Origin of the sequence: Corynebacterium sp. HMSC14H10 (genome assembly GCF_001807105.1) — a bacterium.
Taxonomy (GTDB): Bacteria; Actinomycetota; Actinomycetes; order Mycobacteriales; family Mycobacteriaceae; genus Corynebacterium; species Corynebacterium jeikeium_D.
Window position 1 is genome coordinate 1 of sequence record NZ_KV787425.1, and the last position, 44064, is coordinate 44064.

A 44064-nucleotide genomic window follows, 5' to 3' on the forward strand; every position below is an offset into this window, starting at 1 on the left:
ATCAGACACACTTTTTGTCACTTAACCCGATCTTGTGGAGACGATTCACGTCTAGAAAAACAAAAAAGTGAGGGCAAGCCATCGCTGGCTTGCCCTCACTTGTTAATTCTTGAGGCTTATCCCCTAACGCCCCTCGAAGCGGCCACGGAAACGCGATTCCAACGTGGAATCACCAGAGGAGCCACGGCTACCCGAGGTCCCTCGACGACTCTTTGCCGCCCCGGACTTAGACTTTCCAAAGCTCAGCCCCGAAGCAGAACTAGCCTTCTCCTGCTTACCGGCGCCGGTCAGAGCCCAAACGCCGGAACCGAACATAAGGCCAAAGCCGGCAACCGATAACACAACGAACCAATTGCTCACAGAGAAAAGAGCGACGCCGCCAATCAACATCAGCAGACCGAGGAGCATGAGCGCAAAAACCTGGATGGAAAACCCACGAGGTGCGCTGTTTTCCTCCGGAAAGCTGAACGCATTTCCGGCCATCGTCGAACTAAATTTAGGATCCTCAGCGTAGAGTGCAGACTCGATTTCGTCGAGCATCCGCTGTTCGTGCTCAGATAGTCCCACAATTCCTCCATCGCCTACTTGAGCATTGCCCACCGCGATACTGGCGAGCCTTGACCCTCAACCAACAATGCCGATACAGCAAAGTTAATCACAGGCCACCTGCTGCTAACGCGGCGTCCGTTAGCTTCATTCTTACCCCTTCAACGGGCGACTCACCTCTATTGTTCCATGAATCCGAACAATCCCCCATTTATTTAGGAAAGCAACGCTTTAGCACGCCCCCCACCGGCTTATGCAGCCGCGGGCAGAATACCCAGCTCAGTCCGAACAGCCCCCAAGAATGCACAACTTAAATCCCACAGCTCCTGCGCCCGCTGCGAGTCAATGCGACGCGAAATACCCAACCGGACTTCCTCACGCAGCGCGGTGAACTGCTCAAACTTGGTGACCCAGCTATCAAATTCGGGCTGCTCTTTCTTTAAACGCAACCAGGCACTCTGTGTTGCCGAACGACGACGCTTAACTACCGAGCCCGAACGAGCGCCCGAGCCAGAACCCCCAGCCACCGACACATCGTCGCGATTCAACAGCGCGCCTGCGCAACGCAGCGCCGCACAGTAGGAAAGCTCCAACATCTCATCAGAGCTGGCATTCCGAGCATTCGCTAGCAGAGCCTCTGCCCGCCCCAGCAGCTCCAGCGATTGCCTTGAGACACCGACCGGGGCGACCGAACCCGACTGCGAAATCGCCCTAAACTCCACCACGTTCGACCTTGCCACCACCCTGCTTCTCCTTTCACACAGCATTCACATGAGCACGGATTTTCCGCTTCTCCTTAGCGGGATTGACTGCAATCTATCCCCAAGCCCGGACTACGCCATGCACACTTTCGCACACCTGTTCGACTCGATGTTATTGCAGTAATCTCACAACTAAGTTCGTCCAAGTCGCTAATCTGGTCACTGTGAAATACAGCGTGGTTCCGATGACAGCAGGAGACTTCAATCTCCGCCTGCAAGAAGCAGTGGCTCTCTACATCACCGCGATGCAGTACAACCCCGCAATCTTGCCCGGTCGTCTCCACGAATGGCAGAAGCAAACCACTCAACCCGGCTTCATGGCTGCTGCAGCCATAGCTCACCCCAAAGAGCTCTCCCCTGCCCAGGCTCTCCGCGACCCGCGCTGCAGGTTGGTTGGCATCGGCTACTGCCGTACAGGATTGGACACGCACTGGTGGTATCGCCAGGTAAGAGATGGACTGCTCATGGACGGGCGCTCTCTACCGGACGTCGTCAAGCTCTTGGGCAACTACGCCGAACTGTCTGAGATTCACATACACCCCAGCTTTCAGGGGCGGGGACTCGGTAAACGACTGCTCCGCGAGTTGGTCGATTCCCGCCCAGAGACGCGAGTTCTGTTGTCAACCCCGGAATACCCGAATGAGGCCAATAGGGCATGGCAGCTCTACCGCCAATTTGGTTTCAAGGATGTTTTAAGGAACTTTTATTTCACAGGGGACTCCCGTCCCTTCGCAGTTCTAGGAGTAGATCTTTCCCGTGACATCATCACCGAGTGAACCTTCCACACCACGTCGACGGCTTTCGCCTCTGCGCATTGCCACAGCAATGGCCGGAATTGCCGCCATCTTGCCGCTCAGCGGCTGCTTTGACGCACAGGCTGGCATTACCATTTCCGGCGACGACAGGGTCTCGGGCACAATTCACGTAACACCCACGGAGGAAGTCCGTTCCCAATTTGAGCAGTGGCAAGTACCGGAAGATCTCTCCGACCGCGTCTCGCAGGGAGTAATCGACTCCTCCACAGGAAAGATGGAAGTCTCGTTCAACGAGCTGCACTTCATTGAACTCACCGATACGCTCCGACAGCTTTCCGACGATCGCGTAGACATCGACCTAGACCGTACCGGTGGCGGCAAGATTTCGATGAACGGCCACATGGATTTGACTCACCTGCCCGGCGCGAAGGTTGATTTCGTCGTCGCGTTCCCGGAGCAGGTTACTGACTCCAATGGCCGCCAGACCGAACCGAACAAGGTGGAATGGCAGCTCGCCAGTGGCGAGAACCATAATGTATGGGCTTCGTCGCCGGCTGGATCCACCAAGCGGAATCAATTCCTATTATTTGCCGGTGTGACCACAGCCGCCGGTGTCCTAGCCTCAGTGCTAGGTGTCCTGTGGGCGCGAAGAGTTCGCGACATGCAGGACTTTTAGCAATTAAAAACCGCCGCGCAGCATATCCTGGCCGGTGCCCCATTCGGGCGCCATGCCGAGGTTGTGCAAAACTTCCTGGGAGGCGCGAGCGAAGTTCATAGTCATAAAGTGCAGCCCCGGCACGCCTTCGGCGATGAGCCGCTCTGCCATGTTGGTCGAAAACTCGATACCAATCTTGCGAATCTCATCTTTATTGGCCTGCTCGTCACCATCTGCTGCCTTAATCAGGCGTTCCTCCAAATCGGATGGCAACTGTGCCCCGGAGAGCTCAACCTGCCTGCGCACTGAGCGCAGCGATGTAATCGGCATCAGCCCCGGAATGATGGGCTTGGCACCGTGCACTGGGTCGGCTTCCACCAGGCGGTCTCGAAGGCGCAAGTAGTGCTCAATATCGAAGAACATCTGCGTAATCGAGTATTCGGCTCCCGCGCGCAGCTTGGCCAGCGTGTACTGCGTGTCATGGTCCAAATCCGGCGAGCGGTAATGTCCCTCCGGGAACGACGCAATGCCGATTTCAAATTTCTCGAACTCCGGCTCGGCCTTAATTAGCTCAATCAGTTCGCTGGCGTAGTGCAGACCGCCCTCGGTCTCCACCCAAGGGCCAAGCGGGTCTCCCGGTGGGTCACCACGCAGAACGAGCAGATTCGTCAGCCCCGCGCTGAGATAAGAGCGCAGGATTTCCCGCAGCTCGTCGACAGTGTGCTCTACCAATGTCAGGTGCACAAGCGTTGTAAGCGGCTGCCTCGAAACGCGCTGGGCGATTCGCAGGGTGCGGTCGCGGCTAGAACCACCGGCGCCGTAGGTCACGGATGCAAAGGAGGCACCAAGATCATGGAAAGCCTCAGCTGCTCGGAGAAGACGTTCCTCGGCCGCGTCGTCACGCGGGGGCATGAACTCGACCGAGAAGGGAATACTGCCCGCGCTCGGCATTGAAAGCGCCTGGCGGATTGTCACTTGGCGGCCTGGCGACAGTGGCATTGTTGAGGACATAGTCACTCATACTAAGCGGTGTCCTATTCTTGAGTCAGCATTACCCGTCATCGACGAGAGGCTCACATGAGCGAAGAACTGGATTTGGCCGCGCTACAGCCCCGCGAAGTACCAGCTACTGTTACCAAAACGCTGGAGAATTACCTCAAAAGCCGTGGCGACGATGTCGCGTCGGTCGATGCGGTGTACACCGAGGCCATAGATTCGCTCCACTCCTTCGTCCTCAATGGGGGCAAGCGCGTGCGTCCAGCCTTCGCCTGGCAGGGGTGGTTGGGGGCAGGCGGCCTCGAAGGCCGTTTCTCCCCAGCCGAGGATTCCCTGGCTGTGATGAACGCGGTGAGTGCCTTGGAACTCATTCAAGCCTGCGCACTCATTCATGACGACATCATCGATGACGCTGATACGCGCCGTGGCGCACCGACTATCCACAAGGTATTCGAGGCCAAGCACGAGGCCAATAGCTGGAATGGAGCCGCCGACCGCTTCGGTATTTCCGCCGCGATTCTCATTGGCGATGTCGCCCTGACCTGGGCTGATGACATGATGCACTCTTCAGGCCTCAGCTCGGAGGCGCTAACCCGCGCACTTGTCCCCTGGCGGGCGATGCGCACTGAAGTACTTGGCGGCCAACTGCTCGATATCACGGCCGAAGCCAGCCGGGACAGTCGCGTCGAGACCGCTGAGAAAATCAATCTGTTCAAGACCGCCGCCTACACCATCGAGCGGCCGCTCCACATTGGTGCTGCGATTGCCGGCGCCCCAGCGGAATTGGTTGAGGCCTACCGCAGCTTCGGCCGCGATATCGGTGTGGCATTCCAGCTCCGCGACGATCAGCTGGGTGTTTTCGGCGATCCCGAAGTCACGGGCAAGCCTGCCGGCGATGACCTCCGCGAGGGCAAGCGAACCGTACTGGTCGGCCAGGCTTTAAGCCTCTACCTCGATTCCGCACCTGAAAAGGCCCGCTTTATCGATGAACGCCTGGGAGCGGTCTCGTCTGCTGCAGATATTGATGAGCTACGAAATCTCATCGCTGATTCCGGCGCTGCCGATGCCATCGAACGTGAAATTGACCGCCTGACCAGCCGCGCTTTCTCCACTATCGAGAATGCCGACCTGCCTGCAACGTCGCGCGAGAACCTCATTGCTATGGGCGTTCGCGCCACCGCTCGTCAGCATTAGACCAGGTGTTGCGTAGTCATGCCCGCTGCTTCCCCCACTCGTGCCCCCATTAATTCCCCGCGTCTGCGACGTGCGGTCACTCGTCCTCATAAGGGCTCCAAACCACGACTGACCATCATCGGCGCAGGCCTGTCCGGACTTACCGCCGCGCTCTACGCCATCGCCGATGGCTACGATGTCACCGTTGTCGAGCGGGGAAGTTTCGTCGGCGGACGCTGCGCCAGTGAACCCATCACAGTCGATATCGACGAGCAATCGCTCACCGCAGTCTTCGACACTGGCGCAACTGTATGGACCATGCCCTCGCTTGTCGACGATGCCCTCGCCGCCGTCGGCCTCTACGCGCGCGATATCGACCCGGGTTTTTCGGCCTCCCCAATCACGCCCACCTACCGTGCGGAATTTGCCACCCGCGGCGGACTCGACGTGTTTTCCAACGAAGACATGATGGCCGATGAACTCGCGCGCTTCGGTGCCTCTGACTCCACCGTCGCCGGTTACCGCAAACTTCGCACGTGGCTGCAAACTCTCTTCAATGCCTGCTTCGACAACTTCATGTCCCGCAGCTTTGACCGCGTTACGGACCTATTCACCGGGCCCGGCGCGCTTCGCGACCTCACTACGCTCCTCCGACTCGGTGCCTTCGGCGCCCTCGAACCTAAGATTCGTGCCTTCCTCGGAGATAATGATCTCGCTCGCGTTTTCAGCTTCCAGGCGCTTTACGCAGGTGTGCCTCCCGCTAAGGCCCGTGCGGTCTACGGCTGCATTTCCCACATGGATACCTCGATGGGGGTTTACTATCCGCACTCCCCCGCATTTGGTTCGGGTATAGGCGCCGTCAGCGAGTTGCTCGCCGAGGCCGTCCGTCGAGCTGGCGGAACCATCGACTTCGGCGTTGATGTCACTGGGCTGAAAGTTGACGAAGCAGGCTTTGTCTCCGCCATCACCACGGCAACTGGCGAGCGTCCCACCGATGCCGTCATCGCTACGACCGATTTACCTGTGGTGCAGAGCTGGCTTCACGACGCGGCTACCTCTGCCGCCGGTAGCTCATCGAAGCGGCGAGGCCTTCGGAGCGTCGTAAAGCGGACGGGAGCGCGACGGTTGTTCCCAGTTCGATTGTCCCCATCGGCGGTGGTGGCGCACGGACTGATTCCGGTTTTGGAGACTGCGACCTGGCCGAAGCGGCATCACCTGATTTCGTTTGGCGAAAAGTGGAGCGAAACCTTTGAAGAGATCTCGTCACCGCGCCATGGAAAGCTAATGTCGGACCCATCATTGCTGGTCACCCGGCCTGCGGTGAGCGCGCCGGAGCGTATTGTCACAGATGCGAACGGCGTGCAGTGGGAGCCCGTCAGTGTGCTCGCGCCGTGCCCCAACTTGCAGTCGGCCAATCTGATCTGGTCACGAATCAGTGGGGACTACGTTGCGAAAATAACCGCTGAGCTGGAGCGGCGCGGACTGACCGGGATTTCTACGAAGTGGCGAGTCGGTCGGATCGATACCCCTCAGCAGTGGCAAGAACGCGACATGGGCGTTGGCTCGCCGTTTGGGCTGGCGCATCTGTTCCGGCAGACGGGGCCGTTCCGTCCCCGCAACTTCTCTCCGAAGATGCCAAAGAATCTGACGCTGGCGGGATCGACGACGGTGCCGGGGGTTGGCGTGCCGACGGTCATGATTTCGGGACGACTTGCGGCACAGCGGTTTGAAACGCCTTAGCTCATGAATGTCTCCCGGATGTCTGCCGGTGGTCACTGACCAACTAGGATTAATGCATCAGCAATGTATCGATTGTTTAGGTTGACATGAATTTATCGCGGAGTGCTCAGCTGGGTGTCTACGGTGGCATCCTCATTGCTCTGGGCTCCTACGGTTCCGGTGCGAATCGCTACCGTGGCGGCCTTGTCCACGCTCTGGGACTCGACTGGATCACCTACGGTCACGGTCAGATTTTCTGTGAGATTGTGATTTGGGTAGGTATCGCCCTGCTGCTTATCTCGTGGCTGCGCATCGGGCGGGAACTGCTGTTCTCGAAGGGGACCATCCGGGACATTGTGGCCGGTTCTGCCCATGATGGCGACGCAGCAGACGCTGCGGTTCCAGCGAACGCTGGCGGCGATGAGTCCACGTTGCGTCGGTTCAATTCAATCCTGATGGCCTGGGCAATTCCCCTCGCGCTGGCCGCACCGCTGTTCTCTCGCGATGTCTATTCGTATCTCATGCAGGGCGCGATGGTCCGCGATGGGTTTGATCCCTACACTGAGGGAGCTGCAGCCAATCCAGGGCCGATGCTGCTGGAGGTATCCGCAGATTGGCGGAATACCACCACCCCGTATGGCCCGCTGCATCTGGGAATTGGCGAGGTCATCACGCGGATTGTCGGCGACAACATCACCGTCGGCGTGATTCTCTACCGCATTGTGTGTCTGCTGGGCTTCGCCGCCATTGTCTGGTCGATCCCGCGAATCGCCCGGGAGCTTGGAGCAAATCCGGCTTTCGCACAGTGGCTCGGTGTGCTCAATCCACTGGTGCTACTGCATCTGATTGCGGGTATGCACAACGAGGCACTGATGGTCGGATTGGTCAGCCTGGCACTAGTCGCCGCACTGCACATGGAGCGCATGCGGGGTGGCCTGGTCGCTGCTGTCCTCATCGGAATTGGCGTCGCGCTGAAAGCCACCGCTGTCCTGGCGCTGCCCTTCGTCGTGTGGATTGTGTTGACCAGGCGCGAGCCCATCGCCACGGTTCAAGAGATGCTGCGCAAGATTCCGGCGATTGCCGGTGTGGGCATCGTGTTGGTCGCAGTTTGCGTCGGCACGCTTGCAGTGGTGACGTGGCTGACCGGCTCGAGCTGGGGCTGGATTTCCGAGATCAGTGGCAATACCAAGGTGATTAACCCCCTGGCAGCACCGTCAGCGGTCGCTGGTGTGATCTCGGGCGTCACGGCGTGGTTCAACGACGACATCGGTTTCAATGTCATCGTCAGCCACACACGCGTGGTCTCCTCCATCATCATGCTGGTGGGACTCGTGATCTCCTGGTTCTACTTCCGAGCCACCCCTCGTAACAATGTCGCTGGCATGATTGCCGCCTACGTGGTGGCCTGCGTATTTAATGCCGTGGCACTTCCCTGGTACTACGCCAGCTTATTGACTCCCATGGGAACGATTCGCCCGCCACGATGGGTGGTTCAAGGCACCGTGTTGTTCACATTCATCCTGTCGCTGTCCTTCGCCGGCGGCGGCAATCACCGCTTCTACGACGTGCCCTGGATGGTTATCATTACCGTTCTCGGCTGGCTGGCCGTCGGCTGGCTGACCACTGGAAAATTCAGCTGGAAGTACCCGTGGCGTGACGATAAAACCGCCGCAGACACGGATTCCACGGTGGCGCCCCTGTCGCGGTCGACCGAGGTCGCATAGTTGTCCATGCCCACCCCACAGCCTCTCTCGACCATCGCGCTGCCACAGTCCTACGAGCTCTGCCGCGATATTATGGCCTCCCACGGTCGCACGTATTCCCTGGCCACGCGACTATTGGCACCCCGCCAACAGCGTGCGGTGTGGTCTCTCTACGCCTGGGCACGCATCGTCGATGACTACGTCGACTGCCCCGCCGACGCCGACCGCTCCCCCACGCACATCGAAGCCACGGTCACACGTTTAAGCGAGCTTTTCCACTCAGCTGTCGTCATCGGTTCGCTTGACGACGTCCACCGCGACCGCGACCGTGCCGTCATCTCGGCGGCCGCACAGACTTTTCGCGACTACGACATCGATCCACAGCTCTCTGCGGACTTTGTTCACTCCATGTTGATGGACGTGCCCGACACATCGTGCCACATTGCGCATTTTGAAACATGGGAGCAACTCGACTCGTATATGTGGGGCTCCGCAGCAGTCATCGGCCTTGAGATGATGCCCATCCTAGGCACCCGCGCAGGGGTCTCCCGCGAGGAAGCCACTCCCTACGCAGAGCTCCTGGGAAAAGCCTTTCAGGTGACGAATTTCCTCCGCGACATCGCCGAGGATTTTCGCCGTGGCCGTATTTACCTACCACTGAATGAGTGGGAGGCCTTCGGAGTGGGTACCGAGGAGATCGGCTACTGTGCCGCCACGGGACAGACGACCCCGGCGGTACGTCAGGCATTGGCCTTCTTCATCGCTCGCAACCGCGCACTCTATGCCGAAGCCAGCAGCGGCGTGGACATGTTAGAGGTGCCAGGGCGTCAGGCTATCCGTGCCGCGGAGATTCTCTACTCAGACATTCTCGGCGAAATTGAGCGCATGAACTACAACGTCTTTGCGCAACGCGCTCAAGTGGGACGCGCTCGAAAAGCAAAAATCGCCCTCCCGCTGCTTTTCACAGCAGTGGCCGGGCGATTACGACAGGAGCTATCGCGGGCGTAGGACGGCGGGCGTAGGACGCCGTCCGGGTCTTTACAACGCCATAGCCTGTGCGCGGCGCATTACTTCGCGTGCAAGGTGACCGTGCAGGGCGTCCACCGGACGTCCAGGCAGAGATTCATCTTCGGTGAATAGCCACTCCAGCGTTTCTTCTCGCGTGTAGCCGCCGTCGGCAAGCAATGCGAGTGCGCCAGGTACAAAACGCGCGACCTCATCATCTTCAAAGAAGCGGGCGGGAATTTGTGCAATGCCGTCGCGGTGGACTGCAATAAGGCGACCCTCCTGCAGCAACGCGTGAATTCGGGTGACGGTGACGCCAATGAGGTCAGCGGCATCGGGCAGCGCAAGAGTGGGTTCGTCGGCGCTCAGGACATCGTGGCAAGTTGGAATCTTTCTCACACTGGTCACTTTAGCGCGTTGGCCTTGCAGTAGGTACGTCCCCATATACTTATTAGAAGCAACTGATTGGAACAGGGAAGGCTGGTTTATGTCGCAGCTTGTCGAGGGGCAGATTCTCGATGGTCGCTACCGCATCGGAGCCACCATCGCACACGGTGGCATGAGCACCGTGTACTGCGCCACCGATTTGCGGCTCGATCGCAGGGTGGCCGCAAAGGTCATGGATCCGCGTTTTGTCGACGACGAGTCTTTCCGCATCCGCTTCGAACGTGAGGCCCGCGCGGTCGCGCACCTCAATGACGAGTCGCTTGTCAACGTCTACGACCAGGGCACGGACCCGGCGGGGCATGTTTTCCTCATTATGGAATTCGTCGACGGTGGGACCCTCCGCGAACTGCTCCGTCAGCGCGGTCCGATGCCTCCGCATGCAGCTGCCGTCGTGATGCGCTCAGTTCTGCGCGCCCTATCGGTGGCGCATTCCCGCGGCATGGTGCACCGAGATATCAAGCCGGAAAATGTGCTGATTGCCTCGGACGGGCGAGTGAAGCTGGCGGACTTCGGTCTAGTGCGCGCGGCCGCTGATGCCAAGGTGACCTCTAACTCGGTCATCGTCGGCACCGTCGCTTATCTGGCTCCGGAGCAGGTCACGGGTGAATCCATCTCCCCTGCATCCGATGTGTATGCGGCGGGTATTTTGCTCTTTGAGCTGCTTACCGGCACCACGCCATTCATCGCCGATTCTTCGCTCGGCGTTGCCATGAAGCGATTGAACGAAGATGTCCCGCCACCCTCGGAGTTCATCGACGGCGTTCCCGAGGAGTTCGACGAGTTGGTCGCCCGCGCTTGTTCCCGCAGGCCGGAGGATCGGTTTGAGACGGCCGAGGAATTCGGTGACGCACTCGAAGACATTGCGGACAAACTCGCGCTGCCACCATTCCGCGTGCCGTCGCCCGTCAATTCAGCAGCCGCCAACGCTGCCGCCATGGAGGGGCTCACAGAGGACTTCCACCGACCGGGCAACGACCATTTCGATGACAGACACGGCACCGCAGAGACGGCACCCGAGCGCTTCGGTCACGACGGCTATGGCTTCTCGACGGACGCACCCGGTAGCCCCGTTTCTTCCCGACCACCGGGACCACCAAACGTTTTCGATGATTTCGACGACCCGGATGCGGGGCGGACACGCACTTTCGATCGCTATGACGAGTACAACCCCCCTGGCTGGGAATCCCCGGAGCCGTCTGGTGGAGCTCTCGTACCAGCCGACATTCCAGGCGCTCCGGAATATCCGCTGCCGCCGGACACTCAGGGCCCACAGCACCCACAGCATCCGCAGCCGCGATCTGCTCAGACTCAGACGCCTAAGAGCCGTCGAGCTACCCGACAGCGGACGCGCCGTGGATGTGCATTGTGGCTGATTATCGCCCTGGTTGCCACGTTGGGCATGGGGCTTGGCGCGTGGTGGCTGGGCTCTGGCCGTTACGGCGAAGTGCCCTCTATCACTGGGCTGTCGCAACCACAGGCGATGACCGCAATCAGTGAGGCGGGCTTTGAACCGGTGGTTGATGAGCGCTACGACAACGATGTCGCAGTGTCCCAGATTATTGGCTCGGACCCCCTGGCTGGAGCGCGGGTTGTCCGCGGTGATGATGTTCGCGTGCTGGTCAGCCTCGGCCGCCCGACTGTGCCCGCATATCCCGCGAACCACTCAAAGGAAGTGTTCAGTGCTGCCCTAGCTAAGCGGACGTTGAAAGAAGAGGTCGGAGACCCCGTCTTTTCCGATGATGTCTCCACCGGCGGCTTGGTATATGCGGTTCCTGCTCCAGGACAGACCGTCGAAGTTGGCTCAGTTGTGACTGTGCATTACTCCAAGGGGCCAGCACCGGTGAAGGTGCCAAAAATCGTGGGGCTTCAAGAGGATGAAGCTCGTGAGCTGTTGAGCAAGGCCGGGCTGGAAGTCCGGGAGGTATCGGCGGAGTTCTCCTCCTCTGCTGAGCCGGAAGAGGTTCTTTCCGTGTCTCCTGAGGAAGGCACTGGCCTCGAACGCGGTAGTTCTGTGACGTTGACCATTAACAACGGCATCGAAGTGCCCAATGTCGTGGGCAAGTCGGAGGATACTGCTCGCCAAATTCTGCAGCGCGAGGGCATTGAGGTAAGCGAAGTAAAGGACGCGTCCTCCTCCTCGCGCGACTACGGCCGTGTCGACGCAGTCTCACCGAGTGCAGGTCGTTTGGTTAACCCCAATGATGCGACTGTCACGCTGACGGTGTCCAGAGCAGTGAAGGTTCCGCAGCTGCTGGGTAAAACTGTTGCGCAGGCACGTCGTGAAGCGGAGAAACAGCATCTTCAGCTCGACATCGACGTCTCTGCGAACGAGGAGGATCGCATCGTATTGCAGTCACCCCGACCGGGCGCCAAGGCCACGGCGGGCGACCGCATTTCGGTCAGCACTCTGTAAAAAGTGCAGCGCTCCACTGAACGCGGCGCTGCACCAGCTGGGCTAGTTGTACCTAGCTGAGCTGGTTGCAACTAGTTGCGCAGCATCTCGGCAACCAGGAAGGCCAGCTCCAGCGACTGCTGAGTGTTCAAACGCGGGTCACAGGCGGATGCGTAACGGCCTGGCAGGTCGACATCGGAAATGTCCTGCGCGCCACCGAGGCACTCAGTGACATCTTCGCCGGTCAGCTCCACGTGGATACCGCCCGGGTGTGAACCGATCGAGCGGTGCACCTCGAAGAAGCCCTGAACCTCGTCGACGATGCGGTCGAAGTGGCGGGTCTTGTACCCATTGGAGGCCGAGTAAGTGTTGCCATGCATCGGGTCGCACTGCCAAATGACCTTGTGACCAGAAGCTTCCACAGCCTCAACGATGGGAGGCAGCACGGAGCGAACCTTGTCATTGCCCAGACGCGAAGTCAGGGTCAGGCGACCAGGCTGGAAGAACGGGTCGAGCTTGTCGGCGTAAGTGACAGCCTCCTCCGGCGTGGTGGTCGGGCCAATCTTCACACCGACGGGGTTGCCAATCATGGCAGCCAGGTTGATGTGGAAATCCTCAATGCCACGGGTGCGCTCACCAATCCACAGCTGATGCGCGGAGAGGTTGAACAGCTCCTGGCTGCCATCGTTTTCAGAAAGGCGCAGCATAGCGCGCTCGTAGTCAACAACCAGCGCCTCATGCGAGCAGTAAATCTGCGCGGTCTGCAGGTTCGAGTCCGCAACACCACAGGCAGCCATGAACTGCAGTGCGTGATCAATCTCGCGTGCCAGGTCCTCGTAGCGGGCGCCAGCCGGCGAGTTGCTGACGAACTCACGGTTCCACTCGTGCAGACGGTGCAGGTCAGCGGTGCCCGAACCTGTCAGTGCACGTACCAGGTTCATCGCCGCGGAGGCATTGGCGTAGGCACGCACCATTCGAGCTGGGTCGTGAACTCGAGCTTCTTCGGTCGGCTCAACACCGTTGACCATGTCACCGCGGTAGCTGAGCAAACCGTCGCCGTCGATGTCCTTCGAGCGCGGCTTGGCGTACTGACCAGCGATACGAGCCATCTTCACGACCGGAGTGGATGCGCCGTAGGTCAGCACAACGGCCATCTGCAGCAAGGTCTTCACATTGGCGCGGATGTGCGGCTCAGTATTGGACTCAAAGGTCTCCGCACAATCACCGCCCTGCAACAGGAAGGCCTTACCATTAGCGACGTCGGCAAGCTCCTGACGAAGCTTGCGAACCTCAGGCGCGACCACAATTGGCGGCACCGATTCGAGAATGCGACGCACGTTTGCAGCGGCGCGGGCATCCCAGCTTGGCTGCTGTAGGGCTTGGCGGGATACGACATCAGCAAAGCGCTCAGCCATGTCTCCGGGAAGCGGTGGCAGATCGGGCAGGTCATCTACAGGGAGATCAATAGTCCAACTCACAGAAGTTCATTGTAGTGCCCCTGCCAGAAGGGTGTTAGTCAGGTCACCAAATATTCGAATTCCGTTGCTTAATCAAGCGGCAACTTCTGTGCAATCTTTTGAAACTTCAGCAGATTGTGCTGGGCATCTGCCAGCGCGTCGTGCTTACCTGCAGTCTGTTTCGGCAACCGTGGCTTGCCCGCCATCTCCCAGTACTGCTTGAGTTCACGGGTATAACGTGGCATGAACTGCGGCAGCTTGGTCATATCACCCCAAAGCTGCACCAACGCAATGTGATCGTAGGCGCCTACCCAAGCCCACAGCTCTGGGCTGCCCGTACCGGGTTCGGTGAAAAATGCCAGCAGTTCCTCGCGGATCGTGTCCCGGTTCTTCCACAGCGGAGATGAGGGGTTGGGCAGCTGATTGAGCACGTTGGCCCGCACCCACGGGCCGGCCTTGCTCTCATTGAACTCGGTAGACACCGCGTAGTATTCGCGGCCGTCCTCAGCTACGACACCGATGGAGACAAGATCAATAGTCTTGCCGTCTTCAATAAACTCGGTGTCATAAAAATAACGCACGGTGTGGAATCCTCTCCAGCCTCGGCCTCGCGTCGGCTACCTCGCGACCAAAAGACCGTGGAGCCCTACCGAGCAAATCTTACCCATGCACCGAATCGCCATAGGAAGTGTGCAGCCCCACTGTCGCGAAAACTATCTGCGCCTAATTATTCTAGCGAGCGCGTCGGAACCAGCGACGAGGGGTCGGCTTCGGCCCCGGAGCCGGAGTAGTGAGCTCTCCACCCGGTTCGGTTCCCGCTGGATAGCCGGTGCCGGCCTCCAAGGACTTCTTCACATCAGTCGCGTAAGCATCGACATATTCCTGACCAGAAAGCTTCTGAATTTCCTTAATCAGGTCATCCGTCAGTGCCCTGGCCGCTTCATACTCATCGCTGTACTTGGCTTTGTACTCCGACGGATCAATCGGATCGCCGATAATCGTGCCGACCTTCACCGGACGAGGAATCCACGAACCAATCGGGTTGGCTTTCTCCGTATCAATCATCGCCATTGGGAACACCGGCACACCGGCCTCCAGCGCGACACGTGCCGCACCGGTTTTACCGCGGTACAGTCGACCATCGGGACTACGGGTGCCTTCCAAGGAAATGCCCAGCAGGTCACCGCGTGACAGCACCTTCAAGCCGGCGTTCAGCGCATCGCGAGCTGCATCACCAGAGGTACGGTCAATCGGCACCTGCCCCACCGAGGAGAAGAAGAACTTCTGGATACCGCCGACAAAGCCCGGCGTGGTGAAGTACTCCGCCTTCGCCAGGAACGTCAGCTGACGACGGCAGACCAGTGGGAAGAAAAAGTGATCCATCACAGCAAGGTGGTTCGACGCCATCAGCGCTGGACCTTCCTGAGGAATCTTCTCACCACCGATGTAGTACGGGCGATTATAGATCCGCAGCCAAGGGCCAATGAGGATGTACTTAAAGAACTTGTACCAGCGATTATTCACAGTTTAAAACTATACAGGTTCAGTTGGTCCGACGATCCATCTCCGCAGCCATTCCCCCACCTTTTCGCGGGCGAATTCCCCTGCAATCCCCAAATTGACGCTTTACGACGATGTCGCACCCTCGGCAGCCACAACGCTGCGCGCAATATCCGCCGCACCAATCAACCCAGCATCCGCACCTAGTTCAGCGACCCGCACATCCGCTACCGGACGATAGCCAGCGCCGGTGAGATTGCGGGCAAACTCGGCCTTGGCCTTGTCCAGGTATAGATCAGACGCCGAGGCAACACCGCCACCGATAACAATCAATTCCGGATCAAAGACATCGCCCACCATCGACAGGCCACGCCCCAGCCAGGTAGCAAAGTCATCAATCGCAGCTAGAGCCAATTCATCCCCCTGGCGAGCAGCCGAGACGACATCGGTACCAGTTACCGAGCCGGCCACGAGCCCGTCGGTAAGCCGCGAGAAGTAGCGACCGGATTCAGAGAGTTCCTGAGCGGTGGTAACCAACGCCGTACCCGAGCAGTAACGCTCCAAGCAACCACGCTTTCCGCAGGAGCAGGGACGACCATCCGGCACAACGGTGAGGTGGCCGAATTCCGGCGCCGTGCCGTACGCGCCACGGTAAATCTCACCCCCCTGCATCATCGCGCCGCCGATTCCCGTACCCAGCGCAAACAGCACCCAATTATCCGCACCGCGAGCCGCACCAAAGCGATACTCACCCCAGGCGGCCGAGTTGGCATCGTGCTCAAGCTGCAGCGGACATGGGAGAAGCAAGGATAAACGCTTGACGACGTTCGCATCGCGCCACGGCAGATGCGGGGCAAAACGAACCGTCTGGCGGTCAGAATCCAAAAAACCAGCTACAGCTAAACCGATGGCGCTGACATCTGGAAAGCGTTCAACCAAGCGCTCGGATGTCTGGACAATGCCACGTTCAATGGCATCCACACTGCCATCAGAACTGGTCTGAACTCGATACAGCACCTGCCCATCAGCGCTGACCACTGCAGCGCGCAGGTTTGTTCCACCAATATCAAAACCGATAGCCGGGCGATCAGCGGCGTCGGACTCGTCTGAGTTCGGATGAATCGGAATATCGGTGGACATAACAGTTGATTATAAAGGGATTGCGCAGGTTCGGAGAATTCGGCGAGCCCGAGCAGCCATGACCTCCCAGGTCCACGACTGCACAACATGCTCCCGACCACAGGCTCCCATCGCCGCCGCGCGCTCCGGATTATCCAAAATCTCAACCAGCCCGGTGGCGACGCTGCGCTTCGAGGCCCCGTCGACAACGATGCCAGTTTCGCCATCGATAACTGTCTCCGGGGCGCCACCAGACTTGCCAGCTATGACAGGGACACCGCAGGCCTGTGCTTCCAAGTAGACAATGCCGAGGCCTTCTACATCGAGGCCACGTCCGCGGGTTCGGGCGGGCATGGCAAAAATGCTGGCCGCATTGTAATAGGCGGGGAGGTCATCATAAGAGACCTTGCCGGCAAAAATAACCTGCTCGGAGACCCCGAGCTTTACTGCCAGCTTTTTCAATTCTCGGTTCAACGGACCAACGCCCACGATCAGCAACCTGGCATCCGGGTGCTGCTCAAGAACCTTAGGCATGCTGCGAATCAGCATATCTTGGCCTTTTCGGCGCACTAGCCGAGAAATACAGACGATAAGCGGCTGGGACTCACCGATTCCGTGGTGCTGCCGGATCTTCTGTCCCGCCTCGGGGTCCGGGGAAAATCGCTCGATATCGACACCGGAAGGCAGGCGTTCAAATGCTGTTTGCGGACCAAAGGCTGCCGCAAATCGACCACGGGTGTAGCGGGAAATATAGGTCACAACATCGGAGCTCTTACCAATGCGCCTCAGCATCTGGCGGGCCAATGGCAGCATCGACCAGCCCACTTCATGTCCGTGAGTGGTAGCAACGATGCGGGTGGCACCTGCGCGACGGCATGCGTCGGCAAGCAAACCAAGTGGCGCGGCGGCACTAAACCATACGGTGTCAATGCGTTCGGTGCGAATAATCTGAGCGGCGCGACGAGCTACGTGCGGCAGTGGCAGCAGCACGGAATCACGCATGCGATAAACACGGTACGGTAGCGACTCGTCGTAGGCGCGGAGCTTTTCTTCGGGGGCTCGCGAGGACGCGAGGACTACGAGGTTCTCCGGATCCAAACGAGCACAGAAATCACGCAGGTAGGACTCGATTCCACCATCGCGAGGCGGGAAGTCATTCGTAATGAGCAGTACGCGCGCAGACATGGAGCCGAGTTTATCTACCTTGACTAAAAGGACGCGAGGTCACCTGCCGCTAGTTAGAAGCGGACAGCGCCTTGGTACGGGCCACCTTGGTCGATGGAAACGACCTGGACTGGAATACCGTAGTCGGAAGCATGGACAATCTGACCATTGCCGATGTACATGCCCACGTGCGTGATTCCCGGGTAGTAACCGATGATGTCGCCCGGCTGCAGCTGGTCGCGGCTCACCGGAGTACCACCGGCGAGCTGTGCCTGCGAGGTCCGCGGGATGGACTTACCAATCTGCTGGTACGCCCAGTACATCAGGCCGGAGCAGTCGAATGCGGAGGGACCAGCAGCTCCCCACGAGTACGGGGAACCCAGCTTCGACATCGCGGCATCAACTGCGGCGGAAGATCCGAGCAGTTTGTCCAACCCTTCGGTAATTGGGTTGTTCTTGGAAATCCAGATTTCCCGCTGTTCGGGGCTCAGCGATTCAACCATGGACTTGACATGCTCGGCGCGCTCATCAAATTCGGCGCTGCGCTTGTCCAAATCATCGCGGCGCTTGGCCAGGTCATCGAGCTGCTTGCGGATATCGCCCTGCAGACGCAGCGCATTGGCCTTGCCATCCTCGGCATCCTTGCGGGCTTGCACCGCACGGCTGACGACTTCATCGTTGTCGCGGAACATCTTGTTGATGTAGCCGGCACGGTCGATAGCGTCCTGAGCACTGGAAGATCCCAGGGCGGCAGACAATGGGTCGACGATTTCACCACGCATCCGCTTCTTCGCGAAGTAGGAAATCTCACCAGAGAGCGCCTTGAGATTATCCTGTGCTCGGAGAACCTGATCCTCAGAGTGCTTCAGTTCCCCTTCGGCGTGCCGGAGTTCCTCTTCCTTGGCCTGAACCTGAGAATCCAGCTCGGTAACTTCCTCAGAAACCGCTTCGGTATCCCGAGAAATCTTCTCCAGCTCTGCAATAATGCCGTCTGCAGTAGCCAGATCCGGGGCTGGCTGTTCATCCTGCGCAGAGGCAATCGGCGCCAAACCTACGGAGCCAAAGGTTAGCCCAGTCACGACCGTAAGCCCGACTACACCGCGACGAGAGTTGTGGCGACGGCGAGAGGCACGGTGACGCGACAAATCCAAACCCTTTTCAAGTTGTGTATTCAAATTTCTTCCCCGAAAAACAAAACATCAAACCACTTGACGCATTCGAGCAAATTGTAGCAGCCTTGCCGCGGAACAACACACCGACAAACCGCCAGCACAAAGGGGTATCCAAAGGGAGTAACCAGGATAGCCCTTCGACTCCACGCATTGCGTAACCGCAGTAGAAAAACAAAAAATGAGGCGAGTGCCCCTATAGTGCTTTACGACGCGCATAGCGTCAGCACCCGGGCGCTCGCCTCAGTGCCCCCTCGGTAAAAAGAGAGCCAAGGCTCTGCGGGGCATCAAGGCCCCGCAGGTTGTCATCCGTTCAAACAGATTAGAAGCGGACGAAGTTGTGAACCGGCATGTAGTTCATCGGAGCTTCCTTGACGACATCGCCGGACTGCGGAGCGTGAATCACGTTGCCGTTGCCGGAGAAGATGCCGACGTGGGTAGCGCCAGAGTAGAAGGAAACGATGTCACCCAGTGCCGGGCTGGAGACCGCGGTACCCTGGGAAGCCTGCGCCTGGGAGGTACGCGGGATCGACTTACCGACCTGCTGGTATGCCCAGGAGGTCAGACCGGAGCAGTCGAAAGAGTTCGGACCGGTAGCGCCCCACACATACGGGGAACCGATCTTGGAACGTGCAGCGGAGACGATAGCCGAACCAGTGGACGGTGCTGCAACGTTTGCAACGCTGCCGGAGGTAACCTCACCTGCGATGTCGTTGAACTTGCCAACAACATCCTGCATACCTGCAACCTGCGGGGTATCGAAGCCGTTCAGTGCGCCCTGGATGTCGTTCAGCGGGTTAGCGTTAGCGGTCGGAACTGCGAGAGCGGTAACGCCGGCGACAGTTGCGCCAAATGCGACTGCGTTGCGTGCAAAGTTAGAACGGCGGTGGTGCTTGCCCATTGTTTTGAAACTCCAAAATCTTCCTGTTTAGCCGACCGGGTTAGCTGACGGGTTCGGAAGAATGGAAGACTTCCTACCCTCCGGGATTTCCCTTTGGGATTCACCCCATGGTTCGAGGTGGGTCCCCGGCTCGAATCCCCTGAGGCTCTCACTACTTAGACCCTCAGGACCTTCGATAAGGCTCTGTGTTTTCTTATCAATGACCGGCACCAACTCAGTGGCCCCGTTTCAATGTCTCGATAAGGTTACGAAATGGCATCAAGTTTTGTCTAGCCGTTTGTCCAGAAAACCGCTCGAGGCCCGGTTGTTACCATCGATAGAACTAAACCGTTACCAAGCTGTTACAACTAAACACTCCCCCTATAGCGGAATAATAACAGTTTGATAAACGTGTCACTACCTGGCATTTTGAAGTCCGCCGAGAACTTTACACTTAATGCCTTAAAGTCGACACATTTTTATCGCGGGCTCAAAACGTGTTTTATGTCACACTCCAGCTTGCAACAGCTCAATTTGCTCAAGTTTCACAGTTTTAACACCACTAGGAGCGCTCAGCATAGGATTATTGACGTGGATTCAGGACAACAGCACTTCCCTCTCGAAGGCACCGTCGATGATTCTCTTTTCAACACCACCTTTGTCGTCGTAGACCTGGAAACGACCGGATTGAAGGCCAAAAACGACCACATCATTGAAATTGGGGCCATCAAAACCCGTGGCGGTAAGACAATTGGCACCTTTTCCAGCTTCATCGACCCCGGTATGGAGATCCCCGACCACATCACATCTCTGACCGGCATCACTACCGCCGATGTTGAAACCGCCCCACAGCTCGGCACAGTTATTACTCAGTTCCTCGAATTTGCCCGGGGAAGCGTCTGGGTTGCGCATAATGCCAAGTTCGATATTGGATTCCTCCGCCAGGCTTGCACAGATTTGGGCCTAGATTGGCCGAGCCCCAGTGTCGTAGACACCCTCACGTTGGCGCGTCGCGTCCTCGACCGCTCACAAGTTGGCAGTTTCAAGCTCTCACAGCTCGCACGGTACGTCGGTTCTCCGAATCGCCCCACCCACCGGGCGCTTGACGACGCAATCGCAACCGTCGACGTCCTTCACTACCTCGTGGAGAGACTAGCTGGCGATGAAGTACAAACAGCGTCCGAGCTAGTGCACTACTCGCCCACCGTCGCTCCAGAGGTTCGTGCTAAACGGCACCTTGCCGATGGAGCTCCGCACACCCCTGGTGTCTATGTTTTTCGGTCAAGAAATGACGACCCCTTATATATAGGTACAGCTCTCGATTTGCGACGTAGACTTCTGCAGTATTTCAACGGTACTGATTCTCGTCGCAAGATTACGGAAATGGTCTCTCTAGCCGAACGCGTCGAGATCATCGAGTGCCCGCACGGCTTCGCTGCAGAAATTCGCGAGGCTCGTCTGATCTCTGCACTCCGTCCGCCCTACAACCGACAACGCACCGAACCAACCCGCGGCTGGTACATCGTCCCCACTAGCCCCGGTCGGCCTGCCAAGATTAGCCGGGCAGTCACCGACGCCCGCAGCCTAGGTCCTTTCCGCACGCGCGACACCGCTACTGCCATCCGCGACAGGTTCTCCGCGCTTAACGACGACTTTGCGATAACAACCGCTCAGATCTCCACCACCGGCGCAGACGAGATCGCAGACATGATTGCAGAGATATCAGCACTTGCCGAAGCACACCGCTTCCAACGCGCGGCAGTGCAACGTGACCGCGCCGCGGAGTTCATTATCAGCTTGGACAAGCAGCAGCGCCTGAGCATGCTTGCCGCCATCCCATCTCTGCAAGCCGCTTTCCCCGATGGCAATGGCGGCTGGCATCTAGCGGAAATTCGCTACGGCAGGTTGGCCGGCGCCAGCACCGCACCACGTGGCGCGGAAATGAACTACATCATCGAGCTCATGGAGAGTTCAGCCCAAACAGTCACTCCAGATGATTCCTTATATAAAGGAGCATCGATTGATGAACTCAGTATTATCTGGAAATGGCTGCAGCGCCCGGAGGTACGAATAAAGCCCACCGGAGGCGAGTATTCCTACCCTAGGTTAGGCGCAGGAAAATACCTTCAGTGGGCAATTGACGCGCAGCAAGCACGTCGTGAAGCGCGACGCGAACCTTAACCCTTCATCGCCGCGGTAAGGATGTCCAAGCACAGCCCCGACTGGAGCGTTTCCTTGACCTCTTCAATGGAGTCGGCCATAGCTTCCTTTAGCGGACGGCCACTCAGACCACGCGAAATGGCGATTGCGGCGGCGGAGTTAAGGATGACTGCATCGCGAATCGGGCCTTCGAGCTCGCCAGCCCAAATGCGACGTGCAACATCAGCGTTGTAAGCAGGGTCACCGCCACGCAGCGCGTCAATTTCGGAGTACTCCATGCCATAGTCATGTGGATCGATGGCATCTTCGGCAACTCCACCGTTTTCCACAATAAAGACCTTGGTGGGGCCAGTAACGGTAATCTCGTCGAGGCCATCGCTTCCGCGAACCACCAGCGCGCGCTGACCACGGCGGGCGAAGGTGTCCGCCATCGTCTCCATCTGATCTTCGAAGGCACAGCCAATCAAGCTCGCCTGCGGGCGTGCTGGATTCGTCAGCGGCCCCAACAGGTTGAAGACTGTCGGAACCGCTAGCTCCTTACGCACCGGTCCAGCGAAGCGCATGGCCGGATGAAAGCGAGCGGCAAAGAGGAAGCGCACGTAGAAATCCGGATGTTCCGGAGAAGTAACGAGACCGTTCTCAATGTCGATGCCAAAGGCCTCCAGCATGTCAGCTCCGCCCGACTTCGAGGAAGCCGCGCGGTTACCGTGCTTGAGCACCGGCACACCGCTGGCCGCGATAACAATCATGGACATCGTGGAGATGTTGACGGTATTTGCGCCATCACCACCGGTGCCGACGATATCGACTGCACCGCGCTCAATAACACCGGCGAGCTGTGGATCATGAACTGGGCGGGCAAATGAAAGCATGCCCTCAGCCGCAGCATCGAGCTCGGCAGCCGTAATCCCCTTGGCGAGGAGACCGAAAGCAAACGTTGCGGTCTGCACGTCTCCGGAAGCACCGGACATGATTTGATCCATGGCGAATCGAATGCCCTCACCGGAAACTTCGCGGCCAGCGCCAATCGTGGAGAGAACATGGCGCCAGTTTTCGACCGCCCTCTTATCGCCGATCTCGCTCATCGCCACTCCCTTCCACTAGATAGTCAAGTCTGTATTCGTACTTTATTAATACAACTGCACCTAGGTACTGCTGGCTATCCCGCCCACCAGGCGCACCACATCACAGGGCTGTTGAAAAAAATCCCACCGTGATGTACGTAATAAGACAAGATACCTCCCCCATATATCCAGCGCATCACCAGGTCCACCTTTTGCGTTCACCGAAAATCTCACCCCCATTGGGGCAACTGGAAAAATACGATATTAAACAGAGCCGAACCTGCGATAAACTAACCGACAACTGATGTCGCAGTATCGCTAACCCAGGTTCACCGGAGGTGAACCTGGCAGTCCAGGGGATGGACACCGCGCAACTCAGCACAACCAAACCCTCGAATTCGCCCGCGTCGGATAAAGACACCGGAAAGTTCCCATCAGGGGGAAAAATTAGTGAAATTCTCAGAAACCTTTCCTCGCGACCTGGGATTTTAGGAATTTTTATACAAAAACGGGGGTTGCAACGTGACTACTCCTTAAGAACAGAACATACTGTTAGTTGTGACGAGCGCAGTTGAAAATCAAGGTATGACAGCACCACGTCGTGCTGCGACACTGAACCGACCGAATATGGTCAGTGTCGGCACGATTGTGTTCCTGTCTCAGGAATTAATGTTCTTCGCCGGTCTGTTCGCGATGTACTTCGTGTCACGCGCGAACGGCCAGGGCGATTCGTGGGATTGGGGTACCGGCCACCTCAATGTCCCGTACGCACTATTGATCACCGTGATCCTAGTGTCGTCTTCGTTCACTGCCCAGTGGGGCGTGTTCGCGGCCGAGCGTGGCGACGTTTTCGCACTCCGTAAGTGGTACGCACTGTCTACCGCCCTGGGTGCAATCTTCCTCGTCGGCCAGGCTTACGAGTACTTCACACTGGTTAGCCACGGTCTGACCATTCAGAACTCCATTTACGGTTCGGTCTTCTTCATCACCACCGGATTCCACGCAGCCCACGTCCTCGCGGGTGTGCTGGCTTTCGTTGTGGTGCTTATCCGTACCTCCAAGGCGAAGTTCACCCCGGCACAGGCCACTGCTGCCATCGTGGTCTCGTACTACTGGCACTTCGTCGACGTCGTGTGGATTGGCCTGTTCATCACCATCTACTTCATCCAGTAGGCCGTATTGGCCGTCCTTTGTTTAGTACGGCCTACAGCCCATCCACTTTCCACGAACAGTCTTAAAGGGAAAAAGATGGAAAACACTACCTCCGAAACCAAGGACACCACGTCCTTGGCTGCGGCCCCGAAGTCAAAGGGCCGCCGCAAGATGCGCCGTACTGCCTCCGGCATTATGGCTATGGCTCTCGCCCTCACCGGCGCGGGCTTCCTCGCTAATGCTCTGACCCCTGATGCACAGACGGCTACTGCTCAGCAGGATGAAGCCGCAATGATTCAGCAGGGCAAGGAGCTTTACGACGTTGCTTGTATTACTTGCCACGGCGCCAACCTTCAGGGCGTTAAGGACCGCGGCAAGTCGCTGATCGGCGTCGGCGAAGGCTCGGTTTACTTCCAGGTTCACTCCGGTCGTATGCCGATGCTCCGCAACGAGGCTCAGGCAGCACGTAAGACCCCGCGTTACTCCGAAGAGCAGACGCTGGCTATCGCAGCCTACGTCCAGGCTAATGGCGGCGGCGCCGGCATCGTCCGCGACGAGGACGGCTCCATCGCTATGGAGTCGCTACGCGGTAAGAACGCCGGCCCGAACGGTGAGCTTGACAAGGCTGACGTTGCTCGCGGTTCCGAGCTGTTCCGCCTGAACTGTGCATCCTGCCACAACTTCACCGGTCGTGGCGGCGCACTGTCCAGCGGTAAGTACGCACCGGTCCTGGATCCTGCAAATGAGCAGGAAATCTACCAGGCAATGCTGACCGGCCCGCAGAATATGCCGAAGTTCTCTGACCGCCAGCTGTCTGCTGACGAGAAGAAGGACATCATCGCCTACATCAAGAACGCCAAGGAAACTCCGACCCCGGGTGGTTGGGGCATTGGTGGCATCGGCCCAGTTGCTGAGGGCCTTGTCATGTGGATTGTAGGCATTGTCGCTCTCGTAGCGGCCGCTCTTTGGATTGGATCCCGCCGATGAGTAATAACGAAAACAAGAAGTACAGCTCCGAAGAGTTGTCGAAGATGAGCAATGCGGATCTCGCTCGTCTGGGTGCTGAACTCGATGACGTGACCATTGCTTACCGCAAGGAACGCTTCCCGATTGCCAACGACCCGGCTGAAAAGCGCGCGGCTCGTGGTGTCACCATCTGGCTGGCACTGTCGGTCATTCTTGGCCTGGCATTCATCGCCATCTACCTGTTCTACCCGTGGCACTACAAGGGGCACGGCGAAGAGGGTCTGTGGCTGTACACTATGTACACCCCGCTGCTGGGTATCACCATCGGTGGCTGCATCGTCACCCTGGGTATTGGTGCAGTTAAGTTCACCAAGCGCTTCATTCCGGAAGAGATTTCGGTTCAGCGCCGCCACGATGGTCCGTCCGAAGAGGTCGACCAGAAGACCATCGTTGCCCTGCTGAACGATTCTTGGCAGACCTCCACCCTGGGTCGTCGCTCCGCTATCAAGGGCCTCCTTGGTACCGGCGCCGTCCTGGCTGGTATCGGCATGATCCTTCCGCTTGGCGGCATGATTAAGAACCCGTGGAAGCCACGCCACGACGTTGACGTCACTGGTGACGGCACCCTGTGGACCACTGGCTGGACTCTCGTCGAGAAGGGCCACAAGGTTTACCTGGGTCGCGACACCGGCGCTATCGCTGAAGAGGGCGTACACGGCTACACCACTAAGGGTGTTTCCCGCCTGGTTCGCCTCCGCCCAGAGGACCTGTCCGCAGGTTCCATGGAGACCGTCTTCCCTCTTCCGGAGGAGGACGTCAACGACGGCGACAAGTACTCCAAGGATGCTGATGTCTACGAGGCACACATGCACTCGATTCACGGCTCCCGCAACTCGGTCATGCTGATCCGTCTGCGTTCCCAGGACGCTGAAAAGGCAATCCTGCGCAAGGGTCAGGAAGACTTCCACTACGGCGACTACTTCGCCTACTCGAAGATTTGTACACACATCGGTTGCCCGACTTCTCTGTACGAACAGCAGACGAACCGTATTCTCTGCCCATGCCACCAGTCGCAGTTCGATGCACTGCACTACGGCAAGCCGGTCTTCGGTCCAGCTGCTCGCGCTCTTCCAGAGCTGCCGATCAGCGTTGACGAAGAAGGCTACATGTACGCAGAGGGCAACTTCATTGAGCCCGTCGGTCCGGCATTCTGGGAGCGTCAGTCATGAGTAATCCAACGAAACTAGCAACCGCTGCTAAGAATATGGATGACCGCTACACCCTGTCTGGCGGCATGCGTAAGCAGCTCAATAAGGTATTCCCTACCCACTGGTCCTTCCTGCTGGGCGAGATTGCACTCTACTCCTTCGTAGTCCTGCTCTTCTCGGGTGTTTACCTGACTCTGTTCTTCGACCCGTCGATGTCGAAGGTCATTTACGACGGTGCCTACGCGCCGCTCAACGGTGTCGAGATGTCTCGCGCCTACGAGACCGCCCTGCAGATCTCCTTCGAGGTTCGCGGTGGCCTGTTCATTCGCCAGATTCACCACTGGGGTGCTCTCCTGTTCGCCGTGTCCATCATGGCGCACATGTTCCGCATCTTCTTCACCGGCGCATTCCGCAAGCCGCGTGAGGCTAACTGGGTCATCGGTTCCATCCTCCTGCTGCTGTCCGTGGCAGAGGGCTTCATGGGTTACTCCCTGCCGGACGACCTGCTTTCCGGTGTTGGTCTGCGTATTATGTCCGCAATCATCATCGGTCTGCCGATTATCGGCACCTGGCTGCACTGGATGATGTTCAACGGCGACTTCCCGGGTGACATGATTATCCCGCGCCTGTACATTGCACACGTGCTGATTCTCCCGGCCCTGCTGCTGGGTCTGATTGCCGCTCACCTGGCTCTGGTCTGGTACCAGAAGCACACCCAGTTCCCTGGCGCAGGTCGTACCGAGAACAACGTCGTCGGCGTTCGTATTCTCCCGATCTTCGCAGTCAAGTCCGTTTCCTTCGGTCTGATCACGTTCGGCTTCCTGGCGCTATTCGCGGGTATCTTCCAGATCAACGCAATTTGGAACCTTGGCCCGTACAACCCGGCGCAGGTTTCCGCTGGTTCCCAGCCGGATATCTACATGCTGTGGACTGACGGTGCTGCCCGTGTCATGCCGCCGTGGGAGCTCTACTTGGGTTCTTACACGATCCCGGCAGTCTTCTGGGTCGCCCTGCTCTGTGGTGTTCTGGTTGTCCTGCTCTTCGCTTACCCGTTCATCGAGGCGAAGATCACCGGCGACAACGCCCACCACAACCTGCTGCAGCGTCCGCGCGACGTGCCGGTTCGCTCCGGCCTGGGTGCCATGGCTCTGGTTTTCTACACCCTACTGACTCTGTCCGGTGGTAACGACCTGATCGCATACCACTTCCAGATTTCGCTGAACGTGATGACCTGGGTTGGCCGTATCGGTCTGATCATCCTGCCTCCGATCGCTTACTTCGTCACTTACCGAATCTGCATCGGCCTGCAGCGCTCTGACCGCGCTGTCCTGGAGCACGGCATCGAGACGGGCATCATCAACCAGCTGCCTGATGGTTCCTTCATCGAGGTCCACCAGCCGCTGGGTCCGGTCGACGAGCACGGCCACGCCGTTCCGCTCGAGTACCAGGGTGCTTACGTCCCGAAGACCATGAACGAACTGGGCGCCGCTGGTAGCCCGGGTCGCGGTAGCTTCTTCAGCCCGGACTCCCCGGAGATCGCCGAAGAGGCAGCTCGTATCGAGCACGAGAACCACGAGCAGCAGGCTCAGATGTTCCGTGACCTCGAAGCTCAGAACGCTGAAGAGCGTCGCCAGCTCGAGCAGTAAAGTTCCGCGGTAGGTTTTCTACTGCGCTCAAATAAGACCACCCCGGTCCGCATCCACTTTGGATGTCGACCGGGGGGGTTTTTGTTACCCAGATTCTTCCGACCTCGCCTTGACCCAACATATGTCGGATACCAAATCTGCTGTTTACCAGTACTAAAATGGACATATGTCTACCAGTCCCTCCCCCACCACCGATCTTTCGAACAACGCCACACAGCTTGTCGCCAACGGTGTCAATTTCGACTACGAGGCCACGCCTGTTCTGCGCGATGTCTCGCTCACGCTTTCCGACGGCGATGTCCTCGGTCTGGTTGGAGACAACGGAGCCGGCAAGTCCACACTTCTTTGGCTACTATCTGGTCGTCGTCGGCCCACGAGCGGTACGGTGACTCATATTGGCACGCGTGTCCTCGGCTCTCAGGAGCTGGAAGCGCCTTTCGACTCCACGGTGCAAATGCTTATCGATGAGGCCCTCGGCCCCTCGAAACGTCGTTTAGCGGAGCTAGAAGAAGCAGCTGAGGCGATGGCCTTAGCAAAGACCCCAGATGAGTCTGAGGCGGCAGAGAAGGCGTATTCGAAGGCCTTCTCGGACGTCATGGCTCACGATGACTGGAACGCCGAACATAATGCGGAGATTGTGCTCGACCATCTCGGCCTGACCGGTACTGCTCCGGACGGCGCTCCCCTGACAGAGCAACTAACCACGGAGATTTCCGGCGGGCAGCGGGCGCGGCTGGGGCTCGCGATTACGCTCATTCGAAAGCCAGAGATTTTGCTTCTCGACGAGCCCACCAACCATCTCGATGAACGCGGTCGCCAGCTCGTGATTGACACCATCCAGAACCACCCTGGAGTGGTTGTGGTGGCAACACATGACCGCGACTTCCTGGATGCCGTTTGTACTGTAATTGGAGACTTGGTGCCGGGGCGCCCTGGTATTGGGCTGTTCCGTGGTAATTACTCCGACTACGCGAAGCACCGTCGCCACCAGCGTGAGCTATGGGAGCACCAGTGGCGCTCGGAGGAGCATGAACGCAATCGGTTGGAAGACACCATCGAGAATGGCGCTCGTGAGGTCTCACCGGGTCGGGAAATGACGGACAATAACAAGATGGCTTATGACCGCCGTGGCGGTCGTGTAGAGCGGCAAATCGCCCGCCGCGTGCGTTCGGCTAAGCAACGGCTGGAGGAACTCATTGAGGAAGGTGTGGAGCGTCCACCGGCACTACTGGGCTTTGATGCCCCGTTGACCGCACCCTTACCGACCAAGCGCGCTGCTTCGGGCAGCGATGAAGATTTTCACATCAAGATGCGCGGTGTGGTCGTCCCAGATCGAATTCGGGTTGGTTCACTGACTATTCGTCCCGGAGACAAGGTCGTGATCACCGGCCCTAATGGGGCCGGCAAATCTACTTTGTTTAAGACAATCATGGGGCAAGTTGAGACGCAGGCTGGCGAGGTACGTATCGGCGAGAACTGTCGAGTAGCCATGCTGGCTCAGGAACAAGACTGGGAAAACCCAAAGAAGTCCGCCCGTGAGTTGTACGACCTCGCGCCCAATGCCCGCGTGCCTCTCGACGACTTTGGGTTGCTTAGCCCCGAGGATGCCAATCGCCCGGTAGGAAGCCTCTCCATCGGCCAGCAGCGACGGGTGGCGTTAGCGTTGGTCGTAGCCAACCCACCGGAGATCTTGCTGCTCGACGAGCCTACGAACCATCTGAGTGTGGATCTAATCGAGCAGGTCCAAGACGCGATCGCATCTGCAGAGGGCACAATTATTGTGATTACCCACGATCACCGCATGATCAACTCGCTCGAAGCGCGTCATCTGCAGGTGACTGACGGTGAGGTCATCGAACTACCTAAGGGGCAGAAACCCGTCGAATTCGCTTGATGCGGAATCATATATTGACTACAGATCCTAACCGACGAGGTAACACCAGTTAGGAATCCCCTCCCACTCGCCCAAACAAAAAAGTCTCTCCCACTAACGCCCTTGTTAGTGGGAGAGACTTTTCGGTTATCTACGACTGTGGTTCAGTCTGATTGCACTCGGACTAGTGCTTCTCCGGCGGAGTGATGTACTGAGTGTTGAGCTTGGTGCCGGAGACGATCAGAATTACCGCGCCAAGGACAATCAGCCAGTAGGCCATGAATGCGATGCCGTAGCCCATGAGGAGGATGCCCATGGTCATCACGAACGGCCAAATCGAGCTAGCGGAGAAGAAACCGAGGGTACCTGCACCGTCGGCAATCTCTGCCTCTTCGAAGTCGGCCGGGGTGATGTCGGAGCGGCGCTCAGTGAAGTGGAAGTATCCACCGAGCATCAGAGTCATCAGAGCTGCGAGGACCAGGCCGGTTGCGCCAGCCCACTCGAGGCGACCCTGGCTTTCGTTGATGACGTTACCGGTGTCCTGGAGGTACTGAGTGCCGAAGATGTAGACGACAGCCATGAACCCCAGGAACACGGTAAGTCCGTAGAAGAGCTTTGCTGCAGACTTCATTTGAGAACTTCCTTTAAGTAAGAATCTTGCTGGGTTTACTTGGCGGTCGCGTTCAGGTCAATGGTGTTAGCACCACGATCACCCATGTCGCGGGTGTCGACACGACCGGAGTTGAACGGCGAAGTGGAGACTGCGAATGCCGGCTCACCGATGTGCTTCAGAGCATCAGCGTTAGTAGCTTCTGGGTTCTCCTGGCGGAACTTGATGTACTCGGTGAATGCCTCACGGGAGACAGCACGAATCTCGAAGTTCATCATTGCGTGGTAGGTACCACACATCTCGGCACAACGGCCAACGAATGCGTTCTTGACCTTGTCGCTCGGGTTGTCCTCTGGTCGGTTGGCAATCTTGTCCGAGTCAATCTTTTCGATCTGGAAGACACGGTTGGACTTGTTAGCCTCCGGGTGCGGGAACACGTCGCGCTTGAAGAGGAACTCCGGAACCCAGAAGGAGTGAATCACGTCAGCGGACGCGAGGTCGAACTGGATTGCAGTGTCTTCCGGAACAACGAGGACCGGAACCTCTTCGGTGGTACCGAGGGTCTCAATCTCGTCGTAGTGCAGGTAGTCGAGGCTCTCCTTGGAGCGTCCGTGAACCGGGTGCTCCTTCTGCTTTGCGCGATCCTCAGCGGACGGAACCTCGTGGCCGCCCTCGGTGAAGAACTGCTCATCAGCCGGCTTCTCAATACGGCCGTTGTATTCCTCGCCGCCCATCAGGTCAGCGGAAATGTTGGCGTAACCGAACTTCCAGTTCCACTGGAAACCGGTGACGTCGACGGTAACTTCCGGATCCTTATCCAGGGCAGTGACCTTGTCCTGAGTCTGAACCGTGAAGAAGAACAGAGTCATCACGATCAGAATCGGGAGAATGGTCAGAGACAACTCAACCGGAACGTTGTATGCAGTCTGGCGCGGGAACTCGCCCTTGCCCTTCTTTTCAGCCTTCTTAGCTGTGAAGTTTGCCATCGAGTAAAGGGTAACGCCCCAAACGATGATGCCGATAATCCAAGCTGCAACCCAGGTCCAAACCCAGAAGTTACCCATGGACTGTGCTTCCGGGGTCACACCTTCCGGCCAACCAAAGCGGAGCAGCTTGAAGAAGCCGTTCTCCGGAGGATTAACATCGCAGCCGGCAAGCAAGGCTGCGCTACCGGTGGCAACGCCGAGGACGCCGAGCTTACGGGCGACTCCGAACTTTCTACGCTGATTCACGTGTGTCTGCCTTCCTGATCCACACAATTTTCGATAACCGATTAAGGTTTCGTCCTACCCAAGCAGAGTAGTCGATTCTTAAGCTTTCTCCACAATAAATATGGCTGTGGGGTGCCTTTGAGTATATCTGCCCTAATAAAATACTGAGAAAGACCCGCCTATCGGGGGTGGCATTCTCACCAGTTACACCCTGTTGACGCTCCTAAGTCTATGAATTTTTTAGTGTTTGTGCCACGCGCTGACGCACACACCGTCCCGCGCAACCTTGCCCCGAGCCCTAGACACGGCAAACTCAGACATTCTCGCTTTTCCCCAAAAGGCATTAAAGTAGGTGCAGCATTTCTATGTGGCGCCAATCTGGGGTTCAACCCAGCTACTCAGCCACGCGGCGGTCCTTCACGGCCACCGGTTAAGGCGACAACCAGTCGCGCTGAGCCGCTAGCTACGGAGCCGTCGAAAATCCATTAAGTGACACTAAGCGAAAGGTGCGCGCACGAAGCATGTGTGGTCTTCTCGGAATCCTGGCTGCAAATTCTGACGCAGCGGAGCTCGTTCCCGTTGTCGAAAGGGCCCTGCCCTGCATGCGGCACCGCGGCCCTGACGATGCAGGCACGTGGCACGATGAGGACGCAGTTTTCGGCTTCAACCGCCTATCCATTATTGATATTGCCCACAGCCACCAACCGCTGCAGTGGGGACCAGAGAATCAGCCGAATCGTTACTCCATGACCTTCAACGGCGAAATCTACAATTTCGTCGAACTTCGCGAGCAGCTGGAGAAGAAAGGCTATGCCTTTAATACCTCCGGCGATGGTGAACCTATCGTCGTTGGGTTCCACCACTGGGGAGCGGACGTCGTAAAGCACTTGCGCGGCATGTTCGGCATTGCCATTTGGGACAGCGTCGAGCGCAAGCTTTTCCTGGCGCGCGATCCGTTCGGCATTAAGCCGCTCTACTACGCCACCACAGAGCGTGGCACAATTTTCGGTTCTGAGAAGAAGTCCCTGCTCGAAGCTGCGCCGGAGATGGGCATCGATGCGAAGAAGCTGAATAAGCGCGCACTGGAGCACTACGTCGATCTGCAGTACGTTCCGGAGCCGGAGTCGCTGCACACTGACATTGTTCGTCTGGAGTCGGGTTGCACTGCCATCGTTACGCCTGGTGGCGAAGTTAAGCAGACCCGCTACTTCAAGCCGAATTTCCCGATTCAGCCAGTGGCTAAGGGCGCTGAACAGGATGTTTTTGACCGCATTGCCCGTGCGCTGGAGGACAGCGTCGAGAAGCATATGCGTGCCGACGTCACGGTGGGCTCGTTCCTGTCGGGCGGTATCGACTCCACTGCGATTGCAACTTTGGCTAAGCGCCACAACCCGAACCTGCTGACGTTTACCACTGGCTTCGAGCGCGAGGGCTTCTCCGAGGTCGATGTGGCTGCCGAGTCCGCCGCCGCCATTGGCGTCGAGCACATTGTGAAGGTCGTCTCGCCGGAGGAGTTCGCCGGGGCGATTCCGAAGATTATGTGGTACCTCGATGACCCGGTAGCTGACCCTGCACTGGTGCCGCTGTACTTCGTGGCCGCAGAGGCTCGTAAGCACGTTAAGGTCGTACTGTCCGGTGAGGGCGCAGACGAGCTCTTTGGTGGTTACACCATTTATAAGGAGCCGCTGTCGCTGAAGCCGTTCGACAAGGTTCCATCTCCCCTGCTGCGCGGTCTGGCTAAGGTCGGCGAAGCTCTGCCAGAGGGCATGCGCGGCAAGTCGCTCCTGCAGCGAGGCACTACTCCGCTGGAACAGCGCTACTACGGCAATGCTCGTTCCTTTAACTTTGAGCAGCTGCAGGAAGTGCTGCCGTGGGCCAAGAAGGAATGGGACCACAGCGATGTCACTGCGCCGATTTACGCGCAGTCTGAAGGCTGGGACCCGGTGACTCGGATGCAGCACTTGGATCTGTTCACCTGGTTGCGTGGCGACATTCTGGTCAAGGCGGACAAGATCACCATGGCTAACTCCCTGGAGCTGCGCGTGCCGTTCCTCGACCGTGTGGTCTTCGACGTTGCACAGACGCTGCCGGTGGACATGCGTGTTTCTCACGGCACCACCAAGTACGCACTGCGTCGCGCCATGGAGCAGATTGTTCCGGAGCACGTGCTCAACCGCCGCAAACTGGGCTTCCCGGTGCCGATTCGCCACTGGCTGGCAGGCGACGAGTTGCACGGCTGGGCCGAGGACATCATCCGCGAGTCCCAGACCGAAGAGTTCATTAATAAGGACGCCGTGCTCAAGATGCTCGCCGAGCACCACCCAACCGAGCGCGACCACTCCCGCCGCCTCTGGACCATCCTGGCCTTCATGGTCTGGCACGGCATCTTCATCGAAGACCGCATTACTCCGGACATCGAGCAGCGCGACTACCCCGTCGAGCTCTAGCTCGCTTTACGACGGTCCCCGCGATTCAGCCCCATCCTGCCCCGGCAGGCTGTCACCATCGCTGGGGCAACCAATAGAAAAGGCTCGGACCTCACTCAGTTAACAAGAGTGAGGTCCGAGCCTTTTTACTATCCGACGCTTTTCACAGCGTCTGCTGACAGCTCTGCTCAGCTAATGACTTAGTTGAAGGAGTCACCGCAAGCGCAGGAGCCAGTGGCATTCGGGTTATCGATTGTGAAGCCCTGCTGTTCAATGGTGTCAGCAAAGTCGATGGTGGCACCGGACAGGTACGGAACCGACTGGCGATCAACGACCAGCTTGACGCCACCGAAAACTTCGGCGACATCGCCGTCGAGGCTGCGGTCATCGAAGTAGAGCTGGTAGCGCAGGCCGGCACAGCCGCCCGGAGCCACGGAAATACGCAGTGCCAGGTCGGTGGCACCTTCTTGGTCCAGAAGTGCCTTTGCCTTGGCAGCCGCAGCTTCGGTCAGGGTAACGCCAGTGCTCTGAGCAGTAGTCATAGCGCGTGTCCTCCTTGTTGAAGTGTTTAAGAATGCGAGTCGACCCCAAGGTCGGCTACGTCATTATTTATCACAACCTTACCGGCCAGTCTTTAATTCCCAATTCTGGGTTCTCTTTTTCTTTCTCTTTATCGAAAGTCTTTTTGCCGCCACATCGCAACCACACCACGGCTTCCCACGCCACAAGCGCACTCTTCCCGCCTGCCCCTGCGGCGGTCATCCCCAAAACCTCGCCCTTGCCCCGCCCCTGACCCTCAACCTGCAACCTAATTAGGGAAGCACCTTGAAGACCTTATAATCTGGGGTCGTGAATCTACCGTGGAAAAAGAATGACAAAAAGTCCAAGGCAGCTGAGGCAGCTAACGCTGACGCAACCAACGCCGGAGAAGTAGCCACCGACGCGACCGCATCCAGCGGGGCCAAGGGCACCGCTTCGGAGTCTCAGCAGCCCGAGAAGAAGCACAGCGGTGCTTTTACTCCCAAGAAGGGGCGCCCCACTCCGAAGCGCAACGAGGTTGAGCGCGAACGCGGCATCCGCCGTGGCCCGGTCGAGGCGCCGCTGACCGCTAAGGAAGCTCGCCAGCGCCGCAAGGAGCTCAAGGCCTCCATGTCCAAGGAAGAGCTCAAGGCCGCCAAGGCACGCGAGCGAGCAGAGCGACGTGAGCAGCGTCGCATTGCCGACGAGCGCATGGCCGCCGGCGATCCGCGCTACATGCTGCCACGCGACCAGGGCGCTGAGCGCAAGTTTGTCCGCGACTGGGTTGATTCCCGTCGCTTCCTCGCTAACGTGTTCCTCCCGTTCGCGCTGATTCTGCTGCTGATTATGATGATTGGCACTTCCCTGCCGAAGCTGGCCAACATCGCATCTCTCATCGCTATGGTTCTCATCATTGCCCTGATCATCGAGGGCATCTACATCGGCCGCCGTGCCATCAAGCTGACGCGCGAGCGCTTCCCGAAGACCACCGAAGGAGCCTGGGGACTGGGCTTCTACGCTTACTCCCGCGCTTCTCAGCCGCGTCGTCTGCGTACTCCGCGTCCGCAGGTCAACATCGGCGACGAGATCAAGTAGCCTCATCTGCCATGCGCACTCTGGTTCTCGGTGGCGCCCGCTCAGGCAAGTCCTCATGGGCTGAGCACGAGCTGCTGGCCACCGCCGCAGCCTCAACCGGCGATGCCTCAGATGCTGCAGCCTCAACGGTGTTGCACTACATCGCAACAGCACGGCCCTGGCCCGGTGATAGCGATTTTCACTCCAGGGTCGAGGAGCACCGCATTCGTCGTCAAGCACAGGCAAAAGAGCACGGAGTGGCCTGGCACACGGTTGATGACGTCGATGCGGTGGAAGCTCTCGCGTCGCCGGAGCGGCGCATGCTGCTGGACGATGTCGGCACCTGGCTGACGCACATCATCGATGCGCAGGGGCTGTGGGAGGCGCCGAGGGGTAGCGTCGCGCCGTGGACGCACTCGCTTGTCGACGCCGTGCGCAACTTCCCCGCAGATTCCGACCTGTTCATTGTGTCGCCCGAAGTGGGCTTCGGTGTCATTCCCGAACACCGCTCAGGGCGGCTTTTCCGTGATGAGATTGGCCTTCTCAACCAGCAGCTTGCAGCTATCTGTGATCGTGTTGTCCTAGTTGTGGCTGGCTGCCCCATGGAAGTCAAGGCGGCGAGCTAGATTCACTCCACGCCGCTTCCCCTATGACGGTCTGCCTAGCAATGCGAATAGCTGTGCACCAATGGTCGGTAGACAAATCGTTTTCGGGTAGCGTTTGAGAGTATGAACGCGGATTATTTTGGACCGGTAGCACGCCCTGACGAAGAGACTGAACAGGCCGCCCGCGCGCGCCATGAGCAGTTGACTAAGCCCGCAGGCTCACTTGGCCGGTTGGAAGAACTCGGCATTTGGATTTCGGCGTGTCAGGGAGAATGCCCTCCGCGTGACCTGGACGATTGTCGTGTTTATGTCTTCGCTGGTGACCACGGTGTTGCCCAGGGCGGGGTGTCCGCGTACCCGTCCGAGGTGTCTATCCAGATGCTTGCCAATATCGAGGCAAAGGGTGCCGGCGTGAACGCTATCGCTGACATCGCGGGAGCCACTGTTACCGGCGTGGACATTTCCCTCGACCACGATGCCGAAGGGCCATACCGTATCCGTCGCAGCTGTGGTTCTATCGACCGCGAGGATGCGATGAGCGAGGAGGAGGTCGATAAGGCCATCCGCACGGGCATCGCGATTGCCGACGCCGCCGTTGATGAAGGCGCTGACCTGCTCATTGCCGGCGACCTGGGCATCGGAAACACCACTCCAGCCGCGGCGCTGATTGGTGCCGTGACCAACTCCGAACCGGTGGTCGTCGTCGGCCGAGGCACTGGCATTGATGACGAGGGGTGGAAGCTCAAGGTCGCTGCCGTACGCGATGCCATGTTCCGCGTGCGTCGCCTGCGCAATGACCCGGTTGAGGTGCTCCGTCGTATTTCCTCGCCGGATATGACCGTGATGGCCGCGTTCTTGGCGCAAGCAGCGGTTCGTCGCACTCCTGTGATTTTGGACGGAGTGGTTGTCACATCCGCTGCTCTGCTGGCTGACCAGCTCGCTCCGGGCGCCCGCGATTGGTGGGTCGCCGGCCACAAGTCGGCAGAGCCCGCGCACGCGCTTGCCCTTCGACACCTGGATAAGGAACCACTTCTCGAATACGGGATGCGTCTTGGCGAAGGCTCCGGCGCCGTCGCTGCCCTACCGCTGGTCAAGTCCGGCGTATCGGTCCTGCGCAACATGGCTACTTTCGCCGACGCAGGCGTAAGCACCAAGGACTAATCGACTTGTCCGACAAAGCCGGCCCGTCTCGCCAGGACAACCTCGACGGCGATCCCTCTGCTCACGGCAATGCCGTCGCTGAGGCCATCACCACTGCCCTGTCCTGGCTCACCATCCTGCCTTTCAAAGGCGCGAGCGTGTTCGACCGCATCACCGGCCGTCGCGCCATCGCCGCACTGCCAGTAGCTGGGCTCGTTCCTGCCGCGGGTGCAGTTCTCATCACGGCGGCGCTGTTCGCAACGTCGTCGTCACGCACGCCCACGCTTTACGACGTCACCCCGATCCTCGGCGGCGCCCTGATTATGGTGGCGGCACAGATGTTGACCCGCGCGATGCACCTGGATGGGCTGGCGGATGTGGCGGATGCCCTCGGCTCGTATAAGCCGCCGGAGGGGGCGCGGGAGGTGCTGCGCGATCCGAGCACCGGCCCAATGGGCGTGGGCTCCATCGTGCTGACGATGTTGACGACGACGACTGCTTTTGCCGTGATTGTGGCTAGTGTGCTGTCGCAGTGGTCTGCCGGTCAGATGTGGCCTGGCGTGGTTGCGCTGTGCTTGCCTTTTGTAGCCTCTCGCGCGGCAGCAACGACTGCCTGCTGGCGCGGCTTTCCGCCTTTTTCGAACAGCGGCTTCGGCTCTCTGACTGCCGGTACTCAGTCCACAGTCACGGTGACCTGCTGGTGGATACTGCTGCTCGCTGTGTCGGGCTGGGTGGTTGGGCTCGTGGGCGTAGTCGCTTGTGCACTGAGCTTTGGCGTTACACTGCTGCTGACGCGGCATTGCGTGAAGAGGTTTGGCGGAGTCAACGGCGACGTGTTTGGTGCAGTCATTGAGATAACGTGCGCTGTCTGTGCCGTGGCACTTGCCATAGGGTTCTAGCAGGGAAAATGCGCGCATTGCCCCCGTTGGGGTTTTCTTTAAAAAGAACTATTGACGGTCGCTTTGACGCGGACGTATTCTGAGGGCACACCGCCGGGAAGGCGGAGTACAGGAGGCTCGTTTCGGGGCTCGCCCAAATTATTTTGCGCCGACCGTTTGCCGGGGCGCCAAGAACGAGCACACCTTCTAGCCTCCCAGCTAATTAAAAAAGCGCGTCCCGCCGCAGCGATGCACGGGACGCGCTTTTCTTTGTTGGGGTGGCACTCCCAGGTTTGGGTTCAGTGGGGTTTGGGTTCAGTGGGGCTAGTGACTGCGGTTATGTTAGCGACGGCGGGCCAATGCGAGTTACTGACTGCGTTTATGTCAAAAATGGTCCGAAAAATGGCTTGAAAGTGTCATAAACTCACACAGTTTCACATCTGCAGCCCATAATTCTTGGAGTTGTCAGTTCTTGCGGCTAAGTAGCAAAAAATGTGCCCGCCAGCGATACGCCAAGCGGACACAATTTTGCTGCCTTCCCCACCCTGCCCCCCCCTGCTCAGGAACTTCCTGATCTTACGGTTTGTCTACTCCTTGCGCTTCTTGTTCTGGTAGACGATTGCGCCGGCAATGCCGATAAACACGGCGACCACTGCTACAACGGTGCCAATGACCAACGGGCTCATGCCCTCATCTTCCATGTCCGACGAGGATGCGGATGCCTGAGAATCCGTATCCGAGGAGTCAGATTCATTCGACGCATCTTCTGACGAGTCCTTTGACGATTCCTGTTCCGGCACTCCCTTGGCCAGAATCGGCTTATCGGATGGAGTCGGGCCGTTCTTGTCAGTCGGTCGCCAGTCAGGCCCCTTAGTTGGCTTGTTGTCCAGGAGGAATGCGAGCTGGAACGGCTGATCGATGCCACTGACCTCTTCATCCGGGCGATAGTTAGCCATTCGGACAGTCGCGTAGTAGTAGCCGGCGTTGGCTACAGGTCGTCCTCCAACATTAGATTCTCGGTTGTTGTATTCGACCGGACGATCTGTTGACAAGTTCAGGTCCTCGGAATCCTGATAAAAGTGCATTGTTCCATCCGCCACGGAAACCTCGAACGGATTCAGCAGGGCAACTCCCATGGAATCGGCATTATCGCGCTCCGAATTTCCAGTGCGGGCAGCAATCACTGGTCGCTGACCCCACTCGACAGGGATCTTGTAGAACTTCTGTTCACCGGGCACGATTGTGTCAGAGATGTTATCCCCAGATTTAACTTCCGGCGCTTGGGCTGCGTTATTGCCACCGTTTACGGGCTTGGCCTCTCCAAAAGTGGCCTTTTTGTAGGCTTTGTCGCCGGTCGAAGAAGACCGCCCCTCATTTAGTTTGTCAGCATCCTGCTTCTTCAGGACTGGCTCAAACTGGACGCTAACCTCGACCTTCACCGGTTCATCACGATAGTCCGCTACTGAACCACCGTCATAGACCCACACGTTATTTGCGACGAGCCACTTGGTTTGATCGCAACTGGATTCGATGCGGTCACTATCCCATGCAAGAATGCTTGCATCAGCCGAAGTTGGAGTCCACGAATCGGCACTAGCTTCGGCGCCAGTCAGCGACCCCATACGACCGTCGTCCTGGCATTTTCCGCCAGTTTCATTGATGATTTCGTCAACTTCAGTTCGGACATCCTGCTGGCCTTTACCCTCAGCATCGATATTCGCTAACACCTTTGAGGTAACAATCGCGTTGTGTCCCTTCGGCACTGCGATTCGGTAGTAGAGCGGGGTGCGATCGTGCTGGGCAACCTCTGGCACCAGCGTCGTCTGGTACTTGCCCTCGCCGAGCCATTTCGCGCCTTCCTTAGTCTCGGAGAACTCGAAAGGAGTACCCGTGGTTTCGTAGCCCTGCACTGACCGCTGAGTCAAGAACTTCATGTGGTCTGCAAGCTGGGTAGCATCGTCCGCAGTCATGCTCTGTCCACCGGATACCTGCGCAACACACTCCAGCTCAGCGCGAGCTTCTTCATCGACCTTGAAGCCCACTGTGTGAATCGTCAGGCCAACACCCTGCCCTGCCAGTTCCTTCGCAACCTCACACACCGGTGGCGGCGCGCAGGTGTCGATACCGTCAGAGACCAAAATAATTGACCGCTCACCGTCTGGGCCAAGCTCATCAGCCGCCTTACGCAGTGCATTGCCGATCGGCGTATAGCCCTGAGCTTCCAACCCGGCAATCCTGCTCTTCAGGCCTTCTTTGTCGACCTTTTGGACAGGCGACAGCACCTCGATGTCCTGGCAACCACGTTCGCGGTTGGATTCATCACTGGATTCGCGCTGGCCATAAACCAGCATGCCAAGCAGCGCATCATCCGGGAGGGAGTCAATCAGCTCCGTGGATGCGCGCTTTGCCGCATCGAGGCGGGTGCCTCCGGCGTCGTCGGCAAGCATCGAACCAGACAGATCCATGATTAGCTCTGCTTTTGCTTCGCCCGTACCCCCTTCGCCCGTAGGAGCGGGCTGTTCCACCCCGGACGGCGAAGGCGAATCTTGGGCTGCCGCCACCGGAGCCGGAATCGCACTAAACCCAATCGTCCACGCAGCCAACAACAGAGTGACAACGATGGCTACCCTTAGGCGCTTTGAACTACTTGACGAAAAACTATCTTTAAAAAAGTCTTGAACTACCACCATCACAGCGCCTCAAACTGTTTTCCCAACTACAAAAATCAATCGTGTTGGTAGTTTTTCACAGTGACCCCGGTCACGCTAGAGGTGTTTTTAACGGCTAAACAAATGCCGCCTGAACAATTCATGAACCATGAGAAAATCGCACAGCCGTTGGGGAGCCAGCAAAGCAAAAACGCAGCCCCTGAACAGCGAATACTGAACAGGGGCTGCGAAAGTACTAATTCTAGTAACCACTATTAAATTTTTCTTAGCCGACCTACGCCGAAACTAAGCCTCAACGAGCTTGTAAATCCAACCGTGGGTATCCTCAACCTCGCCGTGCTGGATACCGGTCAGCCGCTCGCGCAGCTTCATAGTCCACTCACCGGTCTCGCCGCCGTTGATCTCGAACTCGCCCTCAGCGGACTTCACAAAACCGACCGGGGTGATGACTGCAGCAGTACCGCAGGCGAATGCCTCGCTCATAACACCGGAGGTGGCATCATTCTTCCATTCCTCGGTGGAAATGCGACGCTCCTCGACATTCATGCCCAGATCCTGAGCAGCCTGCAGCAGCGATGCCCGAGTAATGCCCGGCAGCAGCGAACCAGACAGCTCTGGAGTCACCAGCCGAACACCAGCGTCAGCATTCTCATCCGGGTAGATAAACGCCAGGTTCATGCCGCCCATCTCCTCGATGTACTTGCGCTCGACAGCGTCCAGCCACACAACCTGGTCGCAGCCCTTTTCCTCTGCCTGCTGCTGAGCCGCCAGCGAAGCTGCATAGTTACCTGCGAACTTCGCAGCACCGGTGCCGCCCGGCGCGGCACGCACGTACTCGTGGGAGATCCACACGGTCACCGGGTTAATGCCACCGGAGAAGTACGCGCCGGCAGGTGAAGCGATGAGCAGGAAGGTGTAAGAGTTCGACGGGTGCACGCCCAGGGTGCTCTCGGTGGAGAACATGATTGGACGCAGGTACAGGGATTCTTCGCCACCAGCTGGCGGCACCCATGCTGCATCGGCTTCAACCAGCAGGCGGATTGCCTCGAGGAAGGTCTCCTCCGGCAGCTGCGGCATTGCAATGCGGTCAGCGGAGCGCTGGAAGCGACGAGCGTTCTGCTCCGGGCGGAAAGTAACAATGGAACCATCCGGCATGCGATACGCCTTCAGTCCCTCAAAAATCGACTGCCCGTAATGCAGGACCGAAGAAGACGGCTGCATTTCAATCGAACCGTATACCTGCAGCTTGGCGCCATGCCAGCCTTTGTCTGCAGTCCAGTCAATTCGGACCATGTGGTCGGTGAAGTGCTTACCGAAACCAGGGTTGGCCAAAATCTCCTCGCGCTCGGCATCAGAGAGTGGATTCGGGTTACGTTCGATTGCAAATTCCAAAGCAGACATGTCTTTCATCCTAAACCGTCGAGGATCGAGTCGTATCAATACTCGCCCCCGAAAGACCGTGTTAGTCAGGGCAATGTCAGCGTCGCGGGCACTAGGCGCGGGTACATTCCAATAGTCGTGGCGCTGGCTCGTCAGTCCGCTGTCCAGGGATGAAGGACACGAACCGGCAAATAGGGATACGGTGGTGTACCACATAGTACGACTACAAGGAGATGCAACTACATGTCAGTCCCCGCTAACAATGATTCGGCACAGCTCGGCGCTTCTCGCAACGCCGCTGTTTTGTCCAATTACCTGCCGGCTATCGGCACTCGCGTGGTCATCGCTGCCGACAACTCTCTGCCCGCGGACGCCGACGCGGTTCTCGTCGCGCTTATCGACGGCGAGGATGGCCTCGAGCTGGTCGCACCCGAGGCCATCGGTTCGGTTGCAGAGCAGCTGCTCGCCTCCTTTGAGGCAGTCTCCGCCAGCGCTAAGGCCGAGTCCGTGACCACCATCCCGGCTCCTGCTGGCCTGGATGTCGACAGTGTCACGGGCGTTGGCGTGGGTTCTGAGGACCTGGATGCCGAGGACATCCGCCGTGCCTGCGGCGCCGCTGCGCGCCGTATGACCAAGGCCAAGGTGGTCTTTAACACTCTCGGCGCCATCGATCCGCAGGCTGCAGCCGAGGGCTTTGCGCTGGGCGCTTACGCTTACTCCGGTCAGAAGAGCGACGAAGAAAGCAACGAGGCCACCCAGAAGGTGGTTGTGTTGGGCGCTGATGACGACGTCGTAAAGCGCGCTTCGGCAATTGTAGATGCCGTTGCCACCGCGCGTGACTTCGTCAATACAGCATCGTCGCACCTCTACCCCGAGACGTTTGCTGACGCTGCTGCAGCGCTAGGCCGTGACGCGGGGCTCGAGGTCGAGGTGCTTGACGACGACGCTCTGCGCGCCGGCGGTTTCGGAGGCCTCAATGCCGTGGGTGGTGGATCCTCGCGCGGGCCGCGCCTGGTGCGCCTGATTTGGAAGGGCGATGAGTCGGCAGAGAATTCGCTGGGACTGGTCGGTAAGGGCATCACCTTTGATACCGGCGGTATTTCGCTGAAGCCGGGCGCCAGCATGGAGAACATGATCTCCGATATGGGCGGCGCTGCGGCTGTTATTGCCACAGTCGTCCTGGCTGCTCGCCTAGGCGTATCCACCCCGGTGACCGCAACTGTTCCAATGGCGGAGAACATGCCGGGTGGTAAGGCGTACCGTCCGGGCGATGTCATTACGCAGTACGGCGGTAAGACCATTGAGATTCTGAATACCGACGCTGAGGGCCGCCTCGTACTCGCAGACGCCATTGTCCGCGCCTGCGAAGACAAGCCGACTCACCTGATTGACACCGCTACCCTGACCGGTGCGCAGCTAGTCGCTCTTGGCGAGCGCACCCCGGGCATCCTGGGTAACGACGAGTTCCGTGACCGTGTTGCAGAGCTGTCTCAGAGCATTGGTGAAAATGGTTGGGCAATGCCGATTCCAGTTGAGCTAGCAGAGGCCCTGAAGTCGCCGGTAGCTGACCTGCGGAATGTCACGAACTCTCGCTTTGGTGGCATGAGCGTTGCAGCTGCATACCTGCGCGAATTCGTTGGCGAGGATGTTGAATGGGTTCACATCGACGTTGCCGGTCCGGCCTTCAACACCACCGGGGAGTATGGTTATACCCCGAAGCGGGGCACTGGTGTTCCGGTTCGGACGATGTTCTCTGTGATTGAGGATTTGGCAACGAAGTAGCCGGTCATCCGACTGCGTCCCGCCCGGCTGGAATCATGGCTGGAATGAGCTATTCCAAGCACCAGTCGAAAGCGGGCGCAGCCCACGGGGCAAGCAGAGTTTTCAACCTGTAAGCTAATTTGTAATAACCGTCTTAAAACGAGATTTCTTAACTTTTCGAGGAGTGCACAAACATGGCGACCTCTATTGAGATGCCGGAGCTCGGTGAATCAGTTACCGAAGGCACCATTACCACCTGGCTGAAGAAGGTCGGCGACACC

37 protein-coding genes and 1 riboswitch are annotated in these 44064 nt (G+C 58.4%); of the genes, 20 read left to right on the plus strand and 17 right to left on the minus strand.

The features are described 5' to 3' along the window. Nucleotides 1-123: 123 nt before the first annotated feature. Together HMPREF3135_RS05395 and HMPREF3135_RS05400 are read right to left on the minus strand one after the other, a co-directional pair. Nucleotides 124-567, minus strand: coding sequence for a DUF3040 domain-containing protein (locus HMPREF3135_RS05395; RefSeq protein WP_070429638.1), 444 nt, complete (start codon nucleotides 565-567; stop codon nucleotides 124-126). Nucleotides 568-797: 230 nt separating this feature from the next. Then, nucleotides 798-1286 carry an SAV_6107 family HEPN domain-containing protein gene (locus tag HMPREF3135_RS05400; protein ID WP_070438767.1) on the minus strand — a complete coding sequence of 163 codons (489 nt, stop codon included), beginning with the start codon at nucleotides 1284-1286 and terminating at the stop codon, nucleotides 798-800. Between the two features lie 206 nt (nucleotides 1287-1492). Between HMPREF3135_RS05400 and HMPREF3135_RS05405 the strand changes: the two genes are divergently transcribed. Further along, nucleotides 1493-2083: a GNAT family N-acetyltransferase gene (locus HMPREF3135_RS05405; RefSeq protein WP_070438557.1), complete on the plus strand. Its 591-nt coding sequence runs from the start codon at nucleotides 1493-1495 to the stop codon at nucleotides 2081-2083. Next, a complete protein-coding gene (locus tag HMPREF3135_RS05410; RefSeq protein WP_016423011.1) occupies nucleotides 2064-2738 on the plus strand; it encodes an LppM family (lipo)protein in 675 nt (224 codons plus the stop codon). Before HMPREF3135_RS05405 ends, HMPREF3135_RS05410 begins: the two co-directional genes overlap by 20 nt. Nucleotides 2739-2741: 3 nt before the next feature. Here the strand turns inward: HMPREF3135_RS05410 and metF are convergent, their stop codons facing one another. Continuing rightward, on the minus strand, nucleotides 2742-3716 hold the full coding sequence (gene metF / locus HMPREF3135_RS05415; protein ID WP_088611593.1) for a methylenetetrahydrofolate reductase [NAD(P)H]: 975 nt from the start codon (nucleotides 3714-3716) through the stop codon (nucleotides 2742-2744). Nucleotides 3717-3794: 78 nt separating this feature from the next. Between metF and HMPREF3135_RS05420 the strand changes: the two genes are divergently transcribed. The 4 genes from HMPREF3135_RS05420 (at nucleotide 3795) to HMPREF3135_RS05435 (ending at nucleotide 9316) form a co-directional block, all read left to right on the plus strand. Beyond that, nucleotides 3795-4907: a polyprenyl synthetase family protein gene (locus tag HMPREF3135_RS05420; protein WP_070438560.1), complete on the plus strand. Its 1113-nt coding sequence runs from the start codon at nucleotides 3795-3797 to the stop codon at nucleotides 4905-4907. A gap of 18 nt (nucleotides 4908-4925) precedes the next feature. Next, the gene (crtI, locus tag HMPREF3135_RS05425) at nucleotides 4926-6626 is read left to right on the plus strand and encodes a phytoene desaturase family protein (RefSeq protein ID WP_083280618.1); all 1701 of its coding nucleotides are present in this window, start codon (nucleotides 4926-4928) and stop codon (nucleotides 6624-6626) included. 86 nt (nucleotides 6627-6712) lie between these two features. Then, nucleotides 6713-8329 carry an alpha-(1->6)-mannopyranosyltransferase A gene (locus HMPREF3135_RS05430; protein WP_049190488.1) on the plus strand — a complete coding sequence of 539 codons (1617 nt, stop codon included), beginning with the start codon at nucleotides 6713-6715 and terminating at the stop codon, nucleotides 8327-8329. Between the two features lie 6 nt (nucleotides 8330-8335). Beyond that, nucleotides 8336-9316 (plus strand): phytoene/squalene synthase family protein, encoded by a 981-nt coding sequence (locus HMPREF3135_RS05435; protein WP_016423016.1) that lies wholly within the window; start codon nucleotides 8336-8338, stop codon nucleotides 9314-9316. Nucleotides 9317-9346: 30 nt separating this feature from the next. Here HMPREF3135_RS05435 and HMPREF3135_RS05440 read toward each other — a convergent pair whose 3' ends face one another. Further along, nucleotides 9347-9721 (minus strand): Rv2175c family DNA-binding protein, encoded by a 375-nt coding sequence (locus tag HMPREF3135_RS05440; protein WP_005510311.1) that lies wholly within the window; start codon nucleotides 9719-9721, stop codon nucleotides 9347-9349. A gap of 79 nt (nucleotides 9722-9800) precedes the next feature. Here HMPREF3135_RS05440 and HMPREF3135_RS05445 point away from each other — a divergent pair, with 79 nt between their 5' ends. Then, the gene (locus HMPREF3135_RS05445; protein WP_070438563.1) at nucleotides 9801-12173 is read left to right on the plus strand and encodes a PASTA domain-containing protein; all 2373 of its coding nucleotides are present in this window, start codon (nucleotides 9801-9803) and stop codon (nucleotides 12171-12173) included. A gap of 71 nt (nucleotides 12174-12244) precedes the next feature. On the opposite strand, the gene HMPREF3135_RS05450 is transcribed toward HMPREF3135_RS05445, so the two are convergent. From HMPREF3135_RS05450 to HMPREF3135_RS05480, 7 genes are all read right to left on the minus strand, one after another. Further along, the gene (locus HMPREF3135_RS05450) at nucleotides 12245-13630 is read right to left on the minus strand and encodes a class II 3-deoxy-7-phosphoheptulonate synthase (RefSeq protein WP_070429538.1); all 1386 of its coding nucleotides are present in this window, start codon (nucleotides 13628-13630) and stop codon (nucleotides 12245-12247) included. Nucleotides 13631-13698: 68 nt separating this feature from the next. Continuing rightward, complete coding sequence (locus HMPREF3135_RS05455) at nucleotides 13699-14190, minus strand: polyadenylate-specific 3'-exoribonuclease AS (RefSeq protein ID WP_016423018.1); 492 nt, start codon at nucleotides 14188-14190, stop codon at nucleotides 13699-13701. 151 nt (nucleotides 14191-14341) lie between these two features. Further along, entirely contained in the window at nucleotides 14342-15133 is a 792-nt protein-coding gene (locus HMPREF3135_RS05460) for a lysophospholipid acyltransferase family protein (RefSeq protein ID WP_049170252.1), read from the minus strand. Nucleotides 15134-15235: 102 nt separating this feature from the next. Then, the gene (locus HMPREF3135_RS05465) at nucleotides 15236-16249 is read right to left on the minus strand and encodes an ROK family glucokinase (protein WP_049170251.1); all 1014 of its coding nucleotides are present in this window, start codon (nucleotides 16247-16249) and stop codon (nucleotides 15236-15238) included. 9 nt (nucleotides 16250-16258) lie between these two features. Further along, nucleotides 16259-17413, minus strand: coding sequence for a glycosyltransferase family 4 protein (locus HMPREF3135_RS05470; protein ID WP_070438566.1), 1155 nt, complete (start codon nucleotides 17411-17413; stop codon nucleotides 16259-16261). Between the two features lie 53 nt (nucleotides 17414-17466). Further along, on the minus strand, nucleotides 17467-18537 hold the full coding sequence (locus tag HMPREF3135_RS05475; protein ID WP_353797117.1) for an NlpC/P60 family protein: 1071 nt from the start codon (nucleotides 18535-18537) through the stop codon (nucleotides 17467-17469). Between the two features lie 346 nt (nucleotides 18538-18883). Then, entirely contained in the window at nucleotides 18884-19462 is a 579-nt protein-coding gene (locus tag HMPREF3135_RS05480) for a C40 family peptidase (RefSeq protein WP_048731217.1), read from the minus strand. 14 nt (nucleotides 19463-19476) lie between these two features. Then, nucleotides 19477-19619: riboswitch (cyclic di-AMP (ydaO/yuaA leader) on the minus strand. Between the two features lie 413 nt (nucleotides 19620-20032). On the opposite strand from HMPREF3135_RS05480, the gene HMPREF3135_RS05485 reads away from it, so the two are divergent. Next, on the plus strand, nucleotides 20033-21622 hold the full coding sequence (locus HMPREF3135_RS05485) for a DEDD exonuclease domain-containing protein (RefSeq protein WP_049170245.1): 1590 nt from the start codon (nucleotides 20033-20035) through the stop codon (nucleotides 21620-21622). On the opposite strand, the gene trpD is transcribed toward HMPREF3135_RS05485, so the two are convergent. Then, the gene (gene trpD, locus HMPREF3135_RS05490) at nucleotides 21619-22686 is read right to left on the minus strand and encodes an anthranilate phosphoribosyltransferase (RefSeq protein WP_049190496.1); all 1068 of its coding nucleotides are present in this window, start codon (nucleotides 22684-22686) and stop codon (nucleotides 21619-21621) included. The genes HMPREF3135_RS05485 and trpD overlap by 4 nt on opposite strands. Before the next feature lie 537 nt (nucleotides 22687-23223). On the opposite strand from trpD, the gene HMPREF3135_RS05495 reads away from it, so the two are divergent. The 5 genes from HMPREF3135_RS05495 to HMPREF3135_RS05515 all read left to right on the plus strand — a co-directional run bounded on the left by HMPREF3135_RS05495 (nucleotide 23224) and on the right by HMPREF3135_RS05515 (nucleotide 29531). Continuing rightward, nucleotides 23224-23838, plus strand: a complete 615-nt coding sequence (locus HMPREF3135_RS05495) for an aa3-type cytochrome oxidase subunit III (RefSeq protein WP_088611596.1) — start codon at nucleotides 23224-23226, stop codon at nucleotides 23836-23838. A gap of 75 nt (nucleotides 23839-23913) precedes the next feature. Then, complete coding sequence (locus tag HMPREF3135_RS05500; RefSeq protein WP_016423027.1) at nucleotides 23914-24804, plus strand: cytochrome bc1 complex diheme cytochrome c subunit; 891 nt, start codon at nucleotides 23914-23916, stop codon at nucleotides 24802-24804. After that, nucleotides 24801-26012: a cytochrome bc1 complex Rieske iron-sulfur subunit gene (locus HMPREF3135_RS05505; protein ID WP_049170241.1), complete on the plus strand. Its 1212-nt coding sequence runs from the start codon at nucleotides 24801-24803 to the stop codon at nucleotides 26010-26012. Before HMPREF3135_RS05500 ends, HMPREF3135_RS05505 begins: the two co-directional genes overlap by 4 nt. After that, a complete protein-coding gene (locus HMPREF3135_RS05510) occupies nucleotides 26009-27637 on the plus strand; it encodes a cytochrome bc1 complex cytochrome b subunit (protein ID WP_016423029.1) in 1629 nt (542 codons plus the stop codon). Before HMPREF3135_RS05505 ends, HMPREF3135_RS05510 begins: the two co-directional genes overlap by 4 nt. A 166-nt stretch (nucleotides 27638-27803) precedes the next feature. Next, on the plus strand, nucleotides 27804-29531 hold the full coding sequence (locus HMPREF3135_RS05515) for an ABC-F family ATP-binding cassette domain-containing protein (protein WP_070438569.1): 1728 nt from the start codon (nucleotides 27804-27806) through the stop codon (nucleotides 29529-29531). 163 nt (nucleotides 29532-29694) lie between these two features. Here the strand turns inward: HMPREF3135_RS05515 and HMPREF3135_RS05520 are convergent, their stop codons facing one another. Then, nucleotides 29695-30141 (minus strand): aa3-type cytochrome oxidase subunit IV, encoded by a 447-nt coding sequence (locus HMPREF3135_RS05520; protein ID WP_016423031.1) that lies wholly within the window; start codon nucleotides 30139-30141, stop codon nucleotides 29695-29697. 35 nt (nucleotides 30142-30176) lie between these two features. Further along, nucleotides 30177-31352, minus strand: a complete 1176-nt coding sequence (locus HMPREF3135_RS05525; protein ID WP_049190506.1) for an aa3-type cytochrome oxidase subunit II — start codon at nucleotides 31350-31352, stop codon at nucleotides 30177-30179. A 500-nt stretch (nucleotides 31353-31852) separates the two neighbouring features. On the opposite strand from HMPREF3135_RS05525, the gene asnB reads away from it, so the two are divergent. Continuing rightward, nucleotides 31853-33778 (plus strand): asparagine synthase (glutamine-hydrolyzing), encoded by a 1926-nt coding sequence (gene asnB / locus HMPREF3135_RS05530; RefSeq protein ID WP_016423033.1) that lies wholly within the window; start codon nucleotides 31853-31855, stop codon nucleotides 33776-33778. Nucleotides 33779-33957: 179 nt separating this feature from the next. On the opposite strand, the gene HMPREF3135_RS05535 is transcribed toward asnB, so the two are convergent. Beyond that, the gene (locus HMPREF3135_RS05535; RefSeq protein WP_005512007.1) at nucleotides 33958-34299 is read right to left on the minus strand and encodes a HesB/IscA family protein; all 342 of its coding nucleotides are present in this window, start codon (nucleotides 34297-34299) and stop codon (nucleotides 33958-33960) included. A 307-nt stretch (nucleotides 34300-34606) separates the two neighbouring features. On the opposite strand from HMPREF3135_RS05535, the gene HMPREF3135_RS05545 reads away from it, so the two are divergent. From HMPREF3135_RS05545 to HMPREF3135_RS05560, 4 genes are all read left to right on the plus strand, one after another. Continuing rightward, complete coding sequence (locus HMPREF3135_RS05545) at nucleotides 34607-35371, plus strand: DUF3043 domain-containing protein (protein ID WP_070438575.1); 765 nt, start codon at nucleotides 34607-34609, stop codon at nucleotides 35369-35371. Nucleotides 35372-35382: 11 nt separating this feature from the next. Continuing rightward, nucleotides 35383-35976 (plus strand): bifunctional adenosylcobinamide kinase/adenosylcobinamide-phosphate guanylyltransferase, encoded by a 594-nt coding sequence (locus HMPREF3135_RS05550; RefSeq protein ID WP_070438579.1) that lies wholly within the window; start codon nucleotides 35383-35385, stop codon nucleotides 35974-35976. Between the two features lie 102 nt (nucleotides 35977-36078). Next, a complete protein-coding gene (gene cobT / locus HMPREF3135_RS05555; protein WP_049190512.1) occupies nucleotides 36079-37116 on the plus strand; it encodes a nicotinate-nucleotide--dimethylbenzimidazole phosphoribosyltransferase in 1038 nt (345 codons plus the stop codon). A gap of 5 nt (nucleotides 37117-37121) precedes the next feature. After that, the gene (locus tag HMPREF3135_RS05560) at nucleotides 37122-37994 is read left to right on the plus strand and encodes an adenosylcobinamide-GDP ribazoletransferase (protein WP_070438582.1); all 873 of its coding nucleotides are present in this window, start codon (nucleotides 37122-37124) and stop codon (nucleotides 37992-37994) included. A 566-nt stretch (nucleotides 37995-38560) separates the two neighbouring features. Here HMPREF3135_RS05560 and HMPREF3135_RS05565 read toward each other — a convergent pair. Both HMPREF3135_RS05565 and HMPREF3135_RS05570 read right to left on the minus strand, forming a co-directional pair. Then, nucleotides 38561-40438, minus strand: coding sequence for a vWA domain-containing protein (locus HMPREF3135_RS05565; protein WP_070438589.1), 1878 nt, complete (start codon nucleotides 40436-40438; stop codon nucleotides 38561-38563). A 489-nt stretch (nucleotides 40439-40927) separates the two neighbouring features. Then, nucleotides 40928-42043: a branched-chain amino acid aminotransferase gene (locus tag HMPREF3135_RS05570; protein WP_070438592.1), complete on the minus strand. Its 1116-nt coding sequence runs from the start codon at nucleotides 42041-42043 to the stop codon at nucleotides 40928-40930. A 222-nt stretch (nucleotides 42044-42265) separates the two neighbouring features. Here HMPREF3135_RS05570 and HMPREF3135_RS05575 point away from each other — a divergent pair, with 222 nt between their 5' ends. Both HMPREF3135_RS05575 and HMPREF3135_RS11560 read left to right on the plus strand, forming a co-directional pair. Further along, the gene (locus HMPREF3135_RS05575; RefSeq protein WP_083280620.1) at nucleotides 42266-43804 is read left to right on the plus strand and encodes a leucyl aminopeptidase; all 1539 of its coding nucleotides are present in this window, start codon (nucleotides 42266-42268) and stop codon (nucleotides 43802-43804) included. 173 nt (nucleotides 43805-43977) lie between these two features. After that, the coding region (locus tag HMPREF3135_RS11560; RefSeq protein WP_246818318.1) for a biotin/lipoyl-containing protein at nucleotides 43978-44064 on the plus strand (87 nt) is incomplete at its 3' end.

Coding starts and splice junctions, on each gene's coding strand:
- HMPREF3135_RS05405 (WP_070438557.1), top strand. CDS start 1,493: ATGACAGCAGGAGACTTCAATCTCCGCCTGCAAGAAGCAGTGGCTCTC.
- metF (WP_088611593.1), bottom strand. CDS start 3,716: ATGCCACTGTCGCCAGGCCGCCAAGTGACAATCCGCCAGGCGCTTTCA.
- HMPREF3135_RS05420 (WP_070438560.1), top strand. CDS start 3,795: ATGAGCGAAGAACTGGATTTGGCCGCGCTACAGCCCCGCGAAGTACCA.
- crtI (WP_083280618.1), top strand. CDS start 4,926: ATGCCCGCTGCTTCCCCCACTCGTGCCCCCATTAATTCCCCGCGTCTG.
- HMPREF3135_RS05430 (WP_049190488.1), top strand. CDS start 6,713: ATGAATTTATCGCGGAGTGCTCAGCTGGGTGTCTACGGTGGCATCCTC.
- HMPREF3135_RS05435 (WP_016423016.1), top strand. CDS start 8,336: ATGCCCACCCCACAGCCTCTCTCGACCATCGCGCTGCCACAGTCCTAC.
- HMPREF3135_RS05445 (WP_070438563.1), top strand. CDS start 9,801: ATGTCGCAGCTTGTCGAGGGGCAGATTCTCGATGGTCGCTACCGCATC.
- HMPREF3135_RS05465 (WP_049170251.1), bottom strand. CDS start 16,249: ATGTCCACCGATATTCCGATTCATCCGAACTCAGACGAGTCCGACGCC.
- HMPREF3135_RS05470 (WP_070438566.1), bottom strand. CDS start 17,413: ATGTCTGCGCGCGTACTGCTCATTACGAATGACTTCCCGCCTCGCGAT.
- HMPREF3135_RS05480 (WP_048731217.1), bottom strand. CDS start 19,462: ATGGGCAAGCACCACCGCCGTTCTAACTTTGCACGCAACGCAGTCGCA.
- trpD (WP_049190496.1), bottom strand. CDS start 22,686: ATGAGCGAGATCGGCGATAAGAGGGCGGTCGAAAACTGGCGCCATGTT.
- HMPREF3135_RS05500 (WP_016423027.1), top strand. CDS start 23,914: ATGGAAAACACTACCTCCGAAACCAAGGACACCACGTCCTTGGCTGCG.
- HMPREF3135_RS05505 (WP_049170241.1), top strand. CDS start 24,801: ATGAGTAATAACGAAAACAAGAAGTACAGCTCCGAAGAGTTGTCGAAG.
- HMPREF3135_RS05510 (WP_016423029.1), top strand. CDS start 26,009: ATGAGTAATCCAACGAAACTAGCAACCGCTGCTAAGAATATGGATGAC.
- HMPREF3135_RS05515 (WP_070438569.1), top strand. CDS start 27,804: ATGTCTACCAGTCCCTCCCCCACCACCGATCTTTCGAACAACGCCACA.
- HMPREF3135_RS05520 (WP_016423031.1), bottom strand. CDS start 30,141: ATGAAGTCTGCAGCAAAGCTCTTCTACGGACTTACCGTGTTCCTGGGG.
- asnB (WP_016423033.1), top strand. CDS start 31,853: ATGTGTGGTCTTCTCGGAATCCTGGCTGCAAATTCTGACGCAGCGGAG.
- HMPREF3135_RS05535 (WP_005512007.1), bottom strand. CDS start 34,299: ATGACTACTGCTCAGAGCACTGGCGTTACCCTGACCGAAGCTGCGGCT.
- HMPREF3135_RS05550 (WP_070438579.1), top strand. CDS start 35,383: ATGCGCACTCTGGTTCTCGGTGGCGCCCGCTCAGGCAAGTCCTCATGG.
- cobT (WP_049190512.1), top strand. CDS start 36,079: ATGAACGCGGATTATTTTGGACCGGTAGCACGCCCTGACGAAGAGACT.
- HMPREF3135_RS05565 (WP_070438589.1), bottom strand. CDS start 40,438: ATGGATCTGTCTGGTTCGATGCTTGCCGACGACGCCGGAGGCACCCGC.
- HMPREF3135_RS05570 (WP_070438592.1), bottom strand. CDS start 42,043: ATGTCTGCTTTGGAATTTGCAATCGAACGTAACCCGAATCCACTCTCT.
- HMPREF3135_RS05575 (WP_083280620.1), top strand. CDS start 42,266: ATGTCAGTCCCCGCTAACAATGATTCGGCACAGCTCGGCGCTTCTCGC.